We start from the raw sequence: 55734 nt of genomic DNA, 5'->3' as shown, positions 1-55734 counted from the left end.
GCTCATCACCGATCACAACGTCCGCGAGACGCTCGATATCGTCGATCGCGCCTGCATCATCTATGATGGCAAGGTGCTGTTCCAGGGATCGCCGGCCGCGCTGGTCGCCAATCCCGACGTGCGGCGCCTCTATCTGGGCGAGGGATTCGCACTGTGACCTATTGCCGCCCCTTCGGCGGTAAGCGCTAGCGACGGGACCAGCGATGGCGCTCGGCCCTCGCCTCGACCTGCGCCAGTCGCAGTCGCTGGTGATGACGCCGCAGCTTCAGCAGGCGATCAAGCTGCTGGCGCTCTCCAATCTCGAGATCGAGGCGTTCATCGCCGAGGAGCTGGAGAAGAACCCGCTGATCGAAGCGGGCTCCTCCGACGAGAGCGACGCACCGCCCCCCGACAATGACGACGCGTCCGACGGCGACGGTGGTGCCGAACCCGAGCCGACCGACGCGCTCTCCGGCCTTTCCGCCGGCAGCGACGAAGCCCCGCTCGACATCGATTATGCGGCCGAGACCTTCCACCATGATTCCCCCTCGGACATGCCCGCCGGCCAGGGCCTCGACGGCTCGCTCGGGCTCGACAGCGGCGCCACGGGCGGCGGCGAAGGCGGGGACTTTCAGGATTCGCTGACCGGCAGCCTCACCCTCGCCGATCATCTGATGGCGCAGGCGGGCGCCGTGCTGTCCAGCGAGAAGCTGCTGATCGCCGGCCATATCATCGATGCGCTGGACGAGGCGGGCTATCTCACCACGCCGCTCCTCGACATCGCCGAACGGCTGGGCGTCGCGCTCTGCGATGTCGAGCGCGTGCTGGGCGTGGTGCAGGGCTTCGACCCCACCGGCATCGGCGCGCGCGACCTCGCCGAGTGCCTCGCGCTCCAGGCGCAGGAGGCGGACCGCTACGATCCCGCCATGGCGGCGCTGATCGGCCATCTCGATCTGCTCGCGCGCGGCGGCCTGCCGCAGCTCCGCCGGCTCTGCGGCGTGGACGACGAGGATCTGGCCGACATGATCCGCGAGCTGCGCGCCTATGATCCCAAGCCCGGCCTGCGCTTCGCGCCCAGCGACACGCAGACGGTGGTGGCGGACATCTTCGTCGCCCGCACCGCCACCGGCTGGGCGATCGAGCTGAACAACGCCACCCTCCCCCGGCTGATCGTCAATCGCGGCTATTATGCGGAACTGTCCGGCGCCGCCCACGATCAGGCGAGCCGGGCATGGCTGGGCGAGCGGCTGCAAAGCGCCAACTGGCTGCTGAAGGCGCTCGACCAGCGCGCCCGCACCATCATCAAGGTCGCGACCGAGATCGTGAAGCAGCAGGAAGGCTTCTTCCGCCACGGTGTCGAGCATCTGCGCCCGCTGACGCTGAAGACGGTGGCCGAAGCCATCGGGATGCACGAGTCGACGGTCAGCCGCGTCACCACGAACAAATATCTGTCCAGCGATCGCGGGCTGTTCGAGCTCAAATATTTCTTCACCAGCGCGATCCAGGCCGCCGACGGCGGCGAGGCGGCTTCGGCGCAAGCGGTGAAGAGCCACATCGCCAGGCTGATCGCCGAGGAGCCGGCCAACGCCATCCTCTCCGACGATTCGCTCGTCGATCTGCTGCGCGAGCGAGGGTTCGACATCGCGCGCCGCACCGTCGCCAAATATCGCGAATCGCTCGGCCTCGGCTCGTCGGTGCAGCGCCGACGCCAGAAATTGCTGGCGCGCTGACCCAAGGCACAAAAAAAGGCCGCCCCAAGGGACGGCCTGAAGTTTTAGGAGAGGATGCCTGAAAGGCAGGTTCTTTGTGCGCTGCGTCATAGATTTTTGCAAGTGCGAACAACAAAATCATGATTGCGCTACCGGAAAGCTGGTTTGCAAAAGCGGAAAGGGCGCTCCTTCCGGCACGGCTCGCCGCCCGCATTACCTCTTCCGGGAACTTGACGCGCTCCCGCCTCCCGATCGAGATGACCCGCCGCTGCCAATCCAGGGGGAGCGGCGCAGGAGTGGACTGTGGCGATCTTCGAGATCGGACTGGAGGATCTCCAACAGGGTGTGTTGGCGGCCGCCTTCCTGCACGGTGCGGTCGCGGCGGTCATCCGCTGTGACGGCCGGTTGCGCGCGCTCTGGCGGCGGCTCCTCGAAAATCCGGCGGAACGCCTTCCCTGGGAAGCGCCGCTGATCGACATCGCGCGCAACCATCATGGCTCAAAGGACATCACCGTCAGCCTTGGCGACGTCTATTATTTCCAGCCCGGCCTGCACGGTTATATCGCCCGCAAGCTGGAGATCGACCGGCCGCCGGGTGCGGGTCCGGCCGCGCTGCATCCGGCCCGCTTCCCTCAGGGGGACGACACCTACGCGCCGCCCGCCGACCTGATCGACGAATGCTGCTCGATCACCGACAGGATCGCGCTCGCCATGACGCCCGAACGGGCGGAGGCTCCGCCCTACAAGGTCGCCGTCCAGCGGCTCAAATATCAGAGCAGCAGCGACGATCTCGGCCTGCTCGCGGAGCTGACCGCCCATTCGCTCGGCCGGTGGGGGCGGTTCGGCTATGCGATCGACTGCCAGCGCCAGCGTTTCGCCGGCATGTCCGCCCGCAAGGGGCCGGCCGATCTTTATGGGTTGCTGATGATGGTGCCGTTCGCCCGCAACGTGGCGCAGGCGGCCAATGCGCTGGCTGGGCGGATCGACGGCCGCTACCGGATCGACGACGACCAGCGGGTGATCGAGGGACCGCATGTCGACAGCCGGCTGTTCACCGGGCTTTGCGGGCGGCGCGCCAATATCCACACGCAGGTCTATGCGGGCGACCGCTGGGAGGAGCTGCCGGTCGGGCTCGATTCGATCGCGGTCTTCCCCGGCCGGCTGGCGGAGCGGTGCTATGGCCTGCCGGCGACGCTCCACCGGGTGCTGCAACAGGGCGGGGACACCGCGCCGAAGCCCGACGATCCCCGCACCTCCAACGTCACGCTGCTGCTCGGCGCGACCTGATCAGACGTCCAGATTGGCGACCGAAAGCGCGTTTTCCTGGATGAACTCGCGGCGGGGCTCCACCACGTCGCCCATCAGGCGGGTGAAGATCTCGTCGGCGAGATCGGCCTGCGTCACCTCGACCTGCAACAGCGAGCGGTTGGCCGGATCCAGCGTGGTCTCCCAGAGCTGTTCGGCGTTCATCTCGCCAAGGCCCTTGTAGCGCGCGATCGACAGGCCCTTGCGCCCGGCGGCGAACACCGCGTCGAGCAGCTCGGACGGGCGGCCGATCGAAACGCCCTTGGGATCGGCGGGGAGATCCTCGTCCTCGCCCTCGGCGCGCTCGGCGGTCTTGATCGAGACGAGGCGCGAGGGCGACGCATAGGCATCGGCCTGCTCGGCCGCGAGGCCGTGCAGCTTGCGCGCCTCGGCCGAGCCCAGGAAGCCCGCATCGATCTCGTGGATGTCCGACACGCCGCGCCACTTGCGGACGAGACGGTAGCCGCCGATCTCCGGCGCCTCGCCGGTCCACTCCGCCTCGGGATCGGCCGAGGCCAGCCACGTCGCCACGCGCGCGGCCGCCGCCGTGCGATCGACCGACGGCTCCAGCGCGCCGTTGAGCGCCAGCGCCTCGACGATCGCCGGCTCATAGCGGCGCGGCACATAGGACATCAGCGTCCGCATCCGGCGGCTATGGTCGATCAGCGCCTGAAGATCGTTGCCCGCACGGCGGCCGCCGACGGTGTCGAGCGCCATCGTCGCGACGCCGGCCTCGACCAGATAGTCGTCGAGCGCCTTCTGGTCCTTGAGATAGACCTCCGAGCGGCCCTTCGCGACCTTGTAGAGCGGCGGCTGGGCGATGAAGAGATGGCCGCGGCTGATGATCTCCGGCATCTGCCGGTAGAAGAAGGTCAAGAGCAGCGTGCGGATGTGGGCGCCGTCGACGTCGGCGTCCGTCATGATGACGATCTTGTGGTAGCGCAGCTTGTCGGCGTTGAAATCGTCGCGGCCGATGCCGGTGCCGAGCGCCTGGATCAGCGTGCCGACTTCCTTGGACGAGAGCATCCGGTCGAACCGCGCGCGCTCGACGTTCAGGATCTTGCCCTTCAAGGGCAGGATCGCCTGATTGTGGCGGTTGCGCCCCTGCTTGGCCGAGCCGCCGGCCGAGTCACCCTCGACGATGAACAGTTCGGACTTGGCGGGATCGCGCTCCTGACAGTCGGCGAGCTTGCCGGGCAGCGAGGCGATGTCGAGCACGCCCTTGCGGCGCGTGAGATCGCGCGCCTTGCGGGCGGCCTCGCGCGCGGCGGCGGCGTCGATGATCTTCTGGACGATGGTGCGCGCGTGGGCGGGGTTTTCCTCCAGCCACTCGGCGAGCTTGTCCGCCATCAGCGATTCGAGCGGCGCGCGCACCTCGGACGAGACCAGCTTGTCCTTGGTCTGCGAGCTGAACTTGGGGTCCGGCAGCTTGACCGAGACGATCGCCGAAAGGCCCTCGCGCATGTCGTCGCCGGTGAGGGAGACCTTCTCCTTCTTCAGCAGGCCCGACTTGTCCGCATAATTGTTGAGCGTGCGGGTCAGCGCCGCGCGGAAGGCCGCGAGGTGCGTGCCGCCGTCGCGCTGCGGGATGTTGTTGGTGAAGCAGAGAACCTGCTCATAATAGCTGTCGTTCCACTCCAGCGCGACATCGATGCCGACATCCTCGCGCTGCCCGGTGATCGCGATCGGATCGGGCATCAGCGGCGTCTTGGCGCGATCGAGATATTTCACGAAGGCCGCGATGCCGCCCTCATAATAAAGCTCGACCTCCTTGCGCTCGGCATGGCGCGCATCGGCCAGCACGAGGCGGACGCCCGAATTGAGGAACGCCAGCTCGCGATAGCGATGCTCCAGCTTCTCGAAATCGAACTCGGTGATCTTGAACGTCTCGACGGACGGCAGGAAGGTGACGCGGGTGCCGCGCTTGCCCTCGGCCTTGCCCACCACCTTGAGCGGGGCGACCGCGTCGCCGCGCGCGAAGCGCATGTAATGCTCCTCGCCATCGCGCCAGATCGTCAGGTCGAGGAAATCGCTGAGCGCGTTCACCACGGACACGCCCACGCCGTGCAGGCCGCCCGACACCTTGTAGGCATTCGAGTCCGACGTGTTGTCGAACTTACCGCCGGCGTGGAGCTGGGTCATGATGACCTCGGCCGCCGAGACGCCCTCTTCCGGGTGGATGCCCGTCGGGATGCCGCGGCCATTATCCTCGACCGAGACCGAGCCATCGGGGTTGAGCGTGATGAGCACCCGGTCGCAATGACCGGCCAGAGCCTCGTCGATCGCGTTGTCGGAGACCTCGAACACCATATGGTGCAGGCCCGATCCGTCGTCGGTGTCGCCGATATACATGCCCGGCCGCTTGCGGACGGCATCGAGGCCCTTCAGCACCTTGATCGAGGAGGCGCCGTAATCATTCTGCTCAGGAGTGCTTGCCATGGCGATGATATAGGCAGGCGGAGCCTGAAACTAAAGCGAAATGGGGAGCTTTCGCGGCAGGATGGCGATGGAAAAATACGGGCTGTGGCCCATGTCGATCGAAACGCTGAGCGCCGTGAGCCCGCACGGCACTTCACGCCCGGCGACCTGGGCGACAACGCGGCAGGCATGTTCATGCACCCGCCCGAACGGCAGCGCCAGGATCGACACGAAGATCATGCCGCACAGCGCCAGCGTGCCCAGGATGTCGCGGCGCAGGGCGCGGCGGCGATCGGAGGGGCGGCGGCGATGCATGATCCGGGGGGGCTCCTGTGGCTGACGCGGGCGGACCATAAACGGCCCGGCCCGCGAGGGCTAGCGCCCGTGCCTGTCGTTTGTCGAACGCTTTCCGCCGTTGGTGGAACAGGGATTGGCGGTTCAGCCGGGCAGTGCCGCGCCCTGTTGCACGGCGAGCCATGTCGCGGCGCCGAGCCCCTCGAACAGCGCGCGCTCGGTGCCCGTCATCCACACCTGACCGCCGCCGGCCGCCAGCCGCTCGAACAGCGCGGCGCGGCGCAGCGGGTCGAGATGCGCCGCCACCTCGTCGAGCAGCAGCAGCGGCGGACGGGCGAGACGCTCGGCGACGAGATCGGCATGGGCCAGCACCATGGCGAGAAGCAGCGCCTTCTGCTCGCCGGTCGAGCAGCGGTCGGCGGGCTGCGCCTTGCCGAGATGGGTGACCAGCAGGTCCGAGCGATGCGGCCCGGCGAGCGTCCGCCCGGCGGCGGCATCGCGGGGGCGCCCCGCGCGCAGTTCGGCGGCGAAGGCCGCCTCGTCCGCCGCCGGCCAGCCGTCGAGCGCGAGACCGGCGCGGGCGAACGGCCCCTCGGGCTGGCCGGCGAGACGCTCGGCCAGCGCCGCGACGGTGCGGACGCGGGCGGCGGCGATGGCGGCGCCATGCTCGGCCATCCCCGCCTCCAGCGCGGCGAGCCAGGCGGGATCGGCCTGATCCGGTTCGGCGAGCAGCTTGTTGCGCGCCCGCATCGCGGCCTCGTAGCGCGCGGCGTGGTGGCCGTGCGCAGGCTCCATCGCCAGCACCAGCCGGTCGAGGAAACGGCGGCGCCCACTCGCGCCCTCGGTGAAGAGGCGATCCATCGCCGGCGTCAGCCACAGCACGGAAAGCCATTCGGAGAGCGCCGTCGCCGACGCCGTCGCGCCGTTGATGCGCACCTGCCGCCGCTCGGGCGCGCTCGGCGTGGTGCCCGTGCCGATCTCGATCTCGGGCTCCAGCCGAGCGGCCACCGCGAAGCCCCCCGCCCCGCCGCTCCGCGCCATCTCGGAGAGCGCCGCGCCGCGCAGGCCCTTGCCCGGTGCCAGCAGCGAGACGGCCTCCAGCACGTTGGTCTTGCCCGCGCCATTCTCGCCGGTCAGCACGACGAAGCCCCGCCCCGCCTCGATCGTCGCGGCGGCGTAGGAGCGGAAATCGGTGAGGATCAGGCGGGAGACATGCACGGCGTCCTCCCTGGGGCTTCCGGCCCGGACGATCAATCCTCCACGATCGCGCTTGCATCCTTGGTCTCGCGCATCCGCAGATAGGCGATCAGCGACACCGCCACGAGCCCGGTCACATACCAGTAGAAGCCGCGTTCCAGCCCCGCCTGCTTGAACCACAAGGCGACATATTCGGCGGTGCCCCCGAACAGCGCGTTGGCGATCGCATAAGGGAGCGCCACGCCAAGCCCGCGCACCTCGGCCGGAAACAGCTCGGCCTTCACCACCGCGTTGATCGAGGTGTAGCCGCTGATCGAGAGCAGCCCCGCCATCACCAGCAGGAACGCGCCCGTGGCGGAGTGGACATGCTCCAGCGCGGTGAAGATCGGCACGGTCAGCAGCACGCCCGAAACGCCGAAGCCCACCATCAGCGGCTTGCGCCCGATCACATCGCTGAGCGCCCCCGCCGCCGGCTGGAGCGCGGTGTAGAGCAGCAGCGCCAGCGCCATGATCGCGCTTGCCGTGCCCGCGCTGAATCCGGCCGTGTTGGCGAGGAATTTCTGCATGTAGATCGACCAGGCGTAGAAGGCGACGGTGCCGCCCGCCGTCAGCGCCAGCACCAGCGCCGCCTCGCGACGATGCGGCCCGAGGAGATCGGCCACCGCACCGCGCCGCCTGCCGCTACGCTGGACGTTCCGAAAACTCTCGGTCTCGGCGAGCCCGCGCCGGATGCGCCACACGATGATCGCCAGCCCCGCTCCGATCGCGAAGGGGATGCGCCAGCCCCACGCCGCCATCTGCCCGTGGTCCAGCAGGGCCTGCAACACCAGCAGCAGCGCCAGCGACACGAGCTGGCCCGAGATCAGCGTCACATATTGGAAGCTCGACCAGAAGCCGCGATGCCGCCGCCCCGCCATCTCGGAGAGATAGACCGCGCTCGCCCCATATTCGCCGCCGAGGCTGAGGCCTTGCAGCAGCCGCGCCACCACCAGCACGACCGGAGCGGCCGCCCCGATCCGCGCATAAGGCGGGCACAGCGCGATCAGCAGCGCGCCCGCGCACATCAGCACCACCGAGAGGGTGAGGCCCGCCTTGCGCCCCTGGCGATCGGCGAACGCCCCCATCAGCCAGCCGCCGACCGGCCGCATGACGAAGCCGACCGCGAAGACGGCGGCGGTGTTCAGGAGCTGCGCGGTCTGGTCCGCCTTGGGGAAGAAGGCGCCCGCGAAATAGAGCGCGAAGGCCGAATAGGCATACCAGTCATACCATTCGACCAGATTGCCCGCGGCACCTCCGAGGATCGAGCGCAGCCGGAGGCCCGGCGACGGCGCGTCCGGCCCTTCCGCGATGGGTGCGGCCATCGTCGCGAGCGCCCGCTCAGCGCCGGCCTGCCGCCTCGCGGATCTTCTGGTCGGTCTTGTATTGGCTCAACGCATAGACCGACCAGATCGCGGCCGGCAGCCAGCCGATGATCGTCAGTTGCAGGATCAGGCAGACGATCCCCGAGATCGGCTTTCCGATCGTGAAGAATTGCAGCCAGGGCAGCAGCAGGGCGAGAATCAAACGCATCGCAACCAATCCCCTCTTCGCTCGAAAGGCACGCCGTCCGTTCCGCCTTTCAAGCACCGGAACGGATGTGCGGGAAGCCGAAAAGAAAAGGGCGGCGGCATCGCCCGACGCCGCCGCCCCTGTTCAGGCGATCGAAGCCCGGCGCGTCACACGCGCATCGGCATCAGCACATAGAGCGCCGGCGCGTTGTCGCCCTCGCGGATCAGCGTCGGGCCGGCGGCGTCGGCGAGGTGGACCTCCACCTCGTCGCCCTCGATCTGGCCGAGGATGTCCATCAGATAACGCGCGTTGAAGCCGATATCGAAGCCGAGCGAGGCATAGAGGCCGGGCACTTCCTCGGCCGCCGTGCCGTTCTCGGGCGACGTCACCGAAAGCGTGATCTTGTCGCGATCGAGGCTCATCTTCACCGCGCGGGTCTTCTCCGACGCGATGGTGGCGACGCGGTCGACGCCCTCCATGAAGCTCTTGGGATCGATCTTCAGCAGCTTGTCGTTCGCGGTCGGGATGACGCGCGAATAATCCGGGAAGGTGCCGTCGATCAGCTTGGAGGTCAGGATCGCGGTGCCCAGCCCGAAGCGGATCTTGGTGGCCGAGAGCGACACCTCGACCGAGCCGTCCACCTCCTCGAGCAGCTTGCGCAGTTCGCCCACGCACTTGCGCGGGATGATGATGCCCGGCATTCCGGCGGCACCCTGCGGCTGCGGCGCGGTGAAGCGCGCGAGGCGGTGGCCGTCAGTCGCCGCGGCCTTGAGCACCGGGCCTTCCGGGCCGTCCTCCGCGGCGTGGACGTAGATGCCGTTCAGATAATAGCGCGTCTCTTCGGTCGAGATGGCGAAGCGCGTCTTGTCGATGATCTGGCGCAGGGTCGCGGCTGGAAGATCGAACTTGGTCGGCAGGTCGCCCTCGGCGATCACCGGGAAATCGTCGCGCGGCAGCGTCGCGAGGTTGAAGCGGGCGCGGCCCGCCGTCACCAGCATCTTGCCCTCCGAGGCCGAGAGCTGGACCTGAGAGCCCTCGGGCAGCTTGCGCACGATGTCGAACAAGGTGTGCGCCGACACCGTGGTGGCGCCCGCCGTATCCACGGCGGCATCGACCGTCTCGACGATCTGGAGATCGAGGTCGGTCGCCATCAGCTTGAGGCCGCCTTCCGCCGCCGCCTCGATGAGCACGTTCGACAGGATCGGGATGGTGTTGCGCCGCTCCACCACGGACTGGACATGGCTCAGCCCCTTGAGAAGCGTTGCACGCTCGATCGTCGCCTTCATTCCGTCCCCGCTACACGCATGATTGGGAGCCGGTTATAGCGCGCGCGCCGGCCACCGCCAGCCCCGAAAGCCCCCAAGCAAAAGGGGCCGGAGCGTCGCCGCCCCGGCCCCCATGTCGATCCGTCCTTGCGGACGGCCCGCTCTTAGAAGCGGACGCCGAAGCCGGCGATCGCCGCGTCGCGGCCACCGAAGTTGTTCTCATACTCGGTGCGGCGATATTCCGCCGAGATGTAGGTGCGCGGCGTCACCGAATATTCGAGACCGCCGCCGTAACGGACGCCCTCGAGGTTGGTGTGGCCGGCGCCCGCGATGTCGAAGCGGGTGGTGTCGTAGCCGACCTTGGCGAAGCCGAGCAGCTTCGGCGTCAGGACATAGCCGACGCGGCCCGAGATGGCGACGTCACGCGAGGCGTGGATGCCGGCGCCCTTGGCGGTCGAGTCCTCGAAGGTCGCCTCGGCGCCCACGGTGATCTTCGGCGCGACGAGCTTGTCATACCCGATGGCGCCGCCATAGGTGAAGCCGTCCTGGCCATGGGCCTTGTCCCAGCCCAGGGTGGCGCCGATACGCGCGCCGGTGAAGGGGGCAGCGTCCTGCGCGAAGGCAGGAGCGGCGATGGCAATGGCCGCAACGGCGGCAAGAGCAATACGCATATCTAAACTCCTTACGCTTGCGTCCCGGCTGATTGAGGGGGATGCCGGGTTCGCGGCGGGGCCTCTGGAACCCGGCACATGAACGTCACATAAACGTCATATCGGCTGTTGCCGCAGTGCAACATTCGTTGGGGGATTGCGGGCTTTGGGACTTGAAACTCGTCTGGCGATACTATGCGCGGGCCTGCTTCTGGCCTCCGCGGCCCATGCCGGAGAGCGTTCCTCGCTCGCCGTCTTCCGCGATTGGGGCGCATTCCGCGAAGGTTCCGAAGGATCGTCGACACGCTGCTTCGCGATCGCCGAGCCGCCGCCCGGAACGCGCGCCGCGGGGCGAGGCGCGTTCGCCTCGGTGGCCAGTTGGCCCCAAAAACGAATCCGCGCGCAAATTTCGATCCGCCTCAGCCACGACCATCGCGACGGCGCGCCGGTGACGCTCATCATCGGCGATTCGGCTTTCCGGCTCGTCGCGCAGGGGCGATCCGCCTGGGCGCGGGATCGTCATGCGGACGCGCGGATCGTCTCGGCGATTCGATCGGGCAGTTCGATGAGCGTGAGCAGCGTCGCGCCGGACGGCACGCCCTTTGCCGACGCCTATCGCCTGCGCGGCGCGGCGAGCGCGATCGACGCGGCGATGCTGGCCTGCCCGATGCGCTGAAGGCCCGCTCCCGCCAGCGCTGGAAAAATCGCCCATCTTCGCCTATGTGCGCGACCATGCAGACCGCCCCGAACCTGATGCCGATTCCCGGCCACGTCGATCCCGTGCCCGTTCCGCGCGCCACCCCGGCCCGCGCCGACGGCAAGATGGACCTCGTCGGCCTCACCCGCGATCAGATCCGGGGCGCGCTGGAAGCCGCCGGCATGGAGCCCAAGCAGGCCAAGCTCCGCTCCAAGCAGCTCTGGCACTGGATCTACAACCGCGGCGCCACCTCGTTCGAGACGATGACCGACATCGCCAAGGCCCAGCACCCGTGGCTGGCCGAGCGCTTCGCGGTCGACCGTCCGGCGGTGGTCGAGGCGCAGGTCTCGTCGGACGGCACGCGCAAATGGCTGCTGCGCTCCACCGACGGCCATGATTTCGAGATGGTCTTCATCCCCGACGCGGATCGCGGCACGCTGTGCGTCTCGTCGCAGGTCGGCTGCACGCTCAACTGCCGTTTCTGCCACACCGGCACGATGAAGCTGGTGCGCAACCTGACGCCGGGCGAGATCGTCGGCCAGGTGATGCTGGCGCGCGACAGCCTCGGCGAATGGCCGAGCCAGCCCGAAGGCCGGATGCTCACCAACATCGTGATGATGGGCATGGGCGAGCCGCTCTACAATTTCGACGCGGTGCGCGATGCTCTCAGGATCGTGATGGACGGCGACGGCCTCGCCCTCTCCAAGCGCCGGATCACCCTCTCCACCTCGGGCGTGGTGCCGATGATGGCGCGCGCCGGCGAGGAGATCGGCGTCAACCTCGCGGTGTCGCTCCATGCCGTCACCAAGGAGGTGCGCGACGAGATCGTGCCGCTCAACAAGAAGTACGGCATCGAGGAGCTGCTCGCCGCCTGCGCCGCCTATCCGGGCGCCAACAATGCGCGGCGCATCACCTTCGAATATGTGATGCTGAAGGACAAGAATGACAGCGACGCCGACGCGCACGAGCTGGTCCGCCTGATCCGCAAGTACAAGCTGCCTGCCAAGGTGAACCTCATCCCGTTCAACCCGTGGGAGGGCGCGGCCTACGAATGCTCGACGCCGGAGCGCATCCGCGCCTTCTCGAACATCGTCTTCGAGGGGGGCATCTCGGCTCCGGTCCGCACCCCGCGCGGCCGCGACATCGACGCCGCCTGCGGCCAGCTCAAGACATCGGCCGAGAAGCGCAGCCGCGCCGAACTCGACCGTCTCGCCGAAGAGAAGCAGGCCGCGCTCGGATAAGCTTGCGAAATCAACACGGAGCCGGTTAACCTCGGTTTCGACATGCTACTTGATCCGTTCCTGCGCCGTATCGTCCGGTCGGGCGAATTGATCGTCACAGATGCCTCCGGGCAGACGCGCCGCTACGGCGCGCCGGACCCGGAGCGTCCGCCCATAACGCTGCGCTTCCACGACAAGCGCGTGCCCCTCGACATCATGCGCCGCCCGACGCTCGGGATGCCGGAAGCCTATATGGACGGCCGGCTCGACATCGAGGGCGACGACATCCTCGGTTTCCTCGATCTCTTCCGGTTCAACACGGCGTGGGAGAAGGCGGTCGAGGACGGGCTCGGCATCGGCGAGCATCCCTGGCTGATGAAGCTCGGCCGGGCCAACTCGCTGCTCCAGTCGAAGCGCAACGTCGCCCATCATTACGATCTCAACGACCGGCTCTACGACCTCTTCCTGGATCGCGACCGCCAATATAGCTGCGCCTATTTCGGCGAGGACAACCGCGCCCACGATCTCGAGCGCGCACAGCTCGACAAGAAGGCGCACATCGCCGCCAAGCTCAACCTCAAGCCCGGCCTCAAGGTGCTGGACATCGGGTGCGGCTGGGGCGGCATGGCGCTTTATCTCCATCGCGTGGCGGACGTCGACGTGCTCGGCATCACGCTCAGCGAGGAGCAGCTCAAGGTCGCGCGCCGCCGGGCGCAGGAAGCCGGCGTCGCCGATCGCGTGAAGTTCGAGCTGATCGACTATCGCACGCTCGACGGCCGATTCGACCGGATCGTCTCGGTCGGCATGTTCGAGCATGTCGGCGCGCCGCATTTCCGCAGCTATTTCGCCAGGGTCCGTGAGCTGCTGGCCGAGGACGGCGTGGCGCTGATCCACACCATCGGCCGCGTCGGCGGGCCGAGCTACACCGACAGCTTCACCGCCAAATATATCTTCCCCGGCGGCTACATCCCCGCGCTCTCGGAGGCGGTCGCCGCGAGCGAGCGCGAGCGGCTGATGCTGTCCGACGTCGAGATACTGCGCCTCCATTACGCGCTCACCATCGAGCATTGGTACGAGCGCACCACCGCCGCCAAGGCGCAGATCGTCGCGCTGTATGACGAGCGTTTCTACCGGATGTGGCGCTTCTATCTCGCCGGGGCGCTGACGGCGTTCCGCTGGGGCGAGATGGTCAATTTCCAGCTCCAGTTCGTGAAGGACCGCCGCGCGCTGCCGATCACCCGCGACTATATGGCGCGGGCCGAGAAGGACTTGCTGGCGAAAGGCTGAGCGCTATTGCGCGCGCCCGGCCTTCATCGCCTTGCGCTTCATCTTCGCGGCCTTGCGCGCCTCGCCGGGGGTGACGATGCCGTCCCGGTTGAGGTCGGCCCCGTCGAAATGAGCCGTGGCGGCGGCGATGAACTGGTCACGCGGGATGTGGCCGGTGTGGGACTGGTCGACCGCATCGAACTGCGCGTCGACCATCGCCCAACCCTTCTCCGTCGGAGTCGCGCTCTTCGCTTTGGCGATGGCGGCGAGCGCCGCGTGATATTCCTCGCGGGTCAGGATGCCGTCATGATTGGTGTCGGCCCGGTCGAACATCGTCGCGGCGCGGTTCACCACATCGGCGCGCCTGACCGGCGGCGGATCGGCAAATGCCATCCCGGAGACACAGATCATGGGCAAAAGAAGCAGCCCGCATCTCGACATCATGACACTCCGGGTTGAACCGCGAGCGTCGCGATGGCACAGGCGCGCCCGATCCGTAACCCCCAAACCCCACGAAGGAATCAGCCATGACGCAACAGGTCAATCGCGTCGTCCTCGCCTATTCGGGCGGCCTCGACACCAGCGTCATCCTCAAATGGCTGAAGGAGACCTACAATTGCGAGGTCGTCACCTTCACGGCCGATCTCGGTCAGGGGGAAGAGCTGGAGCCGGCGCGCGCCAAGGCCGAGCTGATGGGCGTCAAGCCCGAGCATATCTTCATCGACGATCTGCGCGAGGAATTCACCCGCGACTATGTGTTCCCGATGATGCGCGCCAACGCGCTCTACGAGGGCACCTATCTGCTCGGCACCTCGATCGCGCGTCCGCTGATCGCCAAGCGCCAGATCGAGATCGCCAAGCTGGTGGGCGCCGATGCCGTCAGCCATGGCGCCACCGGCAAGGGCAACGACCAGGTCCGCTTCGAGCTCGGCTATTACGCGCTCCAGCCCGACATCAAGGTGATCGCGCCGTGGCGCGAATGGGATCTGACCAGCCGCACCAAGCTGATCGAATATGCCGAGAAGCACCAGATTCCGGTGCCCAAGGACAAGCGCGGCGAATCGCCCTTCTCCACCGACGCGAACCTGCTCCACACCTCGTCCGAGGGTAAGGTGCTGGAGAATCCGTGGGACGAGGTGCCGGACTATGTCTATTCGCGCACCGTCAACCCGGAGGACGCGCCCGACGCGCCCGAATATATCACGATCGACTTCGAGCGGGGCGACGGCGTCGCGCTGAACGGCGTCGGCATGTCGCCGGCGACGCTGCTGGCGGCGCTCAACGATCTCGGCCGCAAGCATGGCATCGGCCGCCTCGATCTGGTCGAGAACCGCTTCGTCGGCATGAAGTCGCGCGGCATGTACGAGACGCCGGGCGGCACCATCTATCATGCCGCCCATCGCGGCATCGAGCAGATCACGCTCGATCGCGGCGCGGCGCATCTGAAGGACGAGCTGGCGATCCGCTATGCCGAGCTGATCTACAACGGCTTCTGGTTCTCGCCCGAGCGCGAGATGCTCCAGTCGGCGATCGACCACAGCCAGGAGAAGGTGGCCGGCACCGTCCGCCTCAAGCTCTACAAGGGCGGCTGCTACGTCGTCGGCCGCAAGTCGCCGAACACGCTCTATTCCGAGAAGGTCGTGACCTTCGAGGACGACGCCGGCGCTTACGACCAGCGCGACGCGGCGGGCTTCATCAAATTGAACGCGCTCCGTCTCCGCCTGCTCGGCCGCCGCGACGGCCGCTGATCGGCGAATCGATTCGAAGAAGGGCGGCGAATCCTCGCAAGGGATTCGCCGCCCTTTCTTTTGCCGTCATCGCGACTCGGGCGGCGTTAACCCTAAATTATTTCTCCACAGGCATCCCGAGGGCATGGATCTTCGGGAGAGGCGTGTGGGCGCTCGGCATCAGGACAAGGTGGACGTCGCCATCATCGGCGCGGGGCCTGCGGGCCTCACCGCCGCCTATCTCCTCACCAAGGCCGGCAAGCGTGTCACGGTGATCGAGAAAGACCCGGCCTATGTCGGCGGCATCAGCCGCACCGTCGAGCACAAGGGCTTCCGCTTCGACATCGGCGGCCATCGATTCTTCTCGAAATCGCGCGAGGTGGTCGATCTCTGGAACGAGATCCTGCCGGACGACTTCATCGAGCGGCCACGCATGAGCCGCATCTATTACGAGGGCAAGTTCTACAGCTATCCGCTGCGCGCGTTCGAGGCGCTGTGGAACCTCGGCATCCTGCGCTCTGCCCTGTGCATGGCGAGCTATCTGCGCTGGAAGCTCTTCCCCAAGAAGGAGGCCCGCTCCTTCCAGGATTGGACGATCAACCAGTTCGGCGCCAAGCTGTTCGGCATCTTCTTCAAGACCTACACCGAGAAGGTCTGGGGGATGCCCTGCGACGAGATCTCCGCCGACTGGGCGGCGCAGCGCATCAAGGGCCTGTCGCTCGGCAAGGCGGTGCTGGACGGCTTCAGGCGCTCGCTGGGGCTCAACAAGAAGCCCAATGACGGCATGGAGACCAAGACGCTGCTAGAGAGCTTCCGCTATCCGCGGCGCGGCCCCGGCATGATGTGGGAAGCTGCGCGCGATCGGGTGGTCGAAGGCGGCAACACGGTGCTGATGGCCCATGCGCTGAAGCAGCTTTCGCAGGATGCCGGCGGCTGGCGCGTCACCGCCACCGGGCCGGATGGCGATCGCATCATCCGCGCCGACCATGTCATCTCGTCCGCGCCGATGCGCGAGCTGGCGGGGCGCATCCATCCGCTGCCGGCCTCGCTTCCGCAAGCGCTCGACCTCAAATATCGCGACTTCCTGACCGTCGCGCTGATGATCCGCTCGCCCGATCTCTTCCCGGACAACTGGATCTACATCCATGATTCGAAGGTGAAGGTCGGCCGCATCCAGAATTTCCGGTCCTGGTCGCCCGAGATGGTGCCCGATCCCGATCTCGCCTGCGTCGGCCTCGAATATTTCTGCTTCGAGGGCGACGGCCTGTGGACCTCGTCCGACGCCGACCTCGTGGCGCTCGCGACCCGCGAGATGGGGCTGCTCGGCCTGTGCGACCCGGCCGCCGTCGAAGGCGGCGTGGTGGTGCGGCAGGAGAAGGCCTATCCGGTCTATGACGACGCCTATGCGCAGCACGTCACCGCGATGCGCGAGGAGCTGGAGGCCGCCTATCCGACGCTCCACCTCGTCGGCCGCAACGGGATGCACCGCTACAACAACCAGGATCACGCGATGATGACGGCGATGCTGACCGTCCGCAACATCCTGGCCGGCCACCGCCAGTTCGACGTCTGGGCGGTGAACGAGGACGCCGAATATCACGAGGCGGGCAACGAGGGCGAAGCCGCCCGGATCGCCCGCCCGATCGAGGATGACGCTCGCGCGGCGCTGGGCTCGGTCCGCGCCGTGCCCCGCCGCCTGCACGCGGCATGAGCGACACACGGTTGGCGGACGGGGCCGCCGGCGCATCGGACTCGTCGGGGGGCGAGCCGATGCGCCTATCTCCGCGTCTCTACGGGCTGTTGCTGACTGCGATCATCCTGCTGTTCTACGGGCTGATGGTGTTCAGCTCCTGGTCCGGGATTCGGGGCGAGCGCTTCCACGATCCCGACGATCTGATGCGCCTCCAGCAGGTGCGCGACTGGATCGCGGGGCAGAGCTGGTTCGACGTCACCCAGTATCGCGTCAATCCGCCGGCCGGCCTGCCGATGCACTGGTCCCGCCTGCTCGACGTGCCGATCGCGGCGGTGATCCTGCTGTTCCGGCCGCTGCTCGGCCAGCCGGCGGCGGAGCTGGTCGCCTGCGTCGTCGTGCCCTTCCTCACCTTCGCGGCGCTGACCGGGCTGATCGCGCGCATCACGCGGCAGATCTTCGACAGCCGCCCCCTCGCGCTGCTCGCCGCCGTCTTCTGCGGCGCCGATGCGGGCAGCTACGCCCTCGCCCACCCGCTGCGCATCGATCATCATGGCTGGCAGGCGGTCTGCGCGCTGCTGATCGTCTCGGCCCTGCTCGGCCGGCGCAGCCCCCGGCGCGCGGCGCTCGCCGGAGCCGCCGCCGCACTGTGGATGCATATCTCGCTCGAAGGGATCGTCTTCGCGGCGGCGTCCGGCGCCGGGCTCGGCCTGCGCTGGGTGGTCCAGCCGCAGCGCGAGCGCTCGGCCCTCCCCGCCTATCTCGGCGCGCTGACGCTGGCGAGCCTCGCGCTGTTCCTCCTCGCCCATGGCGGCGCGCTGTTCGACCGGACCTTCTGCGACGCGGTGTCGCCCGTCCACATGGGCATCTTCGCATTGGCCACGCTCGGATCGCTCGCGGCGCTGCGTTGCGCCGAAAAGGGGCCGGCTGTGCGGCTTGTCGCGCTGGGCCTCACCGCGCTCGCCTGCGCCGCGCTCTACAAGGCCTGGGCGCCCCAATGCGGCGCGGGCGCCTTCTCGATGCTGACCCCGCTCGACGTCCGGCTCTGGTACAGCCGCGTCGCCGAGGGGCAGCCGATCTGGCATGAGCCGATGCACGATATCATCGGCTGGCTCGGTTTCCCGCTGATCGGCCTCGTCGGCGTGATCGCCGAACTGCGCTCGCCGCGCCGCAGCCCGATTCTCGTCGATTATGGCTTCCTGCTGCTCGCCGCCACCGCGATCGGCGTGCTCGTGCTGCGCGCGGGCGCCGTCTCGAACATCCTCGCCATTCCCGGCGCGCTGATGCTGCTCAGGATCGTCAGCACGCCAATCCGGGCGTTCCGCCTGCCCGCCGCCCGCATCCTCGCGCAGGCAGGCGCGGTGCTGCTGCTGCTGCCCGTCACGCCGGCGATGCTGGCGGCCGGCGCGGTGACCCCGCCCGCCAGCGAGAAGCGCGCGGGCGACGCCTTCGCCGCCTGCACCGATCTCGCGCATGTCCACCGGCTCGACGCGCTGCCGACCAGCCTGTGGCTGTCCGACCTCGATTTCGCGAGCGCGATCGTGTCGAGCACGCGCCACAGCGTGATCGCCGCCAGCTATCACCGCACGCCGCAGGCGATGGACGACGTGCTCCGCTTCTTCGCCACCGACGAGGCGCAGGCGCGCGCCGTGGTGGAGCAGAGGCGGCCGGCCTATGTCTATTTCTGCCCGGCCTCGAACAGCGCACGCGGGCTGGCGCAGGCGGCGCCCGGCGACATCGCCGCGCGCCTGATCGCGGGCAGGCCGCCATCCTGGCTGCGGCCCGTCGCCATGCCCGAAGTCCCCGATGCGCAGGTCTATTCGGTGATCTACTGATCCGGGGCCTGCGAAGCCCGCTTGCTCGCAGGCCCCGGCGCGGACTATCGCCGGAATCCGTATGATCGAACCGTCGCCGTCACCGCGTCCGTCTGCCTGGTGGGAAACCCGCGCCTTCGCCTTCGCCATGATCGCGTTGGCGCTGGTGCCGCTGCTGCTGCCGCCGATCCCGCCGCTCACCGACCTGATGGGGCATATGGGGCGCTACCGCGTCCAGCTCGAGATCGACAGCTCGCCTTTCCTGTCGCGCTATTACAGCTTCAACTGGGCGCTGATCGGCAATCTCGCCTGCGATCTGATGGTGCAGGTGCTGGGGCCGATCCTCGGGCTCGAGCTGGCGGTGAAGCTGATCGTCATGGCGATCCCGGCGGTGACGGTCGCGGGCCTGCTGCTGATCGCGCGCGAGATCCACGGGCGGGTGCCGCCCACCGCGCTCTTCGCGCTGCCTTTGGCCTATGGCTATCCCTTCCAGTTCGGCTTCATCAATTTCGCGATGGCGATGGGGCTGATGCTGATCGCCTTCGCCTTCTGGCTGAGGCTCGCGCGGACGGGGCGGCTGAAATACCGGCCCCATATCTTCTTCGTCGTCAGCTTCCTGATCTGGGTGGCGCACAGCTTCGCCTGGGGCGTGCTCGGCATCCTCTGCTTCATCGCGGAGGTGGTCCGCTGCCGCAGGGAAGGGGAGGACTGGGTGCAAAGCGGCTGGCGCGCCTTCGTCGCCTGCCTGCCGCTCGCGCCGCCGGCGATCCTGCTGCTGCCATGGCGCGGCGGCAGCGCTCCGCACGGCACGTTCGACTGGTTCAAATGGTGGTTCAAGTGGCGCTGGCTCTATTCGGTGCTGCGCGAGCGCGTCGAGCTGTGGGACGAGGCGAGCGCCGCCATCCTGATCCTCGTCGGCCTGTCGGGCTTCGCCTCGAGGCGGCCGTGGCGGCGCTATGAGGCGACGCTGGGCATCATCTCCATCCTGCTGGCGATCGTCTTCATCTGCCTGCCGCGCGTGCTGCTGAGCTCGGCCTATGCCGACATGCGCCTCGTCCCCTATATGGTGGCGATGCCGATCCTGGCGCTGCGCCCGATCGCCAACAAGCGGGTGGCGAACGCGGTGGCGGCGGCCGGCCTGCTCTTCTTCGGCGCGCGCGTGGCGGTGTCGACGCTCGCCTTCCTCAAGTTCGAGCGCAACTATCAGCAGCAGTTGAAGGCGCTCGACCATGTGCCGATGGGCAGCCGGGTGATGGCGCTCGCCAACGTCCCCTGCCGCAGCGCCTGGTACACGACGCGCATGGAGCATCTGAGCTCGATGGCCACGGTTCGCCGGCGGGCCTTCGTCAACGACCAGTGGGAGGCGCCCGGCGCCCAGCTCCTGCGCGTGCGCTACCGGGATGCGGGGCGCTATTTCTCGCACGATCCGTCACAGATCGTCCGCCGCCCGGATTGCCGCGCGCGCAACGAGCCGATCCTCGAACTGGCGCTGCAATATTTCCCGCGCAACGCCTTCGATTATGTCTGGATGATCGACATGCCGCGCGATCGCTGGCCGGTCGACCCGGATCTCGTGCCGATCTGGGAGGGCAAGCGCTTCGGCGTGCTCTATCGCATCGTTCACCGCGGGGCGGGTTCGACCACCGCCAGCAACGAGACGCCGAAGGGCAGCGTGCCGCGCGTCACCCAGTGACGCTCGGCCGCGAAGACGCGCTCCAGCACCGCATTGACCAGCGGCGAGGGCATCGCCTCGTCGCTGCCTTCGCGGTGGCGCAGCCGCCCGGCGATCCGCGCGGCGGCGATCAGCGGATAGAGCAGCGTGTTGAAGTGGCTCATGTGCCGCACGCTGAGCCCGCCCGCATCGAAGGCGGCGCGGAGCGTGCGCGCGGTGTAGCGGCGCTTGTGATGATGGGCGACGTCGTGGGCGCTCCACATCCAGGGGGACGCCGGCACGGTCAGCACCATCCGTCCGCCGGGCGCGAGCTTGCCGCGCAGCACGCGGAGCGAACCATGATCGTCCCCGATATGCTCCAGCACGTCGAGCAGCAGGATCAGGTCGTAATGCCGGTCCTCCAGATGCACCCGGTCCGGCAGCGTCCCGCCCTCGACATGGATGCCCGCCCGCCGGCTGGCGAGCGCGCGGGCCTTGGCGTCGGGCTCGATCGCGTCGACATGGCCCATCCCCTGAAGCATCGTCAGGTTCGAGCCGGTGCCCGCGCCCACCTCCAATATCTCCGCGTGCGGGCTCAGCGGCACCTGATCGCGGATCAGCGCGGAGACGATCCGCCGCCGCGCCGCAAACCACCAATGTTCGGCATCTATTTCCGCCATGCGGTCATAGATGGCCCGATCCATCAGCCCGCCATCGGCTGGAGCGAGGTGCCTATCGTCTCGCGGACGACATAGATCGGCCGGTGCTTCGTCTCGACGAGGATACGCCCGACATATTCGCCGAGCACGCCGAGCGAGAGAAGCTGCACGCCCCCGAAGAACAGGATCGCCACCATCAGCGAGGGATAGCCCGGCACGTCGCCGCCATGGATGAAGGTGCGCAGGACGAGGAACCCCGCATAGACCAGCGCCCCCACCGCGACGATGCCGCCCAGATAGCTCCACACCCGGAGCGGCAGGGTCGAGCCCGAGGTGATGCCGTCGAGCGCCAGCGTCCAGAGCTTCCAGTAGTTGAACTTGGTGGTGCCGACGTTGCGCGGCACGCGATCATATTCCACCGCCGCCTGGCGGAAGCCCGCCCAGGCGAACAGCCCCTTCATGAAGCGGTTGCGCTCGGGCATCGAGCGGATGACGTCCACCACCTTGCGATCGAGCAGGCGGAAATCGCCGGCATGTTCGGGAATCTTGTCCGCAGAGAGATAATTGTGCGCGCGGTAATAGAGGTCGGCGGTCAGCCGCTTGGGGAAGCTGTCCGTCTCGCGGTTGCGGCGGACGCCGTAGACCACGTCGTTGCCCTCGCGCCAGCGCGCCACCATCGTGCCGATCACCTCGGGCGGGTCTTGCAGGTCGACGTCGAGCGGGATCACCACCTGCCCCGCCGCATGGTCGAGCCCGGCGGACAGCGCCGCCTCCTTGCCGAAATTGCGCGACAGCGAGAGGCAGCGGACCCTCGGGTCCGCGCGATGCGCCGCCAGGATCGCGGCCAGCGTGTTGTCGCGGCTGCCATCGTCGACGAACAGGATTTCCCAGCCCTGCGGCTCGTTCAGGGCCTCCAGCACGGCGCCGACGCGCTCGACGAAATGCCGGATCGCATCCTCCTCGTCCTTCACGGGGACGAGGACGGTCATCAGAGGGGAGGCATCGTTCATCAGCATACCTTAGGCGCGTTCCGGCTTACTCGAAAACCCACATGCGGTTCAGCCAGAACAGAAGGGCGGGTGTCACGCAGAACATCGGCACGGACGGCCAATGGGCGGAGAGGTGCAGCGCGGAGGTGAACAGCCACACCCAGAAGCTGTTGGCCGCGAAGCCCACCATGTTGGCGGCGACGAAGCGCAGGATGGCGCGCAGCTCGCTTTCCCGCTCGCCATGGCCGTCGAAGGTGAAGCGGCTGTGGATCGTGTAGCCGACCACCATCGCGGCGGCGGTCGCCAGCGTGTTGGCGACGAGCGGCGGGCGATGCCCGGCCCCGATCAGCAGATTGTAGATCGCGATCTGGAACAGCGTCACGCCGACGCCCACCACGCCATAGCGGATGAGCTGCACGAACAGGGCGCGACGCTCGGGCGTGAGCCCGTGCCACAACCTTACCATATCTTCACGCAAGACGCCGCCCCTTGTCCACCGCCGCGCAGGGACTAGAGCGGCGGACAGGGAATCTCAAATCCAATCGGACGAAGCGCGCCTCGCATGACGGATACCGGCCTCCAGCCCCCTGCCCCCCTGTCGCTCGTCGATCGTCTCGAACGGATGTTCGATCGCTTCGTGGCGACGCGCTGGAAGCTCGTCACGCTGCTGTTCTGGATCGGGACGGCCGCCGTGCTTCTCTATCAGAAGCAGAACGCCATCCACTGGTTCGCCTTGAGCGACACCGACGACAATATGCGCTTCGACCAGGTGCGCGACTGGCTGGGCGGCCAGGGCTGGTACGATCTGCGCCAGTATCGCCTCAATCCGCCGGACGGGTTCAACATCCACTGGTCGCGGCTGGTCGATCTGCCGATCGCCGGGCTGATCCTCGCCTTCCAGCCCTTCGTCGGCACGCAGCAGGCCTATCGCTTCGCCTGCGCGCTCGCGCCGATGCTGCCGATGCTGCTCGCCTTCCTGATGATGGCGGTGGTCGTGCGCCGGCTGGTGTCGAAGGGCAGCTATGTGGTGGCGCTCGCCCTCCTCCTCTGCGCGGGCAACGCGATGGGGATGTGGACCCCGCTGCGCATCGACCATCATGGCTGGCAGCTCGCCTTCCTGATGATGACGGTGGCGGGGCTGACCGAGCCCGACATGCGCCGCTCGGGCGCGATGATCGCGCTTTCCTCCGCGCTGTCGCTGGTGATCGGGCTGGAGATGCTGCCTTATGTGGCCTTCGCCGGCGCGGCGGTGGCTCTGCACTGGGCCTGGGACGCGCGCGAGACGCAGCGGATGCGCACCTACGGCCTCGTGCTGGCGGTGGCGGCGGCGCTCGGCTTCCTGATCTTCGCGCCCAACGACAATTGGCGCGCCGTCTGCGACGCGCTTTCGCCCGTCTGGCTGACGACCGTCTCGGCGGCGGCGCTGCTGCTGGTGGCCATCACCTTCGTGCCCGCGCGGCACCCGGCGGCGCGGCTTGCGCTGGTGCTGGTGGCGGGCGCCGCGGCGGGCGCGCTCTATATCCTCGCCTTCCCGCAATGCTTCGGCCACCGGCTGGAGGGCATCCCCCCCGAAGCCGAGCGGCTCTGGCTCAGCCATGTCAGCGAGGCGCGGCCGATCTATCTCCACCCGCTCTCGACGCTGGTGCCGATGGCCACCCTGCCCTTCATCGGCACGGTCGGCAGCCTGATGGCGATGTGGCGGCTCCGGGGGACGCGCAAGGCAGCCGAGTGGGCGCCCGTCTCGCTCTTCGCGCTGTTCGCGACGGCGCTGCTCTTCTGGCAGATCCGCACCAGCCCGAGCGCGCAGATGCTGGCTGTGCCGGGCGCGACCTGGCTGGCGTGGCGCATCTATCTGCGCATCGAGGCGGGCGGCTGGGTGCCGGGGCGGACCATCGGCGCGGCGCTCGCGCTCTGCGCGCTGGCGGGCGTGGTCGTGGCGGGCGGGCTCGACATCGTGCCGGGGCGCTTCGCCAATCTGAAGGTCGCCAATCTCTGGGCGATCGCCACCGGCCGCGAGAAGCTTCCCAAGGCCGCCGTGCCGGGCAAGAAGGCGCCCAATCTCACCAGGCTCGCCAACCGCCGCTGCCCGACCATCCCGGCGCTGGCGCCGATCGGGAAGCTGCCGCCGGCGACCTTCTTCACCCTGATCGACAACGGCCCGCGCCTCATCACGCTGACCCACCACCGCGCCGTCGCCGGCCCCTATCACCGCAACTGGCAGGCGATCCTCGACACCGAGCACGCCTTCCGCGGCACGCCCGATCAGGCGCACGCCATCATCGCCGGCCATCATGCCGACTATGTGCTGATCTGCCCGCACATGTCCGAGGCAACGATCTACGAGGTGGAGGCGCCGGGCGGCTTCTACGCCAAGCTGTCGCAGGGCTTCGTGCCGAACTGGCTGACGCGGGTGCAGTTGCCCGCGAACTCGCCCTACCAGCTTTTCAGGGTGGCGCGCTGACGGGTCAGCCGCCGAAGGAGGCGCGCACCCCGTCGACCACGAACTGCGCCGCCAGCGCCGCCAGCAGCACGCCCAGCAGGCGGGTGATGACCGCCTCCACCTTATAGCCTAGGAAGCGCATCAGCGGCCCCGCCGCGAGCAGCGCCGCCATCATCATCGCCAGCACGACGGCCAGCGCCCCCAGCACGACGATGTGCGCGACGAGGCCATGGCTGCGCTGCATCATCAGCATGATCGACGCGATCGAGCCCGGCCCCGCGATCATCGGCATCGCCATCGGGAAGATGGAGATGTCCTCATATTGCTCGGGATGCTGCTCGATCTCGTGGGCGCGCTCCTCGCGGCGCTGCTGGCGCTTCTCGAACACCATCTCCAGCGCGATCAGGAACAGCATGATGCCGCCCGCGATGCGGAAGGCGTCGAGGCTGATGCCGAGCGTCTTGAGCAAAGGCTCGCCGAGCAGCGCGAACACCAGCAGGATCGCGGCGGCCACCAGCGTCGAGCGCACCGCCATCGCCGCGCGATGCGCCATGTTGGTGCCGCGCGTGAGCCCGGCGAAGATCGGCGCGCAGCCCGGCGGATCGATCACCACGAAGAAGGTGACGAAGGCGGAGACGAACAAAGCAATCATGAACGCGTCCCCGTCACGTCGAACACCGCAAGGCGATAGCGCCGCCCGTCCCACGACCAGATGCGCAGCAGATGCGCGCCGGTCGCGGCATCGCGCACCGGGTTGATCCGCCAGCGCAGCGTGCGATCGACGGACGCCCCCTCCTCGGTCGCGTGGCCGAGATGGAGCGAGGCCGGCATCGGCCCGTCGGAGGCCATGATGAGGCTGGCGAGTGCCCCGCCCCTCAAGGTCGCGACCGGCACCGCCACGTCGGGCAGCACCTCGGTCTGCTCGCCGACCGAGCCGATCGGCCCCGGACAGGCGGCATAGTCCTCGGCGACGGCCCCGATCGGTGCGGATGCGAGCACGCCGCCATCATGGCCACCGTCATATATCCACTTCCAGCCGGCGGTATCGTGCCGCCAGAGCGTGCCGAAGCTCCCCGACTTGCCGTCCTTGGTCCAGGGGCCGGTCGAATAGGCCAGCGTGCCGTCGCATGACGTCAGCGTGTGCGCGGGCCGCCAGAGGAGCGGCGTGGTCGGCTCGATCGCGCGGGAGAGCACGGTGCGGGCCGGCGTCGCGGTGGGCGAATAGAGCACGGCATCGGGCGCGGCGAAGGCGCGGAAGGCGTTCCACTGCCCGCCGGTTCGCGCCTGTTCGGCGAACGCGCGCTCCGCATCGGCGACCGTCTGGCCCGCCGCGGCGGCCGCGGCGAGCAGGGCCAGCGCGGCGATCACCTCAGATGCTTCCCTTGTCCAGCGGAACGCCGGCACGGCGATAGGCGGAGACGAGCGTGTTGCGGAGGAGCACGGCGATGGTCATCGGGCCGACGCCGCCCGGCACCGGCGTGATCGCGCCTGCGACCGTCGCGGCATCCGCGAAATCGACATCGCCGACCAGCTTCGTGCCGCCTTCGCCATTGTCGATCCGGTTGATGCCGACGTCGATCACGGTCGCGCCCGGCTTGATCCAGTCGCTCTTGACCATCTCGGGCCGGCCGACGGCGGCGACGAGGATGTCGGCGGTGCGGCACAACGCGGGCAGATCCTTGGTCCGCGAGTGCGCGATGGTGACGGTGCAGCTCTTGGAGAGCAGCAACTGCGCCATCGGCTTGCCGACGATGTTGGAGCGGCCGATCACCACCGCGTTGAGCCCGGAGAGGTCGCCCAGACGATCCTCCAGCAGCATCAGGCAGCCGAGCGGCGTGCAGGGCACGAAGCCCTCAAGCCCCGTCGCGAGGCGGCCGACGTTGACGACATGGAAGCCGTCGACATCCTTGTCCGGGTCGATCGTCGCGATGACGCGGCTCTCGTCGATATGCCTGGGCAGCGGCAACTGGACGAGGATGCCATCCACGCTCGCATCGCCGTTGAGCTGGCGGACGAGATCGAGCAGCGCCTCTTCCGTGGTCTCGGCGGGGAGCTTGTGGGTGAAGCTCGCCATGCCGGAGGCTTCGGTCGCCTTGCCCTTGGAGCGGACATAGACCTGGCTCGCCGGGTCTTCACCGACGATCACCACCGCGAGGCCGGGCTTGCGCCCCGCCGCCGCCTCGAAGGCGGGCACGAGGCCGGCGACCTTCTCGCGAAGGCCCGCCGCGAAGGCCTTGCCGTCGATCACCGCAGCGCTCACGCCGTCGCCCCCATCAGCGAGGAGAAGATGTTGGGCAGCAGGATCTTCTGGAGGATCGAGATCGCCAGCAACACCACCATCGGCGAGAAATCCAGCCCGCCGAAATCCGGCAGGATGCGCCGGATCGGCCGGTAGAGCGGCTCCGTCACCCGATCGAGCGCATAGAGGAACTGGCGCACGAAATCGTTGCGCGTGTTGATGACGTTGAACGCCACCAGCCAGGACAGCACGATCTGGATCATGATGATCCAGAACAGCACGTCGAGCAGCAGCATCAGAATCTGGAAGATCGAAAGCATGGACAATCCCTCTGGCCCCGAGCCCTTCTATCCGAGCCCCGCGCCGCTTTCCACTCAGCCCGCGCGCACCAGCGTGCCCGCGCCCTGACGGGTGAAGATTTCGAGCAGCATCGCGTGGCGGATGCGCCCGTCGAGGATGACCGCCGCATCGACGCCGGCTTCGATGGCGTGGACGCAGGTCTCCATCTTGGGGATCATCCCGCCGGAGATCGTGCCGTCCGCCTTCAGCCGCTCGACATCCGAAGGCACGAGGTCCGACAGGAGCTTCTTCTCCTTGTCGAGCACGCCGGCCACGTCGGTCAGCAGGAACAGCCGCGACGCGCCCAGCGCGGCGGCGATCGCGCCCGCCATCGTGTCGGCGTTGATGTTGTAGGTGTGGCCGTCCGTCCCGATCGCGATCGGCGCCACCACCGGGATCACGCCCGAGGCGGAAAGCTGGTCGAGGATGGTGCGGTCGACGCGGGTCGGCTCGCCGACGAAGCCCAGGTCGACATGGCGTTCGATGCCCTGGAGCTTGTCGGGCTGCGAGCGGCCGACCTTCTCGGCCGTCACCAGTCGCGCATCCTTGCCCGAAAGGCCGACGGCGCGGCCGCCCGCCGCCCCGATCCAGCCGACGATTTCCTTGTTGATCGATCCCGCCAGCACCATCTCGGCGATCTGCGCGGTCTCGGCGTCGGTGACGCGAAGCCCGTCGACGAAGCGCGATTCGACGCCGAGGCGCTTCAGCATCGATCCGATCTGCGGGCCGCCGCCATGCACCACCACCGGATTGATGCCGACCGCCTTCAGCAGCACGACATCCTCGGCGAAGCTGCGCGCCAGCTCCGGGTCGCCCATGGCGTGGCCGCCATATTTGACCACGAAGGTCTTGCCCGCATAGCGCTGGAGATAGGGCAGCGCCTCGGTGAGCGTTTCCGCCTTGGCGAGCATGGCGGGATCGGGGAGGAGATCGGGCAGCAGCGTCATGGCTGCGCCATAGCGGGAGCGAGCCCCCGCCGGAACCCTCTTATGCCGCGCGCGCGTCGATCCGCCGGCCGAGCCACACCAGCCCGGTGATGAGCCACGGCACGAACACCACCGACAGCACCACCTTGGTCAGCATCTGCCCCGCCATCAGCGCGAGGATCGGGCGCTCGCCGAGGAAGGAGATGGTGATGAACAGCAACGTGTCGATGATCTGGCTGACCATGCTCGCGATCATGCCGCGCAGCCAGATCAGCTTGCCCTCGCCCCGCGACAGCTTGGAGAAGATCAGCACGTTGAGCGTCTGCGACGTGCCGTAGGAGATGAAGCCCGCCATCATCATCCGCGCGCCCTGCCCGACCACGATCGGGAAAGCGGAGACGGCCGGCGCGTACATATCCTTGTCGGCGGGCAGCAGCAGCACGATCTGGATCAGCACGGCGGCGGTAATCATCGGCACGAAACCGAAACGGACCAGCCGGGTTGCGGTCGCCTGTCCGTAAAGCTCGGCGGTGGCGCTGCCCAGCGCGACCAGCAGCAGGAAGGCGAAGATGCCCGCTTCCACCGCCAGCGGCCCGAGCGCGACCTGCTTCACGCCGAGAATGCCCGCCATGCAGACCATCCCGCCGTAGAAGAGCGAGAAAAGAAAGAGCGAGCGGGGGATCGGGTGGGTGGCGGGCGCCGTCGTCGTGGACATGCGCCCCACTATCCGCTTTCGGCGGAGACGAAAAGGCCGGACGCATCACGATCCGTCCGGCCTGTCGATCGATCAGATGCTGTTGCGCGAGATCGGACCGGGCTTGGCAGCGGCCGGCGTCGCCGGCGCGGCCGAAGGCTGGACCGCCGTGCCGCACGCCCCCGAGCTGCTGCGTTCGACCTTGGGCGCCTTGCCGTCGCCCATCGAGGTCACCTGCACGCTCTGGGTGCAGACGCCCTGCCCGTTCGACATCGACACCTGCGTGAAGCTGCTCGCCCCGGCCGGAGCGCCCGCCAGCGTCGCGGCGTGGATCGCCGTGTCCGGCGAGGAGCGCATCAGCGCCGCCTGCTGCATCATCATCGCGGCCTGCCGGTCCATCTCGGCGCCGATGCGATCGAGCGCGGCAAAAGGCGAATCGGGGCCGAAGGCCGTGTCGAAGAAGCCGGCGGCCGCCATCGGCACGGCCTCGTCGCGCACGACGACGCGCGGAGCGACGGTGCCGGTGTAGTGGATCTGCTCGACGCTGCCGTCGGGAAGCTGGACGGTCATCACATGAACGGGCACGCGCTCGGCCGCGGCGACGGCGGTGACGCCGGCCAGCGCCACGGCTACGCCCGTGAACATCAGGAGTCGCTTGGAAGGCATCGGAACATTTCCCTCATCGGTGGTGGACGGATGCGGGGGCCATCCTGCGCACCGCCACTGAACGTCCGTTGAACGGGACGGGGCCGAAGAACGGGACAGGGCGAACCGTGCGATCGAGGCTGGCTCAAATTGCCGCGCTGTGTATGAGTGCGATCCCGGCGCGGCCGGGGGGCGCGCGCCTTCCGCCCACGGGGAAGCCTGCCACTCGATGACCAAGTTCCTGACCGGCCTGGCCGGCATCGCCGTAATCCTGCTGATCGCCTATATCTTCTCGGCCGATCGCCGCGCCATCCGGCTGCGCGTGGTGGGGGCCGCCTTCGCGCTCCAGGCGGCCATCGCCGTGCTCGTCCTCTATGTGCCGACCGGCCGCTGGGTGCTGGCGCAGATGTCCGGCGGGGTGTCCGATCTGCTCGGCTATGCGAACGCGGGCACCCAATTCCTGTTCGGCGCGCTCGCGACCGACCGCCTCGGCCAGATGTTCGCCATCCAGGCGTTGCCGGTCATCATCTTCTTCGCAGCCCTGGTCTCGATCCTCTACCATGTCGGGATCATGCAGCTCGTGGTGCGCTGGATCGGCGGCGCGATCGAGACGGTGATCGGCGTCTCCAAGGTCGAGTCGCTGTGCGCCGCCGCCAACATCTTCGTCGGGCAGAGCGAATCGCCGCTCGTCATCCGCCCCTATCTCGCGGGCCTGTCGCAGACGCAGGTGTTCGCGGTGATGACCAGCGGCATGGCGGGCGTCGCCGGCACGATCCTCGCCGCCTATGCCTCGATGGGGATCAAGATCGACTATCTGCTGGCGGCGAGCTTCATGTCCGCGCCGGGCGGCCTGCTGATGGCCAAGATCATCATGCCCGACCGGATCGACCCGCATGTGCAGGACGAACAGATCGAGCTGGCGCAGGCCCGCATCAGCGGGCAGGGGCCGGCCGCCCTCCTCCCCGAAGGCGAGGCGCCGCCGCAGATGGAGGCCCATCATGGCGACGAGAAGCCCGCCAACATCATCATGGCGGCCGCGCAAGGGGCGCAGACCGGCGTCCGCCTCGCGGTGGCGGTGGGCGCGATGGTGCTGGCGTTCGTCGCGCTGGTGGCGCTCGCCAACGGCCTGCTGACCGGAGTCGGCCACTGGTTCGGCTTCGAGGATCTCACCTTCCAGCGCCTGCTCGGCTACTGCTTCGCGCCGGTGATGTTCCTCCTGAACGTGCCGTGGCACGAAGCGGGGATCGCGGGCGGGCTGTTCGGCGAGAAGATCGTGCTCAACGAATTCGTCGCCTACATCTCGCTCGGCAAGGATCAGGCGCTGCTCTCGCCGCACACGGTCGCGGTGGTGACCTTTGCCCTTTGCGGCTTCGCCAACTTCTCGTCGATCGCGATCCAGATGGCGGTGACGGGCAATCTCGCGCCCAACCAGCGGCCGACCATCGCCAAGCTCGGCCTCAGGGCGCTGCTCGCCGGCAGCCTCGCCAATCTGATGTCGGCGGCGTTCGCGGGGCTGCTGCTCGCCTGATCGCGGGAGGGGCGCCGCGCCACGGCGGCATCGGCGCCCGATCCGCTTACTTCTTCAGGCGGGTGTTGCAGGCGCTCCAATATTGCGGCCAGGTCTGGCCGGCGGGAATCTTGCCGGCGGCCTTGTCGGCCTTCCACATCTGGCCGCACTGGCGCTGGCGGTCGTGCATGGCCTGCATCGCCGGGCTCTGCGCGGAGGGCAGGTGCGAGGCCGGGTTCGGCTTCGCCGCCGCGACCGGCCTGACCGCCGGCGCGGGCGCAACCGGCTTCGCGGCCGGAGCCGGGGCAGCGGCCGCCGCCGCGCCCGATCCGCGGCACTGGGCGAGGAACTGGTTCCAGGTCTGGCCGGCGGGAAGCGTCTTGTTGGCCTTGGCCGCCTGATATTTGGCGCCGCAGACCTTCATGATGTTGTCGGCGGCGTGCGCCGGCATCGCCAGCCCCAGCCCCGCCGTGACCAGCAGCATCGAACTCGCGAAGATCATCTTCATGCTCGTTCCTCCTCCTTGACCCCATAGGACCATAACATAGGCGGCACGACATGCCATGGCCCGCTCAGCGCATGGCGGACCGGATTTTGGTCGCAATCGCGGCCAGTCGCGCGGGGTCGGCGGGCGGCTGCCTGTAGGACGTCCTGGCCAGCGGCACATCCTTCCATTGCGGGGTGACGTGCATGTGGAAATGGAAGACGGTCTGCCCCGCCGCCTCGCCGCTGTTCTGGCGGATGAAGATGCCGTCGGGATGGAGCGCGCGGGCCTCTGCCTTCGCCAGCCGCTGCGTCACCCGCATCAGATGGTCGAGCACGGGCGCGGGGATGTCCATCAGGTTGCGGTAATGCCCCTTGGGGATCACCAGCAGGTCGCCGGTCGAGAGCGGATGGATGTTCATGAAGGCCAGCACCTGCCGGTCCTCGTACACCTTCGTCGCCGGCAGCCTGCCCGCCAGGATGCGGGCGAAGGCGTTGCCCTTGTCATAGGCGCCATAAAGCCCCGTGGCGGAGCCCGGCGTGGTGCCGGGCGCCACCTCGGCCGCCGCAGGCGCGGCGAGCGCGAGGGCCGCCAGCGCGAGGGACAGCGCCCGCATCAGCGGGTCGGCACGGGCTCGGCGCCCGAATAGTCGTAGAAGCCGCGCTTCGTCTTGCGGCCGAGCCAGCCGGCCTCGACATATTTCACCAGCAGCGGCGCCGGGCGGAACTTGGGATCGCCGGTGCCGGTGAACAGCACCTTGGTGATCTCCAGGCAGGTGTCGAGGCCGATGAAGTCCGCCAGCGTCAGCGGACCCATCGGATGGTTGAGCCCGAGGCTGACCGCCGCATCGATGTCGCGCACGTTCGCCACGCCCTCGCCCAGCGCGAAGATCGCCTCGTTGAGCATCGGCATCAGCACGCGGTTGACGATGAAGCCCGGCGCGTCGTTGGCGTGGACGACCTCCTTGCCCAAGGCCTTCGCGAACGCCTCGACGCGCGCCACCGTCCCGTCCGAGGTGGCGAGGCCGCGGATCAGCTCGATCGGCTTCATCACCGGCACGGGGTTGAAGAAATGCACGCCCATGAAGCGCCCCGCATCCGGCGCCGCCTGCGCGAGGCGGGTGATCGGGATCGACGAGGTGTTGGTGGCGAGGATCGCGTTCGGGCCCATCCGGGCGCCGACCTCGGCGAAGATGCTGCGCTTGATCTCCTCGCGCTCGGTCGCCGCCTCGATGACGATGAAGGCATCCCCGAAGGCGCCATAATGGTCGACCGTCTCGATCCGGGCGAGCGCGGCTTCGGCATCGGCCGCCGCCACCTTGCCCTTCTCGACCGCCGAGCCGAGCCGCTTGGCGATGCCCGCCTTGCCCTTCTCGGCCAGCGCCACGTCGCGATCGGACAGCAGCACGCGGAAGCCCGACTGGGCCGCCACTTGCGCGATCCCCGCGCCCATCTGACCAGCCCCGATGACGCCGACGGTTTCCATGTGACTCTCCTTCAGGATCTTTGCGCCCGCCTAGCGGGGATCGCGCCCGAAGGACAGGGACATCAGGGCGCCGTGCGGGGCGGCTTCACCTCGGCGAGAAGGATGGCGAAGCGATCCTGCGGATCGGTCCATTCCGCGATCGGCGCCCAGCCGCCGGCGGCCAGCAGCAGGCGCGCGCTGCGGCGATCATATTTGTGGCTGTTCTCGGTGTGGATCGTCTCGCCCTGCCGGATCGCGAAGCGATGGCCGGCGGCGGCGAAGCGCACGTCGCGCACCGCTTCGAGATGCATCTCGATCCGGGCCTCCGCGTCGTTCCAGCGCGCGACATGGCGGAAGGCCTCCACCGGAATGTCGCCGTCCAGCTCGCGGTTGATGCGGTGGAGGAGGTTGAGGTTGAACGCCGCCGTCACTCCCTGCGCATCGTCATAGGCGGCGATCAGCGCCGCCTCGTCCTTCACCCGGTCCATGCCGATCAGCAGCATCGATCCGACGCCCAGCGTCCCCGCCATCGCGCGCAGCAGGTCGACGGCGGTGGGCGCCGTCAGATTGCCGACCGTCGAGCCGGGGAAGAAGCCCAGCCGGGGGGCATGGCCGATCGCCTGCGGCAGCGCGATCGGATGCATGAAATCCGCCTCGATCGGATGCACGGGCAGACCGGGGAAGCGCTGCGACAGCGCGGCGGCGGATTCGCGCAGGAAGTCGCCCGAGATATCGATCGGCACATAGGAAGACGGCTCGACGGCGCCCAGCAGCAAAGGCGTCTTGGCCGACGATCCCGATCCGAACTCGACCACCGCGCGGCCGGGGCCGGCCAGCTTGGCGACGTCGCACGCATAGACTTCCAGCAGCGCGCGCTCGGTGCGGGTGGGGTAATATTCGGGAAGCTCGGTGATCTCCTCGAACAGCTCCGATCCGCGCCGGTCGTAGAACCAGCGCGCCGGGATCGCCTTCCGCTCGCCCGAAAGCCCGGCGATGACATCGGCGCGGAACGCGGGATCGGCGTCGGGCTTCGTTTCGCGTTCCGCTTCCAGCAGCATGTCAGAGATCCTTCGCGAGGCGGACGCCGGTGAACTGCCAGCGCTGATGGGGGTAGAAGAAATTGCGGTAGCTGGCGCGGGCGTGGCCGCGCGGGGTGGCCGAGCTCCCGCCCTTGAGCACGAACTGCCCGGACATGAACTTGCCATTATACTCGCCGACCGCGCCCGGCGCCGCGCGGAAGCCGGGGTGGGCGAGATAGGCGGACGCGGTCCATTCCCAGACGTCGCCGAACATCTGCCTGAGCCCGGCGCCGGGAGCGGCGGGGAGCGGCCGGATCGCGCCCGGACCATCCAGGAAGGTGCCGCGCATCGGGTCGAGCCCCTCGGCCGCCGTCTCCCACTCCGCCTCGGTGGGCAGCCGCGCGCCGGCCCAGCGGGCATAGGCGTCGGCCTCGTAATAGCTGATGTGGCGGACAGGCGCGGACGGGTCCATCGCGGTCAGCCCGTCGAGCCCGAAGCGGCGGCCCCAGCCGCCCTCCTCGTCCCGCCGCCAGTGGAGCGGCGCCTCGATCCCGTTCTGACGCACCCAGCCCCAGCCGTCCGACAGCCAGAGCGAGGCGGTGGCATAGCCGCCATCCTCGACGAAGGCGCGCCACTCGCCGTTGGTGACGACGCGATCGGCCAGCGCATGGGGCTGGAGCCAGACCGTATGGCGCGGCCCCTCGCAATCGAAGGCGAAGCCCGTGCCGTCATGGCCGATCTCCTGGCACCCGGCACGACCCTCGATCCAGCGGAGCGGCTCGGGCGCGGGGCTCGGCCGGCGCGGCTCGGCGGGCCACAGCGCGGGCGCCAACGGATTCTGCGCGAAGAGATGGAGGATATCGGTGACCAGCAGCTCCTGATGCTGCTCCTCATGATGACAGCCCAGCTCGATCAGGCCCAACGCCGCCTCGGGCAGCCCATCCCACGCCGCCACGATCGCGGCATCGACATGCGCGCGATAGGCGCGCACCTCGTCGAGCGAGGGCCGGGTCAGCATTCCCCGAGAGGCCCGCGCGATCCGCTCGCCCTCGGCCTCGTAATAGCTGTTGAAGAGGAAGGGCCAGCTCGCATCGAACGGCCGATAGTCCGCCACATGATCGCGCAGCACGAAGGTCTCGAAGAACCAGGTGACATGCGCCAGATGCCATTTCGCGGGCGACGCATCGGGCATCGACTGGGCGGTGGCGTCCGCGTCGGAGAGCCTTTCCGCCAGCGCCAGCGTCAGCGCGCGAACGCGGCGGAAACGATCGAGGATCGCACATCCCTCTTGTGGCGTGTCGCATGTCGGCGCGATCGCGTCGGCTCTTGCGGCCATCCCTGCACTCCCGCGGTAAGGAAGATTAACGAGCTCGTGCGCGTAAAGGTTGCGACGATCCGTCCGATTTCAAGGGCTTCAATCGCCGCGCGTTGCGCCTGGCCGCCACAGAACATCCCGCGTACCGCCATCGTTCAACACGCGACAAAGCGTGAACAAATGATCCGATAGCCGATTCAGATACCGCAACGCCAGCGGATTCAGCGCATGGACGGACGCCGCCGCCACCGCGCTCCGCTCCGCCCGGCGCACCGTCGCGCGGGCGAGATGGAGATGCGCCGCGCCCGGATCGCCACCCGGCAGGATGAAGCTGCGCAGCGGCGCGAGGCCCTCGTTCATCGCATCGATCTCGCGCTCCAGCCGCTCGATCTGGGAGGCGACGATGCGCAAGCTCATCCCGGTCGGGGCGAAATCCTCACCCGGCGTCGCGAGATCGGCGCCGAGGTCGAACAGCTCGTTCTGGATACGGCCCAGCATCGCGTCCGCCTCGCCTCCGACATGCAGACGCGCCACACCGATCGCCGAGTTCGCCTCGTCGACATCGCCGATCGCGGCGAAGCGGGCGTCGTGCTTGGGCGCGCGTGAACCGTCGACGAGGCCCGTCTCGCCGCCGTCGCCGGTGCGCGTGTAGATCTTGTTGAGCTTCACCATCGCGCGTGCCCGCGGATCAGGCGTGCGGATGGGCGAGCAGGAGGAGCAGCACCGCCGCGATCACGGCCAGCGCCTGGAACTGGATGCGCCGCCACATCATCTGGTTCTGCTTGAGGCTGGACGGGCTCGGCCCCTCCTGCGGATCGCGGCGCAGTTCCTCGTCGGTCGTGCGCAGGAACGTGACGATCCCCCGCACCAGCGCGACCAGCGCACCGATCGCGAACAGGATCACGAGGATGAACAGCACCGTCTGCATCCCCTCACCCTAGACCTGTTGACGCCCTTGGCAATCCTCTCTTCACGCGCCGCCGAGCATCGCCCCGAAGCTGTGCGGCAGCCGCCCGGCGCGCAGCGTCCCGACCAGATCGACGGGGTCCGCCCCCGCCTCGCGCAGATCGGCCAGCGTGCGGGCGCCGGCCCGCTTGGCGAGCCTGCGCCCCTCCGCATCGGCGAGCAGCGGATGGTGGTGATAGCGCGGCGTCGGCAGGCCGAGCAGCGCCTGAAGCAGCCGATGGACGTGCGTCGCCTCGAACAGGTCCAGCCCCCGGACCACGTCGGTCACGCCCTGCCACGCATCGTCGACGGTGACGGCGAGATGATAGGAGGCGGGCGCATCCTTGCGCGCCAGCACCACGTCGCCGAAACTCCGGGGATCGGCCTCGATCAGGCCGGCGGTGGCGTCATGCCAGCGCAGCGGCCCCGCGAGCGCCGCCGCGCGCGCCATGTCGAGCCGCCAGGCATGGGGCTCGGCGGCGATCCGCTCCCGACGCGTCGCGGGATCGAGCGCGCGGCAGGTGCCGGGATAGGCGGCGCCCTCCGGCCCGTGCGGCGCCGTCGCCGCCGCCGCGATGTCGGCGCGCGTGCAGAAGCAGGGATAGAGCAGCCCCGCGGCATCGAGCGCGTCCAGCGCCGCGCGATAGGCGTCGAGCCTCGTCGACTGGCGCAGCACCGGGCCATCCCATGTCAGCCCGAGCCAGCCCAGATCCTCCTCGATGCCCGCGACGAACGCCTCGCGCGAGCGGCCCGGATCGATATCCTCCATGCGCAACAGGAAGCGCCCGCCCGCCGCGCGCGCCAGATCGTGCGAACGCAACGCCGAATAAGCGTGGCCGGGATGCAACCGTCCGGTCGGGCTTGGGGCGAAGCGGGTGACGATAAGGCTGGTGGGGATCAAATTCATCAAACCGGCTCTTGACCGCGAGTCGTGAGACATGTTGTCATGCTCCGGTCACGCTGTTCGGGCATCCGGGGCGCGACGAAGAGACGACGCTGTGCCCTTACCGGCAACGCGTCCTGAGTGCGACAGGGCATGAAGCTGGCTCGGACGGGCGCCGCCGAGCGGAGGTCATGTCGTTCCATGTATCACCCCGATCTGATCCGGCACCCCGATGGATGTCCCACGCTGGTGCTCAACGCGGATTATACGCCGCTGAGTTACTATCCCCTGTCGCTCTGGCCCTGGCAGACCGCCATCAAGGCCGTCTTCCTCGAACGGGTCGACATCGTCTCCCACTATGAGCGTGAGGTGCATTCGCCCAGCTTCTCGATGAAGCTGCCTTCGGTGATCGCGCTCAGGCAATTCGTGAAGCCGTCGGCCTATCCGGCGTTCACGCGCTTCAACCTGTTCCTGCGCGACAGCTTCGCCTGCCAATATTGCGGCTGCCGCCACGATCTGACGTTCGACCATGTCATCCCCCGCGCGCAAGGCGGCCGCACCACCTGGGAGAATGTGGCCACCGCCTGCGCGCCGTGCAACCTGCGCAAGGGCGGCCGAACGCCCAGGCAGGCGCGTATGGAGCTGGCCAGCACGCCCGAACGGCCGACGAGCTGGGCGCTTCAGGAGAATGGCCGGCGCTTCCCGCCCAACTATCTGCACGATAGCTGGCACGACTGGCTTTATTGGGATGTGCCGCTGGAGGCATGATTTCAGAAAGATTCTGACCGGTATCGGGCAATTCAACGCAACAAAGCATTGACGTGGCCGCTGCTGCGATGCAGCACCCCCCGCCATGGCCACGACCTTCCCGATCACGCAAAACCCTGATGTCCGTTTCCTCGGCAAGCTGCTGGGGGATGTGATCCGCACGCATGGCGGCGACGCGCTGTTCCGGCGCATCGAATATATCCGCTCCGTCTCGGTGGACCGCGCGCGCGGCATCGCCGGCGCCGAGGCGATCGACACCGGGCTCGACGCGCTGACGCTCGACGATACGCTCGCCTTCGTGCGCGGCTTCATGCTGTTCTCGATGCTCGCCAACCTCGCCGAGGACCGGCAGGGCGTCGCCGCCGAACCCGATGCCGACGTGGCGCGCACGCTTACCCGCCTCGATCGGCAGGGCATCGGCCGCGACAAGGTGCTGGCGCTGCTCGAACATTCGCTGCTCGTCCCCGTGCTCACCGCGCATCCGACCGAGGTGCGGCGCAAGAGCATGATCGATCATCGCAACCACATCGCCGAGCTGATGCAGCTCAAGGATACGGGCGCGCTGGAGACGGAAGACGGCGATCTGATCGAAGAGTCGATCATCCGCCAGATCGCGCTGCTCTGGCAGACGCGGACGCTGCGCCGCGAGCGCCTCTATGTGGTCGACGAGATCGACACGGCGCTCGCCTATCTGCGCGACGTGCTGCTGCCGACCCTGCCGGCGCTCTATGCGCGCTGGGATCGGGCGCTGGGCGAGCACACCCCCTCCTTCCTGCGGCTCGGCAACTGGATCGGCGGCGATCGCGACGGCAATCCCAATGTCGGCGCGGATTCGCTGAACCATGTCCTCGCCCGCTCGGCCGAGGCTGTGATCGGCCATTATCTCGACGAGATCCACGCGCTCGGCGCCGAGCTCTCGATCTCGACCGAGCTGGCGCCGGTGAGCGAGGCGCTGGTCGCACTGGCCGACGCCGCGCACGATCCGGGCCGCGCGCGGGGCGACGAGCCCTATCGCCGCGCGCTGACCGGCATCTATGCGCGCCTCGCCGCGACCTATGCCGAGATCGTCGGCCATGCCCCGCCCCGCCCCGCCCGCGTCGAGGCGGAAGCCTATCCCGATCCGCAGGCGCTGCGCCACGATCTCTCGATCCTCGCCGGGGAGCTGGGCCAGGAGGGCGGCGGAGCGCTCGCCCGCCTGATCCGCGCGATCGACATCTTCGGCTTCCATCTCGCCGCGCTCGACCTGCGCCAGAATGCCGACGTCCACGAACGTGTCGTCGCCGAGCTGCTCAAGGTGGCGGGCGTCGAGGCGGACTATCTCGCGCTCGACGAACAGGCGCGCGTCGCCCTGCTGCGCCGCGAACTCGCCCATGCCCGCCCGCTGTCGAGCCCGTGGGGCGACTATTCGGACGAGGCGCGTTCCGAACTCGCCATCCTGCGCGCGGCCGCCGAGGCGCACCGGCGCTACGGCCCGGCCTCGATCGGCATCTATAACATCTCCAAGTCCGAAAGCGTGTCGGACATGCTGGAGGTCCACACGCTGCTCAAGGAGGTCGGCCTCTATCGGCCCGCCGCCAACGAGGGCGAGGCGCCGCACGCCGCGATCATGGCCGTCCCGCTGTTCGAGACGATCGGCGACCTCGAAAACGCCCCGAGCGTGATGGCCGACTGGCTGGCGCTGCCCGAGATCGCGCTGCTCACCCGCGCGCGCGGGCATCAGGAGGTGATGGTCGGCTATTCGGACTCGAACAAGGACGGGGGCTATCTCACCTCGGTCTGGTCGCTGCATCAGGCGAGCCGGGCGCTGGCCCCGGTGTTCGCCAAGGCCGGCGTGCGGATGCAGCTCTTCCACGGCCGCGGCGGGGCGGTCGGGCGCGGCGGCGGCTCCTCCTTCGCGGCGATCCAGGCGCAGCCGCCGGGCACCGTCAACGGTCGCATCCGCATCACCGAGCAGGGCGAGGTGATCGCCGCCAAATATGGCACGCGCGATTCCGCCGCGGTGAATCTCGAGGCGATGGCGTCGGCCACCCTCCTCGCCTCGCTGGAGGCGCCCAAGCTCCCGAACGCGGACTATGAGCGTTTCGCGGGCGCCATGGCGACGATCTCGGGCACGGCGTTCAAGACCTATCGCGACCTCGTCTATGGCGACGATGCTTTCCGCACCTTCTTCCGCCAGATCACGCCGCTGCCGGAGATTTCCGGCCTCAAGATCGGCTCCCGCCCCGCCAGCCGCACCAAGAGCGACCGGATCGAGGATCTGCGCGCGATTCCGTGGGTCTTCTCCTGGGCGCAGGCGCGGATCATGCTGCCGGGCTGGTACGGCGTCGGCCGCGCGCTCTCCGACTTCCCCGACATGGGCCTGCTGCGCGAGATGCTGGACGGCTGGCCCTTCCTCGCCGCCACGCTCGCCAACATGGAGATGGTGCTGGCGAAATCGGACATGAAGATCGCCGCGCACTACCTTCCGCTCGTCGAGGACAAGGCGGCAGGCGAGGCGATCTTCGGCCGCATCCGCGACGGCTGGGAACGCTCGCACGACGCGCTGCTGGCGGTCACGCGGCAGACGCGGCTGCTGGAGAAGCTTCCCGCGCTCGACAGCTCGATCCGCCTGCGCCTGCCCTATATCGAGCCGCTCAACCTGCTCCAGGTCGAGCTGCTCAAGCGGCATCGCGCGGGCGAGACCGACCCGCGCATCCGCGAGGGCATCGAGCTGTCGATCAACGCGATCGCGACGGCACTCCGCAACAGCGGCTGACGCCGCTCAGGCGGCGGCGGGCAGGTCCACCGTCACGGCCAGCCCGCCGCCGTCACGATTCCCGGCATGGATCGTGCCGCCATGCGCCTGCGCGATCGAGCGCGCGATGGCGAGGCCGAGACCGAGGCCCCCGGTCGAGCGGCTGCGCGACGGGTCGCGGCGCTCGAACGGCTCGAACATCCGCTCCAGTTCCTCCTCGGGGATGCCCGGCCCGCGATCCGCGACGGTCAGCCGCGCGCGATCGATGTCGCGCTCGACGATCAGCTCGGCGCCGCCGCCATATTGCACGGCATTGTCGATGAGATTCTGGATCAGCCGCTCCAGCGCCGAGCGGTCCCCGCTCACCACCGCGCGCTCGATCATCGCGATCGAGACGGGCGAGCCGGTATCGCTCGCCTCGCCCGCCAGCCGGCGCGCCAGCGCCGCGAGATCGACCGGATGGCGCTCGCCCGTTCCCGCGTCGCCGCGCAGGAAGCCGATCGTCGCCGTCACCATCTGGCGCATCTGCTCGATATCGGCCTGCACCGGCACGCGGATCTTGTCCGGCGCGCCCTCGATGCGGAAGGCGATGCGCGCCATCGGCGTGCGCAGATCGTGCGCGATCGCGCCGATCATCGCGGTGCGCTCGCGCAGATGGGCGTGGAGGCGCGCGTGCATCTCGTTCAGCGCCTGCGCGGTCAGGCGCAGTTCGGACGGCCCCTCGACCGGCACGGGCGGCGCGTCGCGATCATGGCCGAGCCGCTCGACCGCGCCGACGAAGCGCCGGATCGGCCGCGTCAGCCGCCGCGCGAACAGCCAGCCGAAGGGCAGCAGCGCCAGCGCCGTCAGCCCGAACCAGATCATCGTGCGCTGCTGCCACACGGTGATGCCCGCCTTGGGCGGCGTCCTCAGCACGCGCCAGCCGCCGGCGGGATCGCGCTCGGCGGCTTCCACCGTGTTGAAGAAATAGGGCTGGCCGTGGCGGATCGGCACGGCGCTGCTGCCCGGCTGGCGGGTGAAGGGAAACACCTCCGACTGGTCCGCCTCGAACAGCAGGCGGACATCGTCCACCGGCCGGCCGAGCTGATAGGCCAGCCGCTCGGTGATCGCCGGGTCCGAGATCATGCCGCCTTCGGCTACGGGCTCGCTGTCGACATGGCGGACGGTCAGCTCGTGGACCGAGCCCGGCTCCAGCCGCAGCCGCTCGGCGATCTCGGTCATGGTGTAGAAATCCGGCCGCGGCGCCGGCAGATAGATGACCAGCAGGATCGAGACGATCTGCGCCATCACCAGCCCCGCCAGCAGCAGGACCAGCGTCTGCCAGAAGATCGGCAGCGACCCGAAGCGCAGGCTGGCCCGGCGTTCAGCCATCCTCGGGCCTCAGCGCGAGCATATAGCCTTCGTTGCGGATGGTGCGGATCGGATCACCCGGCCCGAGCTTCTTGCGCAGCCGGCTGATGGTGACGTCGATCGCGCGATCGAACACGTCGGCGTCCGATCCCTTGGCCAGCTCGATCAGCGTGTCGCGCGAGAGGACTCGCTGCGGCCGGTCGAGGAAGGCGGTGAGCACGCGGAACTCCGCATCGGTGAGCGGCGCGTCGGGATAGCCGGTGCGATAGAGGGTCCGCTCGACCAGATCGAGCGACCAGTCCCCGAAGCGACGGCGCGGCGTCGCGCCGCCGCCGAGATCGGTCGTCACCTCGTCCGGGCGGGACGTCCGCCGGAGCAGCGCGCGCACGCGGGCGAGCAGCTCGCGCGGGTTGCAGGGCTTGGCGAGATAGTCGTCCGCGCCGACTTCGAGGCCGACGATGCGGTCCACGTCTTCGCCCATGGCGGAGAGCATGATGACGGGCGTCCGGTCCTTCCCCCGCATCCGGCGCAGCACCGACAGCCCGTCCTCGCCCGGCATCATCAGATCGAGGATCACGCAGTCGAAGCGCTGGCGGGCGAGCGCCGCGTCCATGCCCTCGGCGTCGGCGGCGGTCTCGACCTCGAGATGATGGTCGCGCAGGAAGCCTGCGATCAGGTCTCGCAGATCGGAATCGTCGTCGACGACCAGCAGGCGGGGCGGGGTGAGATCGTTCATCGCTTCTTCCTATCGGCCTCGGCGCGGCAGGCGTCGATATCCTTCTGCGCCGGCGAGCGGGGCAGCGTGTCATAGGTCAGAGTGCCGCGCCCCGTCGGATCGAGCAGCGGGAAGCGACGGGACGCCACCTCCGCCAGCTCGGCGCGGGAGACGCCGCGATTGAGATCGAGGTCGGCCGAGACGATCGGCTGCGGGATGTTGAGCGACGCCCAGATGCCCGCGCCATAGGGCGCCTCATAATCGGCGCGCCGGCGGGCGGCGGCCTTGGCCTCGTGCTTCTGTTTGCCTGTGCGGGGGCGCTTGTCCTGCCCGCGCTGGTAAAGCTTGATCTCGGGCGCGAGCGTGTTTTCGTAGAACGACATCTCCTCGGGATCGATCTCGCCCGAATGATCGCGGTCCAGCACGGTGAAATAGCGGTCCGCATCGGCCAGGAACTCGGCGAGGGTCAGCCTCCCATCATGATCGGCATCGGCGGCGGTGAACCAGGCCTTCATCGGGTCCGTCTGCCCGTCGGTGCGGAAGGGCTGGCCCATCGGCGCGATATAGGTGCGCGCGAAGGGCGGCCCGCAGCCGGCCGCAGCCCCCGTGACGACGATGTCGGACGGCGGCGGAGCAGGCGGAGGCGCTGCGTCCTGCGCCGCCGCGAGCAAGGCGAGGAGCAGCATCATTCGTGGCGCAGCGCGTCGATCGGGTTGAGCGAGGCCGCGCGGCGCGCCGGGAAATAGCCGAACACCACGCCGATCAGGCCCGAGAAGACGAAGGCCACGAGGTTGGTCCACGGATCGAACACGAACGGCACATCGAGCAGCTTCGACAAGCCGATCGAGGCGAACAGCGCCAGCACCAGCCCGATCAGCCCGCCGATGCAGGAGAGCACCACAGCCTCGACGAGGAATTGCAGCATCACCTCGCGCGCGACCGCGCCGATGGCGAGGCGGATGCCGATCTCACGCGTCCGCTCGGTGACGGACACCAGCATGATGTTCATGATCCCGATCCCGCCGACCAGCAGCGAGATCGCCGCCACCGCGCTGACGATCGCGGTCAGCACGCCGGTGATGCCGGACAGCGTGTCGGCGATCTGGCGATTGTCGAACACGGTGAAGTCGTCGACCTTGCCGCCGCTGATGTTGCGCCGCTCGCGCATGAGCGCGGTGATCGACTGCTGGACGTCGGCACTGTCATAAGCGGGGTCCGCGGCGACGATGATCGCGCGAATGTCGCGGTTGCCGGTGAAGCGGCGCTGAACCGCCTTGATCGGCATCACCACCGTGTCGTCCGCATCCTGCCCGAAGCCGCCCTGCCCGCGCGTATCGAGCACGCCGATCACCTCGCAACTGATATTGCCGAGGCGCAGGTTCGAGCCGACCGGCTCGTCCCGCGGATAGAGATTGGTCTTCACCGTGTTGCCGATGAGGCAGACCGACTTGCCCGCCTCCTGCTCCGTTTCGCTGAAACGGCGGCCTTCGGCGAGCTTCCAGTTCTCCGCGTCGAGATAGTCGTTGCTGGTGCCGTTGACCGTGGTGGACCAGTTGGCGGCGTTGTGGATCGCGGTGACCGAGGCCTGCGCCTGCGGGGCGACGGCGGTGACGCCCGACACCTGCGCCCGCAGCGCATCGAGATCCTCGGGCTTGAAGGGCGGCGGCGCCTCTCCGCCTCCGCCGCGCCCGTTGCCCTGCCCCGGCAGGATGGCGAGCACGTTGGCGCCGAGGTTCGACACCTGATCGTGGACCGACTTGGCCGCGCCATTGCCGAGCGTCACCATCGTCACCACCGCGAACACGCCGATGACGATGCCGAGCACGGTGAGGAAGGAGCGCATCAGATGCCGCCGGATCGCCCGGATCGCGAGCAGCATGGTGGTGCCGAGCAATCGCGTCGGGGAGATATGGCCGGGCGGCGGCGGGGCGTCGTGATCGAGGCTCATGCCGCCGCCTTCCGCTCGATCGTCTCGACGAGGCCGTCGCGGAAATGGACGATGGTGCGGGCATAGGCGGCCATCTCCGCCTCGTGCGTCACCATCAGCACGGTGATGCCGCTCTCCTGATTCAAGCGGGTGAGGAGCTGCATGATCTCCACCGAGCGCTCCGTATCGAGATTGCCCGTCGGCTCATCGGCAAGCAGCACGTCCGGCCGCGTGACGATCGCGCGGGCGATGGCGACGCGCTGCTGCTGGCCGCCGGAGAGTTCGGCGGGCGTATGCTTGGCCCAGTCGGCCAGCCCCACCTGCTCCAGCGCGTCCATGGCGGCAGCGTGGCGCGTCCAGCGATCCTCGCCGCGATAGAGGAGCGGCAGCTCGACATTCTCCAGCGCCGTCGTGCGCGCGAGCAGGTTGAAGCCCTGGAACACGAAGCCGAGATACCGCCGCCTGAGCAGCGCGCGCTGATCTCGCCCGAGGCTCTCGACATGATGGCCGCGGAACAGGAAATGGCCGGTGGTCGGCACGTCGAGGCAGCCGAGGATGTTCATCGTCGTCGACTTGCCCGAGCCCGACGGCCCCATCACCGCCATGAAGTCGCCCGCCTCGACATCGAGGTCGACGCCCTTCAACGCCTGAAACGCCGCCGCCCCCGCGCCGAAGCGCTTGGTGACGCCGCTCAGCCGGATCAGCGGTTGGGTCACGGCGGCGCTCACTTGCCCTTCTGGGCGAGGCGACCGGTGATGACGTTCATCCCCGGCTTGAGATCGGGGCCGGCCACCGCCGTCAGCGTGCCGTTGCTGCTGCCGACGGTCACGCGGATCGCCTTGGGCTCTCCCTTGGCGTCGAGGATGTAGACAGTCTGCTGGCTGCCCCGGCCGATGTCGGCGATCTTCTCTTGTCCCGCCACGCCGAAACCGCCGCTGCCGCGCTTCGGCCCGCCAAGCTGGAACGGCCCGCCACCGCCGCTCTTCCAGCCCTCGGGCGTGAAGCGCAGCGCCGCGTTCGGCACCAGCAACGCGTTATGCAACGTCTTGGTGAGGATCGCCGCCGTCGCCGTCATGCCGGGGCGGAGCAGCGTCTCGGGGTTCGCGACGGTCAGCGAGGCGGTGTAGGCGACCACCGTGCTGGTCGAATTGGTGGTGGTGCCGGCGCTGTTGACCGTCGGCGTCGCATTGGCGCCGAGATCGATGCGCGTCACACGGCCGAGGAAGGTGCGGCCCGGATAGGCGTCCACGGTGAAGTTCGCCGCATCGCCGACCGCGACCTCGCCGACATCGGCCTCGTCCACCTTCACGTCGAGCTTCATCTGGGTCAGGTCTTCGGCGATGGTGAACAGGGTCGCGACGTTGAACTGCGCCGCCACCGTCTGCCCCGGCTCGACCTGCCGCGACAGCACCACGCCGTCGACCGGCGAATAGATCGTCGCCTTGGCGAGGTTGGTCTGGTTGGTCGAAACCTCCGCCCTGGATTGCGCGACCTGCGCCTCGGCCGATTTGAGGTTCGCCACCGCCCGCGCATAGTCTCCGCGCGCGGTATCCATCTCGGTCGCCGACGGCACCTTGCCGCCCGAGAGGCGCGCCACCTCCTGATAGCGCTTCAGCGTCGCGCCCGACTGATCGACCGTCGCCTGATTCTGAAGCACCGCCGCCTGCGCCGCGAGCAACTGCGCCTGGCTCTGCACCAGCGCATCCTTGAGGCGCGAGGTGTCGAGGCGGGCGAGCGGCTCGCCCTTGGTCACATGGTCGTTGTTCTGGACGAACACGTCGGTGACGATGCCCGATTCCTCCGAGCCGACATTGATCTGCTTGGTGGGCGTGAGGTTGCCGGTGGCCGAGACCGTGACCGCCAGATCGCCCTGTTTCGCCGCGACCGTCGAATAATGCGGCCGCTCCTTGGCGCCCGATACGCAGCGGACGACGAGCAGCAGCACCAGCACCACGCCGACCGCAATGGCGACGCGCCGCGCGATGCGGCGGCCCTTGTGCTGGCCCTCGACGCCGAGGAAGCTGTCCAGATCGGTGTCGGCGGGCGCCGCGTTGGTGTGATCCACGTCAGGGCCTTTCGGAAGGGCGGATGGCGGTGGTCTTGATCGGGGCCGGGGTCGCATTGGCGTCCGGCAGCTCGATCGCCGCGGGGGTGTAGGGGAGTGCGCTCGCCGGCATGGGTGCTGCCTGCCAGCCGCCGCCCAGCGCCTTGTAGAGCTGGACGAGCGCGGTCGCCCGGTCGGCACGCGCCTGGGCGAGGCCGTCCTGGCTGGAGAGCAGGGTCCGCTCCGAATCGAGCAGCGTCTGGAAATCGATCAGGCCGGCGCGATACTGGCTCTGCGCGAAGACATAGGCCGCATGCGAATCCTCGGCCGCCTCGCCGAGCGTCACCACCCGCCGCCTGCTGTTGGCGAGCGAGACCAGCGCATTCTCGACATCCGAAAGCGCGGTCAGCACGGCCGTGCGATATTGCGCGAGCGCGAGATCGGCCCCGCCGCGCGCATTCTCGATCTGGGCGCGGATCGCGCCGCCGTCGAAGATCGGTGCGGTCACCGCCGCAAGCAGCGTGCCGGTGGAGAAGCGGGTGATGTCGCTGATCCGCGTGCCGTTGCCGCCAAGCGAGCCGGTGAGCCGCAGCGCGGGATAGAGCTGCGCCTTGGCGACGCCGATCCGTGCGGTGGCGGCGGCCAGCGTGCGTTCGGCGGCGCGCACATCGGGCCGCTGGGCCAGCACCGCGGCGGGCACATTGGCGCCGAGCGCGCGATCCGCCACCGGCACGGGGCGCGGCGGCTGCAATGCGTCGGTGACGGCGCCGGGCGCCTGACCGATCAGGATCGACAGCGCGTTGGCCGACTGGGCGAGGCTCGTCTCCAGCGCGGGGACGGTGGCGGCGGTCTGCTCGCGCTGGGCACGCGCCTGGGCGAGATCGAGGCTGGAGACCAGCCCCGCCTTCACCCGCCAGCCGACGAGCTGGACCGTCTCGTCCTGGCTCTTCAGGTTGGCGCGCGCGATCGCCAGCCGCTCCTGCGCCGAGCGCGCGTCGACATAGTTGAGCGCCACTTCGGCGACGATGCTGCGCTGGGTGTCGCGGAGCTGCTCGGCCGCGCTCGCATAATCGCCCTTCGCCGCCTCGACTGAGCGGCGCACGCCGCCGAACAGGTCCACCTCGTAGGAGGCGTCGAGCCCGGCGTTGAACTGGTCGGAATCGCCGCCGGTCGCGAAGGAGGTGGTGCCGCCGCCGGGATTGGTGATGAGGCCGGCCGCCCCCTTGCCGAGCAGCGACGTGTGGCCGACCGACGTGTTGCCGCTGATCGACGGGAAGAGCGACGCCCGCGCGCCCTTGTAGCTCGCCCGCGCCTGCCGGAGCCGCGCGCCGGCGGCCGAGATGTCCGGGTTGGCGGCAAGCGCCTCCGTCACCAGCCGATCGAGCACGGGATCGCCGAGCGACGCCCACCAGGTCGCCAGCTCGCGCTCGCCGGGCGCCACCGCGCCGGCCGGGATGGTGGTCGAGAAACGATAGGGCACACCGAGCTTCGTCGCCGATGGCGCATGATAATCGGGGCCGACGGCGCATCCCGCCAGCGCGAGCGACAGCGCGGCCGCGGCGATACCCGCCGTGCCCCGTCGCATCTTCCCCCCATTCCCTCCGGCAACCGCCATGTCGGCTCTGTTCACCCCATGTCTTGCTTGGCGATGTCGGCGCTGCAACGTCGACCGCGCCAGTGATAGCGTTGCATCTCGCGAATGCGAAAGCCCCGATGCGGATCAGTCGGCGGCAAGATGGACCAGTTTCGCCACCAATGCCGCCGTGCTGTCGACGAGCGGCACCGGACTTTCCTCCGGCCCGAGCAACAACGGCACCTCGGTGCAGGCCGCGACGATCAGCTCCGCCCCCCGCGCCGCCAGCGCTTCCGCCTGCGCCGCCATGCCGGCCCGCGCGGCCGCGCCCGTCTCGCCGCCCTTGACGCCGTAGACCAGCGCCATGAAGCCCGGCTGATCCTCGCTCAGCAGCACCTCGAAGCCCGCCTGCGCCAGCGGCCCCTGATAGAGCCCGGCGCCCAGACACGCGTCCGCCGCCAGCAGCCCGATCGTCCGCGCGCCGGGGTGATCGCGGCGGATCGCCTCCACCGTGGCGTCGATCATCGAGACGAGCGGGACGGAAGCCGCCGCGCGGATCTCTCCGGCCCAGGCATGGGCGGAGTTGCAGGCGATGGCGAGCATCTCCGCCCCCTGCGCCTCCAGCCCGCGCGCCATGGCGGCAAGCGCAGGCCCCGGCGAAGGCCCCTCGCCCGCGATGGCGCGGTTGCGATCGGGCACCGCCGGGTTGCTGTCGACCAGCAGGTGAAGGTGGCCGGCATCGCCCTGCGCCGGCGTCGCCGCGATGATCCGGCCCATCAGGTCGACAGTCGCCGCCGGCCCCATGCCACCCAGAATGCCGATGGCGCGGCTCACGCGAGCGGCACGCCCTTGGCCAGCGCCGGGCGATAGGCATAGAGCGCGGGCGATCCGCCGGTGTGGACGAAGAGGATGTTATCGCCCTTCTTCCAGCGCCCTTCGCGCACCTGCCCGATCAGCCCGGCCATCGCCTTGCCGGTATAGACCGGATCGAGCAGCACGCCCTCCCGCCCGGCGAGCATCCTGACCGCCTCGATCATGGTATCGGTGGGGATGGCATAGCCCTCGCCCACCCAGCGATCGTCCACCGCCACCTTGCCGGCCACCACCGACGCGTCGTGGCCGAGCAGCCCGGCCGTGCGCAGCGCCAGCCCCTCGACCAGCGCGGTCTGCTCGGCCACGGCGCGGCGGACGCTGACACCGGTCAGCGGCATCTGCGAGCGCGCCGCCTCCAGCCCGACGAGCAGGCCGGCATGAGTCCCCGCGCTGCCGCTGGCGCAGACCACCGCGTCGAACGCCACGCCCATATCGGCCGACTGCGCCACGATCTCGCCCGCGCAGGCGACATAGCCAAGCGCGCCCAGCGGATTGGAGCCGCCGCCGGGGATGACATAGGGCTTGCGGCCTTCCGCCTTCAGGCCTTCCGCGATCCGCGCCATGCCGGCCGCGAGATCGGTGCCGGCGGGCACCACCTCGATCGATTCCACGCCGAGCAGATCGAACAGGAAATGGTTGCCGCTGGCATCGGAATCGAAGCTGCCGGGGATGCGCTCCTCGATCAGCAGGCGGCACTTCAGCCCCTCCTTCACGGCGGCGGCGGCGGTCAGCCGGCAATGATTCGACTGCGGCGCCCCGGTGGTGACGAGCGTATCGGCGCCTTGCGCCAGCGCGTCCGCCACCAGAAACTCCAGCTTGCGCGTCTTGTTGCCGCCCGCCGACAGGCCGAGCTGATCGTCGCGCTTGATCCAGATCGTCGGCCCGCCGAGCGCCTCGCTGAGCCGGTCCAGCCGCTCGATCGCGGTCATGCCGGGCGTGTAACGGCGGCGGGGAAAGCGGGCGATGCTCATGCGATACTCCGAGAGAAACCGGGGTTTGCAATGGCATGGCGCGCCTGTCCGCGAACGGCAAGCCCGTCTCATCCTTTTACGGGGGTGATTTTACCCCCCCGAAACGGGACAGCATACACGCTTCCTTAGGAGGCTTACGACAAGGGTGCGGATGGTGTCGCCTGGCGATCACCCCTAACGCCGATATCTGTCATCTTCTCTTGCGGACTGACGCCATGGACCTGCCCCTGATCCGGCCCAACCCTCCCAAGCTCAGCCAGCTCACCGCCGGGCTGGAAGCGATCGAGGCCTCCGGCACCTTCAGCAACAACGGCCCCGTCGCGCGCCGCTTCGAGCACGAGGCGACGCAGGTGCTGTTCGGCGGACGCGGCGCCTGCCTCGCGGTCGCCAACGCCACGCTGGGGCTGATGCTGGCGCTGCGCCTCGCGCGGATCGGGCAGGAGGAGGAACGCCAGCTCGCCCTCCTCCCCGCCTTCACCTTCGCCGCCACCGGCCATGCCGCGATCTGGGCCGGGCTCACTCCGTTGCTCGCCGATTGCGACCCAGACGACTGGGCGCTCTGCCCGCGCGCCGAGGAGCGCCTGCTCGCCGAGCATGGCCGCCGCATCTCGGCGATCGTCCCTTATGCCACCTTCGGCAATTCGATCGACCTCGAACGCTATGCCTGGCTATCGCGCCGGCATGACGTCGCGATCGTGGTGGATGCCGCCGCCTCGCTCGGCTCGCTCGACGCCGAAGGGCGCGGCTTCGGCACCGATTGCCCCTTCCCGGTCGTCTATTCGATGCACGCGACCAAGACCTTCTCGACCTCGGAAGGCGGGCTCATCCACTGCTCGGACCCGGCCACGATCGAGACGCTGCGCGCCATGGCCAATTTCGGCTTCGAGACCGGCCGCGCCGCCACCCTGCCGGGGATCAACGCCAAGCTCGCCGAGGTCTCCGCGCTGATCGCCGAGGCCAAGCTCGGCGAGATCGGCAGGATCGCCGCCCACCGCGAGGCGCTGGCCGAACGATACCGTGAACGCCTCGTCGCCTTCTCGCTCCAGAAGCCGCGGGGCCATGCCCAGGCGATGCAGTTCATGGCGGTGTTGCTGCCGCGCGCGCTGGCGCCGCATCGGGCGCGGATCATCGCCATGCTCGCCGACAAGAGCATCGGCGCCGGCACCTATTTCAGCCCGCATCTGGGCGAGCAGCCTTATTTCCGCGAAGCCTGCGTGCTCGACGCGCTGCCCGTCACCGACGATATCGCGGCGCGGATGCTGGTGCTCCCCGTCACCGACAATATGACGATGGCGGATGTCGATCGCGTGTCGGACGCGCTGATCGCGATCTGCGACACGCTGCCCCGCACGCTCCCCACCATCGCCGCGACGCCGCGCGACCGCGTGCTGGGCGCGGTGGTGGTCGGCGGCGGGCCGGGCGGCACGGCGCTGCTCTGCGCGGCGGGCAAGGCCGGGCGGCTCGACGCGCTGGCGCAGGCCGGGATCGCCATCCTCGACCGGGGCGAGGCGATCGGCTCGGGCGAACTCGGCCGCTATGCCATCACCTCGGACAGCACGGCCGAGACCTTCCTCACCGCCGACAACGCGCTGCCCGCCGGGCTCGGCATCGCGGACGAAGCCGTCGGCCGCGCCATCGCCGAGCATAAGGGCGCGCTCGGCGTGCCGTTGCCCAAGGTGGGCGCCTATCTCGACCGTCTCGGCACGGTACTCGGCCAGCGGCTGCGCGCGCTCGGCGGGGATATCCTGAGCGGCCATGAAGTCGTCTCGGCACAACAGACCGCCGACGGCCTGTGGCGCACCCGCGCGCGCCGCATCGCCGACGGAGGCTCGATCGAGCTGCTTTCGCGCAGCCTGATCGTCGCCACCGGCGGGCACCAGCCGCCGATCCGGCTGGTCGAGCAGAAGGTCGCCGGCGCCTCGCTGGTCGAGCGCTGCGGCGACCGGCTGATCCAGTCCGGCACGCTGCTGGCCGAGGGCGGCCTCGAAACCATCCGCGAGCGGCTGCCGCGGGATCGCCCGGCGCGCATCGCCATCGTCGGCGGATCGACCAGCGCGGTCACCGCCGCCGTCCGCCTGCTCAAGGCGAGCCCGGCGCTGCCGCTGGGGCCGCAGTCGGTCACGCTGCTGCACCGCAGGCCGCTGCGCCCCTTCTATCCTTCGGCCGAATCCGCGCGGGCGGACGGCTATGCCGATTTCGGCCCGAACGACATCTGCCCGATCTCGGGGTTCGTCTATCGCCTCGCCGGCTTCCGGCTGGAGGCTCGCGAGGCGGTGATCCACGCGCTCGGCATCGGCGGGCGCACCGGCGATCCGCGCCTGCGCCTCCACCAGCTCTCCGGCGAGGAGGACGAGGCCGCCGCCGCGATCCTCGACGAAGCCGATCTCGTGGTGGCGGCGCTCGGCTATCAGCCGCACGCCCTGCCCCTCATCGACGCGCGCGGCCGCGCCATCCGCCTGCGCTGCGAAGGGCCGGTGCGCGGGCCGATGGTCGACGATCTCTGCCGCGTGGTGGATACCGACGCGATGCCGGTGCCCGGCGTCTACGGCATCGGGCTCGCGGCCGGCTTCGTCCCGCGCGGCAAGCTCGGCGGCGAGGCGAGCTTCCGGGGGCAGGCCAATGGCCTGTGGCTCTGGCAGAATGACGTCGGCCAGCTTATCGTCGATCAGATCCTGTCGTCCTGTCCGGCCCATGCCGCGGAGCGTGCCCTGGGATGAGTCTCGAATATCCGGCGGTCAGCGTCATCATGGCCGCCTATAATGGCGCGGCGTTCATCAGGGACACCATAGACAGCGTCTTTGCCCAGACCATGGCGGACTTCGAGATCGTCGTCGTCGACGACCGCTCGAAGGACGATACGCCGGCCGTGCTGGCGGCGATCGGCGACCCGCGCCTGCGCGTGTTCCAGGCCGAGCGGAACGGCGGCCCCGCCGTCGCGCGGACGATCGCGATGGGCCATGCGCGCGGCCGCTTCATCGCCGGGCTCGATCAGGACGATCTCTGCCGCCCCGATCGCTTCGCGGTGCAGCTCGCTTATCTGGACGCGCATCCCGGCATCGCGCTGGTCGGTTCCGCGATCGAGCCATTCTGCGGCGAGCGCGTGCGCCCCGGCCCCTTCCCCGATCTGGTCGAGCCCGAGCGGATCGACTGGATGATGACGATGCTCAATCCCATCGCCTGGTCGACCGTGATGATGCGGGGCGAGGTGGCGCGGGCGCTCGATCCGTTCGAGCGCGACGAGTATCGCTTCGCCGAGGATTTCGATCTCTATCGCCGCGTCCGCGCCCACGGACGGATCGGACGGATCGCCGAGCCCTTGGTCCGCTATCGCCTCCATCCCGGCGGCGCGTCGCAACGCCATGAGGAAGGGATGATCGCCTCGGCCGCGCGGGTGCTGCTCGAACGCTATGAGCCGCTGTTCGGGGATGGAGCCCTCGACTCCGCGCTGCTGATGAGCCGCTACGCCAGCGCGCGTCACGCCCCGCCCGACGCGCTGGTGCTCCAGCGTTGCGGCGCGGTGATGGAGCATCTGCTCGCGACGCAGGACGCGCTGCCGGCCGAGGAAGCGCTGGAAAGCGCCTCGCGGCTCTGGTGGCGGATGGCGCGGACGGGCCTGCGCGCGGGAAGTTACGGTTTGCCGGCCCTGCTGCGCGCGCAACCGCGTTTCGCCCATAGGCGCGGCGCGCGGGGGCGCTCGATCGGAGATGCAGCCATCGGCGCGGCCCGGATGCTCCGCTGGCGCCGCTGACCCCCATCCCGGCATGGAATGGGGTTCCCCCGCCAGGGGTTGATCCAGCTCTGTCTGTAAGATGGTGCGGTCGAGAAGACTCGAACTTCCACGGCCTTTCGGCCACAGCGACCTCAACGCTGCGCGTCTACCAATTCCGCCACGACCGCACGTCGTCTTGCCCGCCAGAAGAACCCGGCGGCCGGTAGGCGGGTGCCTCTAGCAGGGGCTTTCGGACCACGCAATGCACTTTGTTGCGCTTTTTTCAGTGGTCGCTCGTGCCCGCGAAACTGAGGTTCAGCGCCTTCGATCCGCGCGGAACGTCCACCTCCGCGCTGTCGAAGTCGGCCGAGCCCTTGGGGGCGAGCGCGCGCACCGGGGCGTTGATCGTCCAGCCATAGACGACGCGCCCCTGCCCGTCGCGGAGTTCGGCCCGGATGTCGGGCACCGGCTGGCGCACGTCGGTGGGGTTCACGATCCGTCCCGACACGGCGAACAGCTCGTTGCCGGTCGCCAGCGTCCGCCGCTCGGGCTTGCGCACCACCTGGAGCATCAGCGGGCTTTCCGTCCCCTTGCCCGTCAGGCCGGCGAACAGGCGCGGGCCGGCCCAGGCCACCGCCATGGCGGCCGCGACCAGCACCACCGCGATCACCACGGCGAGGATGGTCATCCGGCGCGCCGGATTGCGGCGCGGGCGGAAGGGCGGCTCGGGCGCATAGGGATCGGCCGCGTCGGCCGCCGGCTGGCGGACATGGGCGAAGGCCTCGGGCGGCGGAGGCGCCGTCTCGATCCCCGTCGGCGGCGCGGCCATGGCGCGCGCGGGCTCGGGCGGCGGCATCGGAATCTCGCCCTGCACCGGCTCCGATATCGCGAGCGGCGGAGGCGGCGCGGCATCGATGGGCGCCGGCTCCTGGAACCAGCTATGGCGACACGAAGCGCAGCGCACCTGGCGCCCGTTCACGCCGACCGCGCTGTCGGGCACCAGATAGCGGGTGCCGCACGCCGGGCAGGTCAAGATCATGCCTTTGTCGTCCGGCCTTTCTCACGCCGTATCAGAGGATCGCACCGGTCTAGGACGCAAGGCCGCCAACTGGCAAGCACCCCCGCGCTTGCTCCGGCCATCGGCCTTGTGCGAAAGCGGCCCCGAGTGCTCACCGGTGAAAGGCGTGAAGGCGAACGAATGGCCGGCATCGTGCAGTTCGAGAATGTCGGTCTGCGATACGGCACCGGCGCCGAGACGCTGTCGGACCTGAGCTTCAGCCTCGCGCAGGGCGGATTCTACTTCCTCACCGGCCCGTCCGGCGCGGGCAAGACCTCGCTGCTCAAGATGCTCTATCTGGCGCAACGGCCCTCGCGGGGCAGCATCCGGCTGTTCGGCGAGGATGTGGTGCAGCTCCGCCGCACCCGCTTGCCCGGCTTCCGCCGCCGCATCGGCATGGTGTTCCAGGATTTCCGGCTGATCCCGCACCTCTCCGCCTTCGACAATATCGCGCTCCCCTTGCGCATAGCGGGCGTCGACGAGCGCGATCTGGTGACGCCGGTGCGCGAGATGCTGGCGTGGGTGGGCCTTGCCGACCGTGCGTCGGCCCGCCCGCCGACGCTCTCTGGCGGCGAGCAGCAGCGCGTCGCGATCGCGCGGGCGGTGATCGGCCGGCCGGAGATGCTGGTCGCCGACGAGCCCACCGGCAATGTCGATCCCGAGATGGCGGCACGGCTGCTCCATCTGTTCGATGCGCTCAACACGCTCGGCACGACGATCATCGTCGCCACCCACGACATCCACCTGCTGAGCCGCGTCGCCAGCGCCAATGTGATGCGGCTCGATCGCGGCCAGTTGCAGGATCCGACCGGCGCCCTGCGCTATCCGCCCCGGCCCGATTTCGGGCAGGAGGCGCGGCCATGATGATGTTCGGCGCCTCCAAGGCCGACCGGCGGCTACTGCCCGAGGGGCGGCTCGCCGGGCCGATGCCGTGGGTGATCGCGATCATGATGTTCCTGACCGCGCTGGCGGCGGCGGGCGGCCTCGCCATGGAATCGGCGGCGGCGCGGCTGGGCGCCGATCTCGGCCGGCAGG

54 protein-coding genes and 1 tRNA gene (2 of these 55 running past the window's edge) are annotated in these 55734 nt (G+C 69.0%); 18 read left to right on the top strand and 37 right to left on the bottom strand.

The window, feature by feature from the left end; all coding sequences use genetic code 11:
• From lptB to FHS98_RS06870, 3 genes are all read left to right on the top strand, one after another.
• Positions 1-157, top strand: partial view of an LPS export ABC transporter ATP-binding protein gene (gene lptB, locus FHS98_RS06880; RefSeq protein ID WP_167102071.1) — the end only. 620 nt of this gene lie to the left of the window's left edge; the window shows 157 of its 777 coding nt (coding positions 621-777); its start codon lies off the left edge, out of view; the stop codon is at positions 155-157.
• Between the two features lie 46 nt (positions 158-203).
• Positions 204-1709 carry an RNA polymerase factor sigma-54 gene (rpoN, locus tag FHS98_RS06875; RefSeq protein ID WP_167102068.1) on the top strand — a complete coding sequence of 502 codons (1506 nt, stop codon included), beginning with the start codon at positions 204-206 and terminating at the stop codon, positions 1707-1709.
• Positions 1710-1991: 282 nt separating this feature from the next.
• On the top strand, positions 1992-2975 hold the full coding sequence (locus tag FHS98_RS06870; protein WP_167102065.1) for a hypothetical protein: 984 nt from the start codon (positions 1992-1994) through the stop codon (positions 2973-2975).
• Here the strand turns inward: FHS98_RS06870 and gyrB are convergent, their stop codons facing one another.
• The 7 genes from gyrB to FHS98_RS06835 form a co-directional block, all read right to left on the bottom strand.
• Complete coding sequence (gene gyrB, locus FHS98_RS06865) at positions 2976-5432, bottom strand: DNA topoisomerase (ATP-hydrolyzing) subunit B (protein WP_167102062.1); 2457 nt, start codon at positions 5430-5432, stop codon at positions 2976-2978.
• A gap of 30 nt (positions 5433-5462) precedes the next feature.
• The gene (locus FHS98_RS06860) at positions 5463-5726 is read right to left on the bottom strand and encodes a hypothetical protein (protein WP_167102059.1); all 264 of its coding nucleotides are present in this window, start codon (positions 5724-5726) and stop codon (positions 5463-5465) included.
• 123 nt (positions 5727-5849) lie between these two features.
• Entirely contained in the window at positions 5850-6923 is a 1074-nt protein-coding gene (recF, locus tag FHS98_RS06855) for a DNA replication/repair protein RecF (protein ID WP_167102056.1), read from the bottom strand.
• A 32-nt stretch (positions 6924-6955) separates the two neighbouring features.
• On the bottom strand, positions 6956-8263 hold the full coding sequence (locus FHS98_RS06850) for an MFS transporter (RefSeq protein WP_167102053.1): 1308 nt from the start codon (positions 8261-8263) through the stop codon (positions 6956-6958).
• Between the two features lie 16 nt (positions 8264-8279).
• Positions 8280-8471, bottom strand: a complete 192-nt coding sequence (locus tag FHS98_RS06845) for a YqaE/Pmp3 family membrane protein (protein WP_167102050.1) — start codon at positions 8469-8471, stop codon at positions 8280-8282.
• A 146-nt stretch (positions 8472-8617) separates the two neighbouring features.
• Positions 8618-9736, bottom strand: coding sequence for a DNA polymerase III subunit beta (gene dnaN, locus FHS98_RS06840; protein ID WP_167102047.1), 1119 nt, complete (start codon positions 9734-9736; stop codon positions 8618-8620).
• 143 nt (positions 9737-9879) lie between these two features.
• Positions 9880-10386, bottom strand: a complete 507-nt coding sequence (locus FHS98_RS06835; protein WP_167102044.1) for an outer membrane protein — start codon at positions 10384-10386, stop codon at positions 9880-9882.
• Positions 10387-10531: 145 nt separating this feature from the next.
• Between FHS98_RS06835 and FHS98_RS06830 the strand changes: the two genes are divergently transcribed.
• From FHS98_RS06830 to FHS98_RS06820, 3 genes are read left to right on the top strand one after another with little or no spacing between them, the layout of a single operon-like run.
• A complete protein-coding gene (locus FHS98_RS06830; RefSeq protein WP_243847899.1) occupies positions 10532-11041 on the top strand; it encodes a hypothetical protein in 510 nt (169 codons plus the stop codon).
• 56 nt (positions 11042-11097) lie between these two features.
• Positions 11098-12303, top strand: coding sequence for a dual-specificity RNA methyltransferase RlmN (rlmN, locus tag FHS98_RS06825; protein WP_243847898.1), 1206 nt, complete (start codon positions 11098-11100; stop codon positions 12301-12303).
• A 42-nt stretch (positions 12304-12345) separates the two neighbouring features.
• Positions 12346-13569, top strand: coding sequence for an SAM-dependent methyltransferase (locus FHS98_RS06820; protein ID WP_167102041.1), 1224 nt, complete (start codon positions 12346-12348; stop codon positions 13567-13569).
• 3 nt (positions 13570-13572) lie between these two features.
• Here FHS98_RS06820 and FHS98_RS06815 read toward each other — a convergent pair whose 3' ends face one another.
• Positions 13573-13941, bottom strand: coding sequence for an EF-hand domain-containing protein (locus FHS98_RS06815; RefSeq protein ID WP_167102038.1), 369 nt, complete (start codon positions 13939-13941; stop codon positions 13573-13575).
• A 134-nt stretch (positions 13942-14075) separates the two neighbouring features.
• Here FHS98_RS06815 and FHS98_RS06810 point away from each other — a divergent pair, with 134 nt between their 5' ends.
• From FHS98_RS06810 to FHS98_RS06795, 4 genes are all read left to right on the top strand, one after another.
• Positions 14076-15296, top strand: a complete 1221-nt coding sequence (locus FHS98_RS06810; protein ID WP_167102035.1) for an argininosuccinate synthase — start codon at positions 14076-14078, stop codon at positions 15294-15296.
• Between the two features lie 124 nt (positions 15297-15420).
• Complete coding sequence (locus FHS98_RS06805; RefSeq protein WP_167102032.1) at positions 15421-16986, top strand: NAD(P)/FAD-dependent oxidoreductase; 1566 nt, start codon at positions 15421-15423, stop codon at positions 16984-16986.
• Complete coding sequence (locus FHS98_RS06800; RefSeq protein ID WP_167102029.1) at positions 16983-18800, top strand: hypothetical protein; 1818 nt, start codon at positions 16983-16985, stop codon at positions 18798-18800. The genes FHS98_RS06805 and FHS98_RS06800 overlap by 4 nt, the downstream gene beginning before the upstream one ends.
• 61 nt (positions 18801-18861) lie before the next feature.
• Positions 18862-20472, top strand: a complete 1611-nt coding sequence (locus FHS98_RS06795) for a hypothetical protein (RefSeq protein ID WP_167102026.1) — start codon at positions 18862-18864, stop codon at positions 20470-20472.
• On the opposite strand, the gene FHS98_RS06790 is transcribed toward FHS98_RS06795, so the two are convergent.
• The 3 genes from FHS98_RS06790 to FHS98_RS06780 are packed head-to-tail and all read right to left on the bottom strand — an operon-like array spanning position 20400 to position 22556.
• Positions 20400-21134, bottom strand: coding sequence for a class I SAM-dependent methyltransferase (locus tag FHS98_RS06790; RefSeq protein ID WP_167102023.1), 735 nt, complete (start codon positions 21132-21134; stop codon positions 20400-20402). The genes FHS98_RS06795 and FHS98_RS06790 overlap by 73 nt on opposite strands.
• On the bottom strand, positions 21134-22105 hold the full coding sequence (locus tag FHS98_RS06785) for a glycosyltransferase family 2 protein (RefSeq protein WP_167102020.1): 972 nt from the start codon (positions 22103-22105) through the stop codon (positions 21134-21136). The genes FHS98_RS06790 and FHS98_RS06785 overlap by 1 nt, the downstream gene beginning before the upstream one ends.
• 19 nt (positions 22106-22124) lie before the next feature.
• Entirely contained in the window at positions 22125-22556 is a 432-nt protein-coding gene (locus tag FHS98_RS06780; RefSeq protein WP_167102017.1) for a GtrA family protein, read from the bottom strand.
• An 84-nt stretch (positions 22557-22640) separates the two neighbouring features.
• Here FHS98_RS06780 and FHS98_RS06775 point away from each other — a divergent pair, with 84 nt between their 5' ends.
• Positions 22641-24539, top strand: a complete 1899-nt coding sequence (locus tag FHS98_RS06775; RefSeq protein ID WP_167102014.1) for an AcrB/AcrD/AcrF family protein — start codon at positions 22641-22643, stop codon at positions 24537-24539.
• A gap of 4 nt (positions 24540-24543) precedes the next feature.
• On the opposite strand, the gene FHS98_RS06770 is transcribed toward FHS98_RS06775, so the two are convergent.
• The 7 genes from FHS98_RS06770 to FHS98_RS06740 all read right to left on the bottom strand — a co-directional run bounded on the left by FHS98_RS06770 (position 24544) and on the right by FHS98_RS06740 (position 29382).
• On the bottom strand, positions 24544-25170 hold the full coding sequence (locus FHS98_RS06770; RefSeq protein ID WP_167102012.1) for a MarC family protein: 627 nt from the start codon (positions 25168-25170) through the stop codon (positions 24544-24546).
• Positions 25167-25886 carry a hypothetical protein gene (locus FHS98_RS06765; protein WP_167102009.1) on the bottom strand — a complete coding sequence of 240 codons (720 nt, stop codon included), beginning with the start codon at positions 25884-25886 and terminating at the stop codon, positions 25167-25169. Before FHS98_RS06765 ends, FHS98_RS06770 begins: the two co-directional genes overlap by 4 nt.
• A gap of 1 nt (position 25887) precedes the next feature.
• Positions 25888-26778, bottom strand: coding sequence for a bifunctional methylenetetrahydrofolate dehydrogenase/methenyltetrahydrofolate cyclohydrolase FolD (folD, locus tag FHS98_RS06760; RefSeq protein WP_167102006.1), 891 nt, complete (start codon positions 26776-26778; stop codon positions 25888-25890).
• A complete protein-coding gene (locus FHS98_RS06755; protein WP_167102003.1) occupies positions 26775-27077 on the bottom strand; it encodes a YggT family protein in 303 nt (100 codons plus the stop codon). Before FHS98_RS06755 ends, folD begins: the two co-directional genes overlap by 4 nt.
• 54 nt (positions 27078-27131) lie before the next feature.
• Positions 27132-28043, bottom strand: a complete 912-nt coding sequence (argB, locus tag FHS98_RS06750) for an acetylglutamate kinase (RefSeq protein ID WP_167102000.1) — start codon at positions 28041-28043, stop codon at positions 27132-27134.
• A 40-nt stretch (positions 28044-28083) separates the two neighbouring features.
• Positions 28084-28737, bottom strand: coding sequence for a queuosine precursor transporter (locus FHS98_RS06745; protein ID WP_167101997.1), 654 nt, complete (start codon positions 28735-28737; stop codon positions 28084-28086).
• Positions 28738-28809: 72 nt separating this feature from the next.
• A complete protein-coding gene (locus FHS98_RS06740; protein ID WP_167101994.1) occupies positions 28810-29382 on the bottom strand; it encodes a hypothetical protein in 573 nt (190 codons plus the stop codon).
• A gap of 208 nt (positions 29383-29590) precedes the next feature.
• On the opposite strand from FHS98_RS06740, the gene FHS98_RS06735 reads away from it, so the two are divergent.
• On the top strand, positions 29591-30889 hold the full coding sequence (locus tag FHS98_RS06735) for a NupC/NupG family nucleoside CNT transporter (protein ID WP_167101992.1): 1299 nt from the start codon (positions 29591-29593) through the stop codon (positions 30887-30889).
• 46 nt (positions 30890-30935) lie between these two features.
• On the opposite strand, the gene FHS98_RS06730 is transcribed toward FHS98_RS06735, so the two are convergent.
• The 8 genes from FHS98_RS06730 to gluQRS all read right to left on the bottom strand — a co-directional run bounded on the left by FHS98_RS06730 (position 30936) and on the right by gluQRS (position 37002).
• On the bottom strand, positions 30936-31376 hold the full coding sequence (locus tag FHS98_RS06730) for a hypothetical protein (RefSeq protein WP_167101989.1): 441 nt from the start codon (positions 31374-31376) through the stop codon (positions 30936-30938).
• 64 nt (positions 31377-31440) lie between these two features.
• Positions 31441-31968: an HIT family protein gene (locus FHS98_RS06725; RefSeq protein ID WP_167101986.1), complete on the bottom strand. Its 528-nt coding sequence runs from the start codon at positions 31966-31968 to the stop codon at positions 31441-31443.
• Positions 31968-32837, bottom strand: a complete 870-nt coding sequence (locus FHS98_RS06720; RefSeq protein WP_167101983.1) for a 3-hydroxyacyl-CoA dehydrogenase NAD-binding domain-containing protein — start codon at positions 32835-32837, stop codon at positions 31968-31970. The genes FHS98_RS06725 and FHS98_RS06720 overlap by 1 nt, the downstream gene beginning before the upstream one ends.
• Before the next feature lie 62 nt (positions 32838-32899).
• On the bottom strand, positions 32900-33874 hold the full coding sequence (gene egtD / locus FHS98_RS06715) for an L-histidine N(alpha)-methyltransferase (RefSeq protein WP_167101980.1): 975 nt from the start codon (positions 33872-33874) through the stop codon (positions 32900-32902).
• Between the two features lies 1 nt (position 33875).
• Positions 33876-35171 (bottom strand): ergothioneine biosynthesis protein EgtB, encoded by a 1296-nt coding sequence (gene egtB / locus FHS98_RS06710; RefSeq protein ID WP_167101977.1) that lies wholly within the window; start codon positions 35169-35171, stop codon positions 33876-33878.
• Positions 35172-35249: 78 nt separating this feature from the next.
• Positions 35250-35822, bottom strand: coding sequence for a cob(I)yrinic acid a,c-diamide adenosyltransferase (locus FHS98_RS06705; RefSeq protein ID WP_167101974.1), 573 nt, complete (start codon positions 35820-35822; stop codon positions 35250-35252).
• Positions 35823-35838: 16 nt separating this feature from the next.
• Complete coding sequence (locus tag FHS98_RS06700; RefSeq protein WP_167101971.1) at positions 35839-36078, bottom strand: HIG1 domain-containing protein; 240 nt, start codon at positions 36076-36078, stop codon at positions 35839-35841.
• A gap of 42 nt (positions 36079-36120) precedes the next feature.
• On the bottom strand, positions 36121-37002 hold the full coding sequence (gene gluQRS, locus FHS98_RS06695; protein WP_167101968.1) for a tRNA glutamyl-Q(34) synthetase GluQRS: 882 nt from the start codon (positions 37000-37002) through the stop codon (positions 36121-36123).
• Positions 37003-37179: 177 nt separating this feature from the next.
• Here gluQRS and FHS98_RS06690 point away from each other — a divergent pair, with 177 nt between their 5' ends.
• On the top strand, positions 37180-37746 hold the full coding sequence (locus tag FHS98_RS06690; RefSeq protein ID WP_167102971.1) for an HNH endonuclease: 567 nt from the start codon (positions 37180-37182) through the stop codon (positions 37744-37746).
• Between the two features lie 85 nt (positions 37747-37831).
• Positions 37832-40501 carry a phosphoenolpyruvate carboxylase gene (gene ppc / locus FHS98_RS06685; RefSeq protein ID WP_167101965.1) on the top strand — a complete coding sequence of 890 codons (2670 nt, stop codon included), beginning with the start codon at positions 37832-37834 and terminating at the stop codon, positions 40499-40501.
• Positions 40502-40507: 6 nt separating this feature from the next.
• On the opposite strand, the gene FHS98_RS06680 is transcribed toward ppc, so the two are convergent.
• The 9 genes from FHS98_RS06680 to cuyA all read right to left on the bottom strand — a co-directional run bounded on the left by FHS98_RS06680 (position 40508) and on the right by cuyA (position 49933).
• On the bottom strand, positions 40508-41851 hold the full coding sequence (locus FHS98_RS06680) for a sensor histidine kinase (RefSeq protein WP_167101962.1): 1344 nt from the start codon (positions 41849-41851) through the stop codon (positions 40508-40510).
• Positions 41844-42566 carry a response regulator gene (locus FHS98_RS06675; protein WP_167101959.1) on the bottom strand — a complete coding sequence of 241 codons (723 nt, stop codon included), beginning with the start codon at positions 42564-42566 and terminating at the stop codon, positions 41844-41846. The genes FHS98_RS06680 and FHS98_RS06675 overlap by 8 nt, the downstream gene beginning before the upstream one ends.
• A complete protein-coding gene (locus FHS98_RS06670; RefSeq protein WP_243847896.1) occupies positions 42563-43231 on the bottom strand; it encodes an EF-hand domain-containing protein in 669 nt (222 codons plus the stop codon). The genes FHS98_RS06675 and FHS98_RS06670 overlap by 4 nt, the downstream gene beginning before the upstream one ends.
• Positions 43231-44439: an ABC transporter permease gene (locus FHS98_RS06665; RefSeq protein ID WP_167102965.1), complete on the bottom strand. Its 1209-nt coding sequence runs from the start codon at positions 44437-44439 to the stop codon at positions 43231-43233. Before FHS98_RS06665 ends, FHS98_RS06670 begins: the two co-directional genes overlap by 1 nt.
• A gap of 50 nt (positions 44440-44489) precedes the next feature.
• Positions 44490-45188: an ATP-binding cassette domain-containing protein gene (locus tag FHS98_RS06660; protein WP_167101956.1), complete on the bottom strand. Its 699-nt coding sequence runs from the start codon at positions 45186-45188 to the stop codon at positions 44490-44492.
• Between the two features lie 8 nt (positions 45189-45196).
• Entirely contained in the window at positions 45197-46537 is a 1341-nt protein-coding gene (locus tag FHS98_RS06655; protein ID WP_167101953.1) for an efflux RND transporter periplasmic adaptor subunit, read from the bottom strand.
• A 1-nt stretch (position 46538) separates the two neighbouring features.
• Positions 46539-48101, bottom strand: a complete 1563-nt coding sequence (locus FHS98_RS06650) for an efflux transporter outer membrane subunit (RefSeq protein WP_243847895.1) — start codon at positions 48099-48101, stop codon at positions 46539-46541.
• A 135-nt stretch (positions 48102-48236) separates the two neighbouring features.
• A complete protein-coding gene (gene cuyB, locus FHS98_RS06645; protein ID WP_167101947.1) occupies positions 48237-48923 on the bottom strand; it encodes a cysteate racemase in 687 nt (228 codons plus the stop codon).
• Entirely contained in the window at positions 48920-49933 is a 1014-nt protein-coding gene (gene cuyA, locus FHS98_RS06640) for a D-cysteate sulfo-lyase (protein ID WP_167101944.1), read from the bottom strand. The genes cuyB and cuyA overlap by 4 nt, the downstream gene beginning before the upstream one ends.
• Before the next feature lie 215 nt (positions 49934-50148).
• Here cuyA and FHS98_RS06635 point away from each other — a divergent pair, with 215 nt between their 5' ends.
• Positions 50149-52650, top strand: a complete 2502-nt coding sequence (locus FHS98_RS06635; protein WP_167101941.1) for a DegT/DnrJ/EryC1/StrS family aminotransferase — start codon at positions 50149-50151, stop codon at positions 52648-52650.
• A complete protein-coding gene (locus FHS98_RS06630; RefSeq protein ID WP_167101938.1) occupies positions 52647-53681 on the top strand; it encodes a glycosyltransferase family 2 protein in 1035 nt (344 codons plus the stop codon). Before FHS98_RS06635 ends, FHS98_RS06630 begins: the two co-directional genes overlap by 4 nt.
• A 62-nt stretch (positions 53682-53743) precedes the next feature.
• Here the strand turns inward: FHS98_RS06630 and FHS98_RS06625 are convergent.
• Positions 53744-53830 (bottom strand) — tRNA-Leu (locus tag FHS98_RS06625).
• A gap of 95 nt (positions 53831-53925) precedes the next feature.
• Positions 53926-54681 carry an MJ0042-type zinc finger domain-containing protein gene (locus tag FHS98_RS06620; RefSeq protein ID WP_167101935.1) on the bottom strand — a complete coding sequence of 252 codons (756 nt, stop codon included), beginning with the start codon at positions 54679-54681 and terminating at the stop codon, positions 53926-53928.
• 159 nt (positions 54682-54840) lie between these two features.
• Here FHS98_RS06620 and ftsE point away from each other — a divergent pair, with 159 nt between their 5' ends.
• The gene (gene ftsE, locus FHS98_RS06615) at positions 54841-55563 is read left to right on the top strand and encodes a cell division ATP-binding protein FtsE (protein ID WP_167101932.1); all 723 of its coding nucleotides are present in this window, start codon (positions 54841-54843) and stop codon (positions 55561-55563) included.
• On the top strand, positions 55560-55734 hold the start of the coding sequence (locus FHS98_RS06610) for a cell division protein FtsX (protein WP_167101929.1). The gene runs 716 nt beyond the window's last position; only the first 175 of its 891 coding nucleotides appear in the window; it begins with the start codon at positions 55560-55562; its stop codon lies beyond the right edge, outside the window. Before ftsE ends, FHS98_RS06610 begins: the two co-directional genes overlap by 4 nt.

The sequence above is a fragment of the Sphingomonas oligoaromativorans genome, from assembly GCF_011762195.1.
In the GTDB taxonomy this organism is placed as follows: Bacteria; Pseudomonadota; Alphaproteobacteria; order Sphingomonadales; family Sphingomonadaceae; genus Solisphingomonas; species Solisphingomonas oligoaromativorans.
This window is presented reverse-complemented; position numbering and strand designations above follow the sequence as displayed.

What these genes read in the sequence shown, in the direction of transcription:
- rpoN (WP_167102068.1), top strand. Translation starts at nt 204, where the DNA reads ATGGCGCTCGGCCCTCGCCTCGACCTGCGCCAGTCGCAGTCGCTGGTG.
- gyrB (WP_167102062.1), bottom strand. Translation starts at nt 5,432, where the DNA reads ATGGCAAGCACTCCTGAGCAGAATGATTACGGCGCCTCCTCGATCAAG.
- FHS98_RS06860 (WP_167102059.1), bottom strand. Translation starts at nt 5,726, where the DNA reads ATGCATCGCCGCCGCCCCTCCGATCGCCGCCGCGCCCTGCGCCGCGAC.
- FHS98_RS06850 (WP_167102053.1), bottom strand. Translation starts at nt 8,263, where the DNA reads ATGGCCGCACCCATCGCGGAAGGGCCGGACGCGCCGTCGCCGGGCCTC.
- FHS98_RS06845 (WP_167102050.1), bottom strand. Translation starts at nt 8,471, where the DNA reads ATGCGTTTGATTCTCGCCCTGCTGCTGCCCTGGCTGCAATTCTTCACG.
- dnaN (WP_167102047.1), bottom strand. Translation starts at nt 9,736, where the DNA reads ATGAAGGCGACGATCGAGCGTGCAACGCTTCTCAAGGGGCTGAGCCAT.
- FHS98_RS06835 (WP_167102044.1), bottom strand. Translation starts at nt 10,386, where the DNA reads ATGCGTATTGCTCTTGCCGCCGTTGCGGCCATTGCCATCGCCGCTCCT.
- rlmN (WP_243847898.1), top strand. Translation starts at nt 11,098, where the DNA reads ATGCAGACCGCCCCGAACCTGATGCCGATTCCCGGCCACGTCGATCCC.
- FHS98_RS06820 (WP_167102041.1), top strand. Translation starts at nt 12,346, where the DNA reads ATGCTACTTGATCCGTTCCTGCGCCGTATCGTCCGGTCGGGCGAATTG.
- FHS98_RS06815 (WP_167102038.1), bottom strand. Translation starts at nt 13,941, where the DNA reads ATGGCATTTGCCGATCCGCCGCCGGTCAGGCGCGCCGATGTGGTGAAC.
- FHS98_RS06810 (WP_167102035.1), top strand. Translation starts at nt 14,076, where the DNA reads ATGACGCAACAGGTCAATCGCGTCGTCCTCGCCTATTCGGGCGGCCTC.
- FHS98_RS06805 (WP_167102032.1), top strand. Translation starts at nt 15,421, where the DNA reads ATGGATCTTCGGGAGAGGCGTGTGGGCGCTCGGCATCAGGACAAGGTG.
- FHS98_RS06800 (WP_167102029.1), top strand. Translation starts at nt 16,983, where the DNA reads ATGAGCGACACACGGTTGGCGGACGGGGCCGCCGGCGCATCGGACTCG.
- FHS98_RS06795 (WP_167102026.1), top strand. Translation starts at nt 18,862, where the DNA reads ATGATCGAACCGTCGCCGTCACCGCGTCCGTCTGCCTGGTGGGAAACC.
- FHS98_RS06790 (WP_167102023.1), bottom strand. Translation starts at nt 21,134, where the DNA reads ATGGATCGGGCCATCTATGACCGCATGGCGGAAATAGATGCCGAACAT.
- FHS98_RS06785 (WP_167102020.1), bottom strand. Translation starts at nt 22,105, where the DNA reads ATGCTGATGAACGATGCCTCCCCTCTGATGACCGTCCTCGTCCCCGTG.
- FHS98_RS06775 (WP_167102014.1), top strand. Translation starts at nt 22,641, where the DNA reads ATGACGGATACCGGCCTCCAGCCCCCTGCCCCCCTGTCGCTCGTCGAT.
- FHS98_RS06770 (WP_167102012.1), bottom strand. Translation starts at nt 25,170, where the DNA reads ATGATTGCTTTGTTCGTCTCCGCCTTCGTCACCTTCTTCGTGGTGATC.
- FHS98_RS06755 (WP_167102003.1), bottom strand. Translation starts at nt 27,077, where the DNA reads ATGCTTTCGATCTTCCAGATTCTGATGCTGCTGCTCGACGTGCTGTTC.
- argB (WP_167102000.1), bottom strand. Translation starts at nt 28,043, where the DNA reads ATGACGCTGCTGCCCGATCTCCTCCCCGATCCCGCCATGCTCGCCAAG.
- FHS98_RS06745 (WP_167101997.1), bottom strand. Translation starts at nt 28,737, where the DNA reads ATGTCCACGACGACGGCGCCCGCCACCCACCCGATCCCCCGCTCGCTC.
- FHS98_RS06740 (WP_167101994.1), bottom strand. Translation starts at nt 29,382, where the DNA reads ATGCCTTCCAAGCGACTCCTGATGTTCACGGGCGTAGCCGTGGCGCTG.
- FHS98_RS06735 (WP_167101992.1), top strand. Translation starts at nt 29,591, where the DNA reads ATGACCAAGTTCCTGACCGGCCTGGCCGGCATCGCCGTAATCCTGCTG.
- FHS98_RS06730 (WP_167101989.1), bottom strand. Translation starts at nt 31,376, where the DNA reads ATGAAGATGATCTTCGCGAGTTCGATGCTGCTGGTCACGGCGGGGCTG.
- FHS98_RS06725 (WP_167101986.1), bottom strand. Translation starts at nt 31,968, where the DNA reads ATGCGGGCGCTGTCCCTCGCGCTGGCGGCCCTCGCGCTCGCCGCGCCT.
- FHS98_RS06720 (WP_167101983.1), bottom strand. Translation starts at nt 32,837, where the DNA reads ATGGAAACCGTCGGCGTCATCGGGGCTGGTCAGATGGGCGCGGGGATC.
- egtD (WP_167101980.1), bottom strand. Translation starts at nt 33,874, where the DNA reads ATGCTGCTGGAAGCGGAACGCGAAACGAAGCCCGACGCCGATCCCGCG.
- egtB (WP_167101977.1), bottom strand. Translation starts at nt 35,171, where the DNA reads ATGGCCGCAAGAGCCGACGCGATCGCGCCGACATGCGACACGCCACAA.
- FHS98_RS06705 (WP_167101974.1), bottom strand. Translation starts at nt 35,822, where the DNA reads ATGGTGAAGCTCAACAAGATCTACACGCGCACCGGCGACGGCGGCGAG.
- FHS98_RS06700 (WP_167101971.1), bottom strand. Translation starts at nt 36,078, where the DNA reads ATGCAGACGGTGCTGTTCATCCTCGTGATCCTGTTCGCGATCGGTGCG.
- gluQRS (WP_167101968.1), bottom strand. Translation starts at nt 37,002, where the DNA reads ATGAATTTGATCCCCACCAGCCTTATCGTCACCCGCTTCGCCCCAAGC.
- FHS98_RS06690 (WP_167102971.1), top strand. Translation starts at nt 37,180, where the DNA reads ATGTATCACCCCGATCTGATCCGGCACCCCGATGGATGTCCCACGCTG.
- ppc (WP_167101965.1), top strand. Translation starts at nt 37,832, where the DNA reads ATGGCCACGACCTTCCCGATCACGCAAAACCCTGATGTCCGTTTCCTC.
- FHS98_RS06680 (WP_167101962.1), bottom strand. Translation starts at nt 41,851, where the DNA reads ATGGCTGAACGCCGGGCCAGCCTGCGCTTCGGGTCGCTGCCGATCTTC.
- FHS98_RS06675 (WP_167101959.1), bottom strand. Translation starts at nt 42,566, where the DNA reads ATGAACGATCTCACCCCGCCCCGCCTGCTGGTCGTCGACGACGATTCC.
- FHS98_RS06670 (WP_243847896.1), bottom strand. Translation starts at nt 43,231, where the DNA reads ATGCTGCTCCTCGCCTTGCTCGCGGCGGCGCAGGACGCAGCGCCTCCG.
- FHS98_RS06650 (WP_243847895.1), bottom strand. Translation starts at nt 48,101, where the DNA reads ATGCGACGGGGCACGGCGGGTATCGCCGCGGCCGCGCTGTCGCTCGCG.
- cuyA (WP_167101944.1), bottom strand. Translation starts at nt 49,933, where the DNA reads ATGAGCATCGCCCGCTTTCCCCGCCGCCGTTACACGCCCGGCATGACC.
- FHS98_RS06635 (WP_167101941.1), top strand. Translation starts at nt 50,149, where the DNA reads ATGGACCTGCCCCTGATCCGGCCCAACCCTCCCAAGCTCAGCCAGCTC.
- FHS98_RS06630 (WP_167101938.1), top strand. Translation starts at nt 52,647, where the DNA reads ATGAGTCTCGAATATCCGGCGGTCAGCGTCATCATGGCCGCCTATAAT.
- FHS98_RS06620 (WP_167101935.1), bottom strand. Translation starts at nt 54,681, where the DNA reads ATGATCTTGACCTGCCCGGCGTGCGGCACCCGCTATCTGGTGCCCGAC.
- ftsE (WP_167101932.1), top strand. Translation starts at nt 54,841, where the DNA reads ATGGCCGGCATCGTGCAGTTCGAGAATGTCGGTCTGCGATACGGCACC.